Below are 57,671 nucleotides of genomic sequence, written 5' to 3' on the forward strand. Positions count from 1 at the left end.
GCCGCGGTGCTGCGCGCCGGCGCGCCGGGCGTCATGGTGGCCACCGGTCCCATCGCCGCGCTGCGCGAGGATGCGCGGATCGGCGTCTGGGTGATCGGCCCGGGCCTGCCGCCGGATGGCGCGACGCGGGACCTGGTGCGGCAGTCGGTGGCGGCCGGGCGGCAGGTGGTGGCCGATGCCGGCGCGCTGCGGGCGGCCACCGGCGACCCGGCGGCACTGGCCGGCTGCGCCGTGCTGACGCCGCATGCGGGGGAATTCGCCGCGGTCTTCGGCCGGCCGGGCGAGGATCGCCTGGCCGCCGCCCGCGAAGCGGCGCGGGCCACCGGTGCCGTGGTGGTGCTGAAGGGGCCGGACAGCTTGGTGGCCGCCCCGGATGGCCGCGTCGCCATCAATGCCAATGCGCCGCCCTGGCTCGCCACCGGCGGCACCGGAGATGTGCTGGCGGGCATCGTCGCCGGCCTGCTCGCCCAGGGCATGCCGCGCTTCGAGGCCGCCGCCTGCGCCTGCCACCTGCAAGGCGAGGCCGCCCGCCGGGCCGGGCCGGGGCTGCTGGCCGAGGACTTGCCGGGGCATCTGCCGGCCACGATCTCGGCGATGCTTCTCGACCCGGCGCGGGACCTCGGGCATGATCCCTGAAACACGCAGAAAGGTTCCGTGATGTCGGATGTGGCGGCCCCGCCAGGGTTCATCGACCGGGCCCTGCGGCGCGTGACATCGATCTGGCGCGACATCGCCTCCTCCGCCCCCGCGGGCGACGAGGGCATGGCCGCGCAGATGCGCGCCTGCCTGGATGCCAAGGGCGGCGAGGTCTCCGCCCGGTCCCGCGCCGCGCGGCTGGCGCAGAGCTACCTGGCGGGCGACCATGCGACGCGCGGCGAATTCCTGCGCGCACTCGCCAGCTTCGATTCGGATGCCGCCGCCGTCGCCAAGGCCTGGGAAGCGGTGGCCAACGCGCCGGATGCGGAAACCCGTGCCGCCGCCAAGTCGCGGCTGCGCCGGGTGCTGGAGCCGCCGCGGCTGCGCCTTTTGACGCAATTCACCACCCTGCCGGATGGCGTGAAGTTCCTGGTGCAGTTGCGCGCCGACCTGCTGGCGCGGATGCAGGGCGAGGCCATGCTGCAGGCGCTGGAAGGCGATCTGCGTGGCCTGCTGGCCAGCTGGTTCGACGTGGGTTTCCTGGAGCTGCGCCGCATCGACTGGACCTCACCAGCCGAACTGCTGGAGAAGCTGGTGGGCTATGAGGCTGTGCACCGCATCCGCACCTGGCGCGACCTGAAGAACCGGCTGGATTCCGACCGCCGCTGCTACGCCTTCTTCCACCCCCGCATGCCGGATGAGCCGCTGATCTTCGTCGAGGTCGCGCTGGTGCAGGGCATGGCGGCCAGCGTGCAGAGCCTGCTGGACGAGAAGGCGCCGCTGCTGGATGCGCGCCAGGCGGATACCGCGGTCTTCTATTCCATCAACAACTGCCAGCGCGGGCTGGATGGCATCTCCTTCGGCAATTTCCTCATCAAGCGGGTGGTGGAGCTGCTGAGCGCGGAATTCGGCAATCTGGACTGCTTCGCGACGCTTTCCCCCATCCCCGGCTTCCGCACCTGGCTGGAGGAGAAGCTGGAAGCCGGCGACACGACGCTGCTGACGGAAGAGGAGGCCCAGGCGCTGCGCGCCGCCGCGCCGCCCGATCCCGCCATCGCCGCCCCCGGCGCCGATCCCGCCCAGGCGGTGGCGGAGACGGCGCCACAGACGCTGCGCCGATTGATCGCGCGCCGCGGCTGGGCGCGGGTGGAGGCGACCGCCAAGGGCCTGGAGCCGATCCTGCTGCGCGCCTGCGCCCGCTACCTGCTGGCGGAATCGGGCCGCGGCGGCAAGCGCGCGCGCGACCCGGTGGCGCACTTTCATCTCTCCAACGGCGCGCGCGTGGAGCGGCTGAACTGGCGCGGCGATACCTCCGAGAAGGGCTTTCGCGAATCCTGCGGGCTGATGGTGAACTACCGCTACGACCCGGCGAAGATCGAGGACTACCACGAGGACTACGCCGGCGAGGGCAGGCGCGCGGCCTCACCGGCCATCCGCAAGCTGGCCAAGGCATTCATCTGAGGCTTCCCACGGCTTGAGCCTTCCGCCCGCGGCTGCGAGGATCGCCGCGGGAACGTCGGATGGATGCCTTGCAGGGAACGGGTGCGCGCGGCGTGCTGGGCGTGCCGGATTTCCGGCGCATCCTGCTGGTGGGGCTGCTGGTTTCCATCGCCCGCTGGCTGGAGATGCTGGTGATCGGCGTGGTGGTCTGGCAGCAGACGCAATCGGCCTTCCTGGTCGCCATGATGACGCTGCTGCGGCTGCTGCCGATGGGGCTGTTCGGCGCCTTCCTCGGCGTTGCGGCGGATCGCGTGCAGCGGCGTTCGGCCCTGCTGGCGATGCTCGGCGTGCAGGGCGTGGTGGCGCTGGGGCTTTCGGCGCTGGCGCTGGGCGGCGCGCTGGCGGTCTGGCATCTCGCCGTCGCCTCCTTCATCGCCGGCATCGTCTGGGCGGCGGACAATCCCGTGCGGCGGATGATGCTGGGTGAGGTGGTGGGCGCCAACCGGATGGCGCGGGCCGTCTCGCTCGATGTCGTCTGCAACAATGCCAGCCGCATCGCCGGGCCCGCGTTGGGCGGCACGCTGCTGGCGGCGGCGGGCCTCGGCCCGGCCTTCCTGCTCTGCGGCGGGCTCTATGCGCTGGCGGTGCTGGCGGCGCTGCGGCTGACGCATCGCAGCACGGTGCTGCCGCGCCAGGCCAGCGTGCTGCGCGACATGCGGGAGAGCTTCGGCCTGGTGCTGCGCACGCCGGGCATGGCGGGGGTGATGATCGTCACGCTGATCTTCAACCTCTTCGCCTGGCCCGTCTCCTCCATGATCCCGGTGATCGGGCAGGAACAGCTGCGCCTCGGCGCGGATGGCGTGGGCCTGCTGGCGGGGATGGACGGGCTGGGGGCGCTGCTGGGGGCGGCACTGCTGGTGCCGCTGGTGCGGCCGGCCTGGTACCGCGCCATCTATGTCGGCGGCACGGCCATGTATTGCGGCATGTTCGCCGTCTTCGCCGCCATCACCTCCGCCGTGCCGGCGGCGCTGGCGCTGCTGCTGGTGGGCGTCGGCAGCGCCGCCTTCGCGGCGATGCAGGCGACGCTGGTCTATACCACGGCGCCACCCGAGATGCGGTCCCGCGCGCTGGGCGTGCTGTCCGCCTGCATCGGGCTGGGGCTGATCGGCTTCCTGCATCTGGGGGCCATGGCGCATTGGCTGGGCGCGCCGCTCGCCACCATGGTGATCGGGATCGAGGGCCTTTGTGCCCTGGCGCTGACGCGGCGCTGGTGGCGCCGGCCGCCCGAGGATTGAGCGCCGCCGCGGGTGGCGGGCTGCTTCCTGTCAGGGCCCGGCCGGGCAGGCGTCTGGCAGAATATCGGAACGGTCGCGGCGTGCGGATCACGCTGATTGCAAGAACAATGAAAAAGCTCGCTCTGTCTCACGCGAAGGTGACAGACTCCGAGGATAAATATTAAGATACTCGGCGACAGGCGCGTAAAAATCTGCGCTCTTCGAACGAGATGGCCTCGCATCGGTTCCGGGAGCAGCAGGCGAGCCGATAAGTCCAGCAGTGTGCCCGCCCATTCCGACACAACTGTCAGGATGACATGACCAAGCCCCCGGCGCGTTTCCCCATTGTTGGAATCGGCGCCTCCGCCGGTGGCGTCGAAGCGCTGCGGTCGCTGTTTCGCGCCATCCGGCAGCCCATGCCGATGGCTTTCGTCGTGGTGACGCATCTGGCCCCCGGCCATCTCAGCGCGCTGCCCGCCATCCTGCGCGACTGCACCGACCTGCCGATCGTGGCGGCCGAGGATGGGCTGCAGCTTCAATCCGGCCATGCCTATGTGCTGCAGCAGAACGCCATCATCACGCTGCGGGGCGGCCGCATCCTGCTGCGGCCGCAGGCGATGGAGCGCGGCCGCGAACGGCATCCGATCGACGTCTTCCTTGCCTCGCTGGCGGAGGACCAGCAGGAATGCGCCATCGGCATCATCCTATCCGGCAGCGGCAGCGACGGCACGCTGGGGCTGAAGGCCATCAAGGCCGCGGGCGGCCTGAGCATGGCGCAGGGCAGCAACGGCATCACGCCGCAATTCGTCGAGATGCCGCACAGCGCCATCGCCGCCGGGGTGGTGGACCTGGTGGTGCCCTCCGAACAGATCGCGGCGCGGCTGGCCGAGCTGTCCGACACCTTCGCCGAGCCCGCCTATGAGCGGCTGAGCCAGGCGGCCAGCGCGGCCGCGCATGCCGCCATCGCAGAGATCCTGCAGGCGGCGGTGGGGCACGATTTCTCCGGCTACAAGGACCGCACCTTCTTCCGCCGCGTGCAGCGCCGCATCCAGGTGCTGCGGCTGCCGGGGCTGGAGGCCTATACCGCCCGCCTGCGCGTGGATCATGAGGAGGCGCGGCGCCTGTTCCACGACCTGCTGATCGGCGTCACCAGCTTCTTCCGCGACCCCGATGCCTACGCCGCCCTGGCGGAGCGGGTCATCCCCCGCCTGTTCGCCGGACGCGGGCCCGAGGAGGTGGTGCGCATCTGGGTGCCCGGCTGCGCCACGGGCGAGGAAGCCTATTCCCTGGCGATCCTGCTGCGGGAATGGATGGAGGCGCATCCCGGCGGCGCCAGGGCGCAGATCTTCGCCACCGATATTGACGAGGCAGCGCTCGCCATCGCGCGCCGCGGCCGCTATCCGGCGCCGCTGCTGGCCGGCATCGCGCCGGAGCGGCTGGCGCGGCACTTCACCGTGGATGCGGCGAGCTACGCCGTGGCCCGGCCGTTGCGCGACCTCTGCGTCTTTTCGCCGCACAGCCTGATCAACGACCCGCCCTTCTCCCGCATCGACCTCATCTCCTGCCGCAACCTGATGATCTACCTGGGGGCGGAGCTGCAGGACCAGGTGGTGCCGCTGTTCCATTATGCGCTGCGACCGGGCGGCTTCCTGTTCCTCGGCATCGCCGAGACCATCCTGCGCCACGCGCAGTTTTTCCGATCCGAGGACAAGGTGCATCGCATCTATCGCCGTCGCGACGACGTGGCCGTGGACGGTCCGGCGGCGCGGCTGCTGGTGGCGCCGCGCGGACCGGTGCGGGTCTGGCCCTCCCGCCCCCCGCCGCGCCCGCCCGCAGCCTCGCGCGGGACGGAGCTTCGCCAGGCGGCGGAGGCGGTGGTGCTCGAACGCTTCGCGCCGGCGCATGTGGTGGTGAACCGCGATGGCGACGTGCTGCACCAGTCGGCACATCTCGGCCGCTACCTGGAACCCGCCAGCGGCCGGCCGAGCCGCCAGCTGGTGGCCATGGCGCGCCCCGGCCTGCGGTCCGTCCTGCGTTCGGCGCTGCGCGAGGCGCTGGAAACCCAGGCCACGGTGGTGCGCCCCCTGGTGCAGGTCGAGGAAGGCGAGCGCCGCACCAGCATCGCCCTGACCATCGCGCCGATGGAGGCGCGGGAGACGGTGGAACGGCACTTCCTCGTCGTCTTCACCGATCTCCCCGGCGTCCCGCTGGCTGGCGCGCCGGTGGATACGGCGGGCCAGGGCCATGTGCTGCTGCTGGAGCGCGAGCTGCGCGAGGTGCGGGAGAAGCTGCAGGCGATCACCGAGGAATACGAGACGGCGACCGAGGAGCTGACCTCCGCCAATGAGGAAATGGTCTCGGTGAACGAGGAGCTGCAATCCACCAACGAGGAGCTGGAAACCTCGAAGGAGGAGCTGCAATCGGTGAACGAGGAGCTGCGCGCGGCGAATGTCGAGCTCTCGGGCAAGATCGACGAGCTGGATCGCGCCAATGCCGATCTGCACAACCTGTTCGACAGCACGCAGATCGCGACGCTGTTCCTGGACCGCCACATGGTGATCCGCAGCTTCACCCCGGCGGTGACCAGCATCTTCAACCTGGTGCCCGGTGACCGCGGCCGCCCGGTGACCGATTTCAACGGCCACCTGGACGCGGTGGACCTGCGGCGGGAAGTGCGCCGCGTGCTGGATGAACGCACCGCCATGGAACGCCGCGTGACGGCGCGCGACGGCCAGGTGCACTACCTGATGCGCCTGCTGCCCTATCGCACGGCGGAAGGCGAGGTGGATGGCGTGGTGCTGACCTTCTTCGACGTCACCAAGGTGGTGGAGGGCGAGATCCTCGGCACGCTGGTGGACGAGCTGAACCACCGCGTCCGCAACATGCTGCAGGTGGTGCAGGCGGTCGCCTCCAGCACCATCCGCCATGCCACGTCGCTGGAGGATTTCTCGGCCGCCTTCGGAGGCCGCATCAAGGCCCTGGCGCGGGCGCATGAGCTGGTGGGGGAACAGGGCTGGACCGCCGTGGACCTGGAGGCGCTGGTGGCGAAGGAGGTCGCGCCGCACGCCGACCGCACCGGCCGCATCAGCTTCGGCGGCGGCGTCGTGCCGCTGCGGCCCAAGGTGGCGCTGACGCTGGGCATGGTGCTGCACGAGCTGGTCACCAATGCCAGCAAGCATGGCGCGCTTTCCGTGCCACTCGGGCAGCTGTGGATCGGCTGGCGGATCGAGGGGCAGGGCGCGGCGGCCAGGCTGCACCTGACCTGGACGGAACGCGGCGTCCCACCGCCGCCGGAGCAGCCGCCGGAGTCGATGCGGCCCGACCACCGGCGCGGCTTCGGCACGGCGCTGATCAACCGGCTGCTGAAGCACGACCTGGGCGGAAGGATGACGCAGCACCAGGTGGAGGGCGAGCGCGTGACGACGCTGGACGTGCCGCTGAACGGCCCGCCGCGGCGGGACGAGGGCGATACGCTGCTGCCGCAGCTGAAGCGGTAAGGCCCGGCGGGGCCTGACGCCAATGGCCTCAGGTGAGCGCGAAGCGGACCGTGATGCGCGAGCCCGGCCCACCGGCGAATTCCACCAGCCCGCCGATGGTCTGCGCCATGGCCTGCACGATGCGCCCGCCGAGGCCGGTGCCGGCGGGCAGTTCCGCCCCGGCGCCGCCGATGCCGTCATCCTCCACCCGCAGCACGCCGGCGCCGTCCTCCATGGCCAGCGTCACCCGGATCGGCCCGCCCTGCGGTGCGTCCGGATAGGCGTATTTCAGCGCATTGGTCACCAGCTCGGACAGGATGACACCCAGCGAGACGGCGCGGTCCGGCGCCACTTCCAGCGGCGCACCGGTGAAGTCGATGCGTGCGGTTTCCACGCTGCGGCCGATCTCGGCCAGCAGGCCGCCCAGATAGTCGTTCAGCGCCACGGCGCGCACATCGGCCGAGGTATAGAGCCGGCGATGCACCTGGGCCACGGCGGCGATGCGGTGGCGCACGGCGGCCAGCGCGGCGCGCGCGGCGGGGTCCGCCACCGCGCCTTCCTGCAGGCGCGTCAGGCTGGCGATGATCTGCAGGCTGTTGGCGACGCGGTGGTTCACCTCCTGCAGCAGCAGCGCGCGGCTGGCGGCGAGTTCCTCGGCGCGGTCGCGCGCCTCCCGCACCTCAGCCTCGGCATCGGCCTGGCGGCGGCGCATGGCGGCGCGGTCCACGGCACCTTCGATGGCGCGGTGGAGCAGCAGGAGAAAACTCTCCCCCGGGGTCTTCACCACGAAGTCCTCGGCCCCCGCGCGCAGGGCGGCGACGGCGACGCGGGTCTCGTCCGCGCCGGTCACGAAGATCACCGGCGCCGGATCGGGCAAGGCGTGCAGCGCCGCCAACGTCTCCAGCCCATCCGCGCCGGGCATGTAGTGATCCAGGCAGATGGCGGCGAAGCCGCCTTCCCGCGCCAGTTGCAGCCCTTCATCCCCGCCATTGGCAGTCACCACCTCGTGCCCCATCCGCGCCAGGGCACGCTGCACCAGCCGGCACAGCGCCTGGTCGTCGTCGATATAGAGGATGCGGGAGGCGCGATCGGTCATGGGGCGGTGGGCGGCACCTGGATGACGGCGAGGAACAGGCCCAGCTGGCGGACCGCCTGGGCGAAGGTCTCGTAGTTCACCGGCTTGGTGATGTAGACGCTGCAGCCGAGCTCATAGCAGCGCCGGATCTCCCGGTCGTCATCCGTGGTGGTCAGCACGATGACGGGCGCCAGGCGCAACTCAGGGTCCGCCTTCAGCCGGGCCAGGATATCGATGCCGCTCATATCCGGCAGGTTCAGGTCGAGCAGCACCAGCACCGGCGCGCCGCCCTGGCGGTTCGGCCCGAACAGATGATCGACCGCGGCGGTGCCGGAATTCAGGTGCAGCACCTCGTTGTAGACGCCGGCCCGCTTCAGGTTCTTCTCGATCAGCCGGGCATGGCCGTCATCGTCCTCGATCATGACGATGGTGACGGCCTGGGCGGAAACATTCATGCGGGCTGGTCCTCCAGCTGGGGTGCGCCGTTCGGATTGGACGCCGGGTCGGGCGCCGGCAGGGCATCCGGCAGCAACAGGGTGAAGACGGAGCCCTCGCCGAGGCGGGACGCCAGGCGGATATCGCCGCCCATGCGGCGGGCGAGGGCGCGGGTATGGGCCAGGCCGATGCCCTCGCCCTTCTGGTCCTGCGGGCCGGAGCGGCGGAACAGTTCGAAGACGCGCGCATGGTCGCGGGTTGCGATGCCGCGGCCATTATCGACCACGTCGATGGCATGCATCCCGGCCTCCCGCCGCGCCCGCACCAGGATCCGGCCGGGCCGGCCGGGCTGCAGGTACTTGGTGGCGTTGTCCAGCAGGTTGCCCAGGATCTGCTCGATCGCCAGGCGATCGGTCTGCAGGGTGGGGAAAGGGGGCTGCAGGCGGAGTTCGGCGCCGGCATGGTCCAGCTGGTGCTGCAGCGATCCGGAGATGCCCTCCAGCAGCCCCTGCAGCGCCACCGGCTCCGGCGTCAGGCGGCGGCGACCCTCGCGGAACAGGGCCAGGATGGCGCCGATCAGCCGGTCCATGCGGTTGGTGGAGGAGCGGATGAAGCCGATCGCCTCCGGGATGTCTTCCTGCACCGCGTCGCGCACCTCCTGGGTCACCAGCTGCGGCGCCTCGGACTCGGCGCGCTGCACCACTTCCCGCACCGTGCCGATGGCGGTCTCCAGCTCCTGCGTGAAGCCCATGACGTTGACCAGCGGCGCGCGCAGGTCGTGCGAGACGATATAGGCGAAGCGCTGGATTTCCTCATTCGCCGCCATCAGGGACCCGGTGCGTTCCTGCACCCGCTGCTCCAGGCTGGCATTGGCCCGCTGCAGCGCCGCCTGCGCCGCGCCCAGGTCGCGCGTATAGCTGCGCGCGATGCGCAGCGTGCCCAGGGTGACCAGCCCGATCACCATCAGGCCGGCGATGGCCGACCAGGTCAGCAGCCCGCCGGTGCGCTGCAGGGATTGGCTGCGCCCTGCCTGCCGCGCCAGGGTCCGCTCCTCCACGCCGTTCAGCAGCAGGCGGATCTCATCCATCAGCGCCTTGCCGCGGCCGCCGCGGACCATGGCCAGGGCCGCGTCCTGGTCGCCGGCCTGGGCCAGGCGCACCGTCTCCCTCATCTCGGCCATCTTGGCCTCGACCTGTATGCGCAGCTCCCGCTGCGGGCCAACCCGCCCGCCATCGGCGGTCACCTGGCTGGCCAGGTCGCGCAGCGCCTCGTCATAACGGGACTCGGCATCGGTGAAGGGCGCCAGGTAGGCGGGGTCGCGGGTCAGCAGGTAGCCACGCTGCCCGGTCTCGGCATCCTGCAGCACGCCCAGCAGGTCCGTGGCGGCGACCCGGATCTGCTGCGTGGCGACCACCGCGGCGGCATAGCTACGGGTTTCCTGCACCAGCCAGACGAAGGCGACGCCAAGCGCGAGCAGAAGGGCAAAGCCGAGCGCGGTCAGTGCCAGGGTGATCCGGCCGAAGGTGGCCTCTGTCCAGGTCATGGATCCGTTTCGGTTTCATTGCAGGAGGCCACCAAGGGCAGCCACATCGCCGGGTGTAGGGTGGCGGCACAAGAGCGCGCCTGCAACCGATCCGCTCCCGACCTTCACATGGCGGTGAGGCCAGGTCGCGGTCCCGCCTTCCGGAACCCGGGCGCTTCGCCCCCTGCCGCCACCCGCCCGGGGCGGGCATGCGGAGAGCTTCGCACCCGTCGCTACCCCCCCTATGCTGGCGGCGGAAACGGAATGCCGAGGAGCAGCAGCATGACGGTGGAACGGCCGATCCGAACCCAGGCTTCGCCCGCCGACCGCCTTCGCCTGCTGCATGCGCTGGAGCGCAAGCTGCTCTGGCTCTCGGCCTGGATGATCCACAACGCCAACCACCTGCGGCCGAACCGGGACGGGCTGAAGGTGGGCGGGCACCAGGCCTCCTGCGCCTCCTCCGTCTCCATCCTGGCGGCGCTGTATTTCGAGATCCTGCGGCCGCAGGACCGGGTGGCGGTGAAGCCGCATGCGGGGCCGGTCTTCCATGCCATCAACTACCTGCTCGGCCGCCAGGACCGGGAGAAGCTGGCCACCCTGCGCCAGTTCGGCGGCATCCAGCCCTATCCCTCCCGCGTCAAGGACGGGGCGGAGGTGGATTTCTCCACCGGCTCCGTCGGCCTCGGCGTCGCGCTGACCAGTTTTGGCAGCCTGGTGCAGGACTATGTGCGCCTGCATGGGCTGGGGCGGCCGGAGCTTCCGGCCGGGCGGCATGTGGCGATCGTCGGCGATGCGGAGCTGGACGAGGGCAATATCTACGAGGCGCTGCTGGAAGGCTGGAAGCACGACGTCCGCAATGTCTGGTGGGTGGTGGACTACAACCGCCAGAGCCTGGACAGCGTGGTGCCGGACCGGCTGTTCGGCCGGATCGAGGGGCTGTTCCGCGACATGGGGTGGAACGTCGTCACCCTGAAATACGGCCGCAAGCTGGAAGCCGCATTCGCGCGGGAGGATGGGGAGGCGCTGCGCCGCTGGATCGACGACTGCCCGAACAGCCTCTATGCCGCGCTGACCTTCCAGGGCGGCGCCGCCTTCCGCCGGGCCATCCTGGCCGAGCTCGGCCGCATCGAGGGGGTGCGCGCCATCATCGACCCGCTGGACGATGACGAGCTGGCGGCGCTGATGACGAACCTCGGCGGCCATGACATCGAGACGCTGACCGAGGCTTTTCGGGCCGCGGATGCCGAGGGCGACCAGCCGACCTGCTTCATCGCCTATACCATCAAGGGCATGGGCCTGCCTTTTGCGGGGCACAAGGACAACCATGCGGGCCTGATGACCAAGGAGCAAATGGCGACCTTCCGGCAGGCCATGGGCATCCGCGATGGCCATGAGTGGGATCGGTTCGAGGGCCTGGACATCCCGGAGGCCGAATTGCAGGCCTTTCTCGCCAGCCTTCCCTTCGCCCAGCCCCTGGCGCCGGAAGGGCGGCAACTGCGGTCTGAGACCATCCCGGTGCCCGCCACCCTGCCGGCGCCGCGCATCCCGCCGGGGCGGATGATGTCCACCCAGGGCGCCTTCGGCGAGATCCTGGCGGAGATCGGCCGCGGCCAGGGGGAGAATGCGGCGCTGGCCGAGCGGATCGTCACCACCAGCCCGGATGTCACCGTCTCCACCAATCTCGGCCCCTGGGTGAACCGGCGGGGGATCTTCGACCGCCACCTGAAGAATGACGTCTTTCGGGATGCCAAGCTGGCCTCGGCGCAGCGCTGGGGCATGGGGCCGGAGGGGCAGCATATCGAGCTGGGCATCGCCGAGCAGAACCTGTTCCTGCTGCTCGGCGCGCTGGGGCTGTCCCATTCCCTTTATGGCGCAAGGCTGCTGCCGGTGGGGACGGTCTATGATCCCTTCGTCAACCGCGGCCTCGATGCGCTGATCTACGGCTGCTACCAGGATGCGCGGTTTCTTCTGGTTTCAACGCCCTCCGGGCTGACCCTCGCGCCGGAAGGCGGCCAGCATCAGTCGGTCAATACGCCGCTGATCGGAATCGCCCAGGACCGGCTGATGGCCTATGAACCGGCCTATGCAGATGAGCTCGCGATCCTGATGCGCTTCGCCTTCGACCACATGCAGAAGCCCGACGGCAGCGCCGTCTGGCTTCGCCTGTCCACCCGCGCTTTGGCGCAGCCGGAACGCCGGCTGGACCCGGCCGGCGTCATCGCCGGCGGCTATTGGCTGGTGCCGCCCGGGCCAGGCGCCAAGCTCGCCATCGCCTATCAGGGGCCGATCGCGCCGGAGGTACGGGAGGCCTTCGACGCGGTGCGGGAGGATGTGCCCGATGCCGGGCTGCTCGCCGTGACCAGCCCGGACCGGCTGCAGGCCGGCTGGCTGGAAAGCCGGCGCCAGGCGCGACAGGGCAGGGGCGCCGCCCCCTCCGCCATCGAGGCGCTGCTCGCGCCGCTGGACCGCGACGCCGCCCTCGTCACCATCCTGGACGGCCATCCGGCGGCGCATGCCTGGCTGGGTGCCGTGCGCGGCCAGCGCGTGGTGCCGCTGGGCGTCGACCGATTCGGCCAGGCCGGCGACCTTCCGGACCTCTATGCCGCCTATGGGCTGGACGCCGCCGCCATCCTGGATGCCTGCGCCGCCGCGGTGCTCGGCCAATGAGCCTGACCCGTCCACCCCAGCCGCCTCAGGCCCGCCCCGCCGCGCCGCAGGCGACGCCGGAAGATGTCCGCGCCGCCTATCGCATGCTGCTGGGCCGGGAGCCGGAGAACGAGGCGGTGGTGCTGCGCCACTTGGCCAGCAAGCCGACGCGGGCGGAGCTGCGCGCCCGATTCGTGAAGTCCGACGAATTCCGCCGCTTCCTCAAGCAGGTTGAGGGGCCGCGCACCGTTTCCACCGCCATGCCGCTCGCGCCCGACCCGGTGCCGGTGGAGGTGCATGCGGAAGGCCCCCGCCTGGCCGCGATGCTGCAGCGGGTGGGCAGCTACTGGGCCCGCGTGGGACAGGAGGCGCCGCATTGGTCCGTGCTGACCAATGACCGCTTCCGGCCGGAGAATATCGCCGAGAACCGCAAGGCCTTCTATGCGACCGGCGCCGGCGACCTCGACCTGGTGCGCCGCCTGCTGGCCCGGCACGGGATCGACCCCGCCAGCCTTCCGCGCTGCCTGGAATATGGCTGCGGCGTTGGCCGCGCCACGCTGGCGCTGGCCAGCCTGTTCCAGACCGTGGTCGGCTGCGACATCTCCCAGCCGCATCTGGACCTGGCCCAGCGCGAGGCGGAGCAGCGGGGCCTCACCAATATCCGCTGGCACGCCAGCACCATGCAGGGCCCGATGCCGAGCGGGCAGTGGGATCTCTGGTACAGCCGCATCGTGCTGCAGCACAATCCGCCGCCGGTCATCGCGCATCTGCTGCGCCTGGCCTTCGCCGGCCTGGCGCCGGGCGGGGTGGCCATCTTCCAGGTGCCGACCCACCGCAACGGCTACGCCTTCGCGATCGACACCTATATGGCGGCGACCGGCGCGGCGGACATGGAGATGCACATGCTGCCCCAGCGCGAGGTCTTTGCCCTGGCGGCGGCGGCGGGGCTGGAGGTGCTGGAGGTGCGGGAGGATGCCCATGTGGTGACCTCCGACCCGACGCTCTGGCTGTCCAATATGTTCGTCCTCCGCCGGCCGGGCTTGGCGACGGCGCCGATGGCGGGATAGGTAGCCACCGGCGCGGGCGTGGTGGAACGGTAGACACGCTGGTTTTAGGTACCAGTGGCGCAAGCCATGGGGGTTCGAGTCCCTCCGCCCGCAGGTCCCACCGGGGCCGCCCGGCGCCGCCATAGGCCCGGTTTCAGGCCATCGCCCATTGCCCCGCGCGCCCTTGGGCGGTAACGGGGCGGGCCTCAAAGCGTCTTGCGCCCGTCATGGGCGCCTCCATGCACGAAGAAGGTCAGAAATGCAGGTCACCGAGCTTCCCGCCGAGGGGCTGAAAAGGACGTTCCAGGTCGTCGTCCCGGCCGCGAGCCTGGCCGAGAAGCGCGAGAAGCGCCTGAAGGAGCTGGGCGCCGACCTGCGCCTGCCCGGCTTCCGCCCCGGCAAGGTGCCCACCGCCGTGGTCAAGCAGCGCTACGGTCAGGCCGTAGCCGGCGAGGTGCTGGAACAGTCGGTGGATGACGCGACGCGCCAGGTGATCGCCGATCGCGGCCTGCGGCCGGCCATGCAGCCGAAGATCGAGCTGGTGAACTACAGCGAGGGCGCCGACCTCGAATACAAGATCGACCTCGAGCTGCTGCCCGAGATCCCGATGCCCGACTTCGCCTCGATCGCGCTGGACCGGCAGAAGGCGACGCCGGGCGATGCCGAGATCGACGCCTTCCTGGCCACCATGGCCGGCCGCCTGGCCGAGCTGGAGGACGTGGCCGAGGCGCGCCCGGCCGCCAAGGGCGAGATGCTGGTGGTGGACTTCGAGGGCCGCACCAAGAACGAGGATGGCACCCTGTCCGAGCCCTTCCCGGGCGGCACCGCCACCGACACCCCCATCGAGGTGGCCGGCGAGGGCTTCATCCCCGGCTTCACCGAGCAGCTGGAGGGCATGGCGCCGGGCGAGAAGAAGGAGATCAACGTCTCCTTCCCCGCCGAATACGGCTCCGCCGCCCTGGCCGGCAAGGATGCGGTCTTCGCCATCAACGCCAAGGCGCTGAAGGTGAAGAAGCTGCCGGCGATGGACGACGACTTCGCTAAGAAGCTCGGCCTGGAGGACATCGCCAGCCTGCGCGCCAAGGTGGCCGAGAACCTGCAGGGCGAATATGACGGCCTGGCCCGGATGAAGGTGAAGCGCGCCCTGCTGGACGCGCTGGCCGAGAAGGCCGTGTTCGAAGTGCCGCCCGGCATGGTCGAGGGCGAATTCGCCCAGATCTGGCAGCGCGTCGAGCAGGACCTGAAGGCCGGCCGGCTGGATGCCGATGACCAGGGCAAGGACGAGGAGACGCTGAAGGCGGACTACCGCGCGATTGCGGAGCGCCGCATCCGCCTCGGCCTGCTGTTGTCCGAGATCGGCCGCACCAACAACATCCAGGTCACCAATGAGGAGCTGACCGGCGCGATGCGCCAGGAAGCCTCCCGCTATCCGGGCCAGGAGAAGCAGGTGCTGGAGTATTTCCGCAAGAACCCGCAGGCGATCGAGAGCCTGCGCGCGCCGATCTTCGAGGAGAAGGTGGTCGATTTCGTGCTGGAGCTGGCCAAGGTGACCGACCATCAGGTCGAGCCCGCGGCGCTGACGGCGCAGGACGACGCGGCGGCCTGAGGGTGGCCGTCCGGGGCTGCCGGACCGATTGGTTGCACGGGGCGGCGCCATCCAGGCTCCGCCCCGTTGCTGTTTCCGGCCGGGCGGCGCCCTTGCCTTCGCCCGCCCGGCACCCCAGTTCCGGCCGCCGGTCGGGGCCTTGGGACTGGGGGCCGTCCGGGGGGGGCTTTGCGGTTCGCGCGGCTTTCCCCATCTTAAAGGGAATGGCAGAGATTCGCTGTCAGGCTGGGGCCAGGCGCCTCCGCCATGGGATTGCGCCCAGGCCGGCGACGGACGGGCATGAAAGGGACCACCATGCGTGACCGCGATCCGGTCGAGATCTACAACAACCTCGTCCCCATGGTCGTCGAGCAGACGGCCCGGGGCGAGCGCGCCTACGACATCTATTCGCGCCTGCTGAAGGAGCGGATCATCTTCCTGACCGGGCCGATCTTCGACCAGGTTGCATCCCTGATCTGCGCCCAGCTGCTGTTCCTGGAAAGCGAGAACCCGAACAAGGAAATCGCCTTCTACATCAACAGCCCGGGCGGCGTGGTGACGGCCGGCCTCGCGATGTACGACACCATGCAGTACATCCGCAGCCCGGTTTCCACGGTCTGCGTCGGCATGGCGGCCTCCGCCGGCAGCCTGCTGCTGACCGCCGGCGCCAAGGGCAAGCGCTTCGCCCTGCCGAACAGCCAGGTGATGATCCATCAGCCCTCCGGCGGCGCCCAGGGGCAGGCCAGCGACATCGCCATCCAGGCGCGGGAGATCCTGAAGACGCGGGAACGCCTGAACAGGATCTACGTGCACCATACCGGCCAGCCGCTCGAGGAGATCGAGGCCAAGATGGAGCGCGATACCTATATGACGGCCGAGGAGGCCCGGGACTTCGGCCTGATCGACCAGGTGGTCGAGCAGCGCCCGGTGCCGCCCGCCGATTCGGTGAAGATCTGAGGGCCCTCGGGCTGCGGTGCGGCGGCTTGCCGCACCGTGACCCCCGGTTGGGGGACCCGAAGGGTTGCACTTTCCCCCGCGTGGATGCGGGGCTACACTTCTTTGTTTCCCGCCCCCCAGCCGGGGGGCAGGCATCCCGGTCCGTCAGCCTGCGAGGCGGCCGCGGCTTGAGGCTTTCGGAGCGCGCATGAGCAAGTCCGGCGACTCGAAGAACACCCTGTATTGCTCGTTCTGCGGCAAGTCGCAGCACGAGGTCCGGAAGCTGATCGCCGGGCCCACCGTGTTCATCTGCGATGAATGCGTCGAGCTTTGCATGGACATCATCCGCGAGGAGCACAAGACGCACCTCGTGAAGTCCCGCGATGGCGTGCCCACGCCGCGCGAGATCTGCAAGGTGCTGGATGATTACGTGATCGGCCAGGACCACGCCAAGAAGGTTCTCTCGGTCGCGGTGCACAACCACTACAAGCGCCTGGCCCATGGGGCCAAGGCGGGCGAGGTGGAGATCGCCAAGTCCAATATCATGCTGATCGGCCCCACCGGGTCGGGCAAGACGCTGCTGGCGCAGACGCTCGCCCGCATCCTCGACGTGCCTTTCACCATGGCGGATGCCACCACCCTGACCGAGGCCGGCTATGTCGGCGAGGATGTGGAGAACATCATCCTCAAGCTGCTGCAGGCCGCGGACTACAATGTGGAGCGGGCGCAGCGCGGCATCGTCTATATCGACGAGGTCGACAAGATCAGCCGCAAGTCGGACAACCCGAGCATCACCCGTGACGTGTCCGGCGAGGGTGTGCAGCAGGCGCTGCTGAAGATCATGGAAGGCACGGTCGCCTCCGTCCCGCCGCAGGGCGGCCGGAAGCATCCGCAGCAGGAATTCCTGCAGGTGGACACGACCAATATCCTGTTCATCTGCGGCGGCGCCTTCGCGGGGCTTGAGAAGATCATCGGCGCCCGCGGCAAGGGTTCCGGCATCGGCTTCGGCTCCGAGGTTCGCGCGCCGGATGAGCGGCGCACGGGTGCTATCCTCAAGGAAGTCGAGCCCGAGGACCTGCTGAAGTTCGGCCTGATCCCGGAATTCATCGGCCGCCTGCCCGTGGTGGCGACGCTGGAGGATCTGGATGAGAAGGCGCTCATCGAGATCCTGACCAAGCCGAAGAACGCGCTGGTAAAACAGTATCAGCGGCTGTTCGAGATGGAGGGCGCCAAGCTCACCTTCACCGAGGATGCGATGAAGTCCGTCGCGGCGCGGGCCATCCAGCGCCGCACCGGCGCGCGCGGCCTGCGCTCCATCATGGAGTCGATCCTGCTCGGCACCATGTTCGACCTGCCCGGCCTCGAGGATATCGAGGAGGTGGTGGTGAACCGGGAGGTGGCCGAGGGCCGCGCGAGCCCGCTGTTCATCTACGGTGAACGCCCCGCGGAGCAATCTGCAGGGTGAGGCTGCGGATGGCTTCCCTGGCATGAGGACCCCCGCCCGGCATCCGCGTGGGGGCGCGCCTTGTGGTGGTGGGGAAGGGGGGCCATCTGTTTTGATAATCCCGTGGCGCCGGGAGCCGTGCCGATAACCAGGCGCCCATGTGGGCCGCCTGGGGGCGGCTACCGCGCCGATCGTCCAAAGTGAGGTCCGATATGGCGGCCAATCCCACTGAACCTGTCCGCGGCGAACTGCTTCCCGTCCTGCCGCTGCGCGACATCGTCGTTTTCCCCCACATGATCGTGCCGCTCTTCGTCGGGCGCGAGAAATCCGTCCGCGCGCTGGAAGCGGTGATGCGCGACGACAAGCAGATCCTGCTGGTGGCGCAGAAGAACGCCGCCCAGGACGACCCGGGCTCGGACGACCTGTACCAGGTCGGCACCGTCTCCACGGTTCTCCAGCTGCTGAAGCTGCCGGACGGCACCGTGAAGGTGCTGGTCGAGGGCGGGCGCCGCGCGAAGATCGCCGCCTACAAGGGCACCGACCCCTATTTCGAGGCCTTCGCCGCGCCCGCCGAGGAGCAGGCCAAGCCCGAGGGGCGTGAGCTGGAGGCGCTGGCGCGCACCGTGGTTGCGCAGTTCGAGCAGTACATCAAGCTCAACAAGAAGATCGCGCCCGAGGTGCTGGTCTCGATCAACCAGATCGAGGAGCCGGCCAAGCTGGCCGATACGGTGGCCAGCCACCTGAACCTGAAGATCGCGGAAAAGCAGGAGCTGCTGGAGATCGAGGGCGTCGGCCCGCGGCTCGAGCGGGTCTTCGCCCATATGGAATCCGAGATCGGCGTCCTGCAGGTGGAAAAGCGCATCCGCAGCCGCGTGAAGCGGCAGATGGAGAAGACGCAGCGCGAGTACTACCTGAACGAGCAGCTCAAGGCGATCCAGAAGGAGCTGGGCGAGGGCGAGGAAGGCAAGGACGAGGCGGCGGAGCTGGAGGCCAAGATCAAGGCCACCAAGCTGTCGAAGGAAGCCCGCGAGAAGGCGATGGCGGAGCTGAAGAAGCTCAAGACCATGTCGCCGATGTCCGCGGAAGCCACCGTGGTCCGCAACTACCTCGACTGGATGCTGTCCATCCCGTGGAAGAAGAAGACCCGCATCCGCAACGACGTGGTCGCGGCGGAAGCGGTGCTGGATGCTGACCACTACGGCCTCGACAAGATCAAGGAACGGATCATCGAGTATCTGGCAGTGCAGTCGCGCAGCCCGAAGATCCGTGGCCCGATCCTGTGCCTGGTGGGCCCGCCCGGCGTCGGCAAGACCTCGCTCGGCAAGTCCATCGCCAAGGCGACCGGCCGGAATTTCGTGCGGATGTCGCTGGGCGGCGTGCGGGACGAGGCTGAGGTGCGCGGCCATCGGCGGACCTATATCGGCTCCATGCCCGGCAAGGTCCTGCAGGGCATGAAGAAGGCGAAGTCCTCCAACCCGCTCTTCCTGCTGGACGAGATCGACAAGCTGGGCGCCGACTGGCGCGGCGACCCGTCCTCGGCCCTGCTGGAGGTGCTGGACCCCGAGCAGAACACCACCTTCAACGATCATTACCTGGAGGTCGACTACGACCTGTCCGACGTGATGTTCGTGACCACGGCCAACAGCCTGCGCATGCCGCAGCCGCTGCTGGACCGCATGGAGATCATCCGCATCCCCGGCTACACCGAGGATGAGAAGGTCGAGATCGCCAAGCGCCACCTGCTCCCCAAGGTCAGCGAGGCGAATGGCCTGAAGAAGGGCGAGTGGAGCATCTCGGACGAGGCGCTGCGCGACATGGTCCGCTACCACACGCGCGAGGCGGGTGTGCGCAACCTTGAGCGCGAGCTGGCCGGCATCGCCCGCAAGGCGGTGAAGGAGATCGTCTCCAAGAAGGCGAAGAAGGTCGCGGTCACGGTCAAGAACCTCGACAAGTTCGCCGGCGTGCGGAAGTTCCGCTACGGCGAGGCCGAGGCGGAGGACATGGTGGGCGTCGTCACCGGTCTGGCCTGGACCGAGGTGGGCGGCGAGATCCTGACCATCGAATCCGTGGTCGTGCCGGGCAAGGGCGCGGTGAAGACCACCGGCAAGCTGGGCGACGTCATGCAGGAAAGCGTCTCCGCGGCGCTGTCCTATGTGCGGAGCCGCTCGATCAACTTCGGCATCAAGCCGACGATCTTCGAGAAGCGGGACATCCACGTGCATGTGCCGGAAGGCGCGACACCCAAGGATGGCCCCTCGGCCGGCGTGGCGATGGCGACCTCGATCGTCTCCGTGCTCACGGGCATCCCGGTGCGCAAGGACATCGCGATGACGGGCGAGATCACGCTGCGCGGCCGCGTGCTGCCGATCGGCGGGTTGAAGGAGAAGCTGCTGGCGGCGCTGCGGGCCGGCGTCACCACGGTCTTCATCCCGAAGGAGAATGAGAAGGACCTGGCCGAGATCCCCGAGAACGTGAAGAAGGGGCTGACCATCATCGCGGTCAGCCACGCGGATGAGGTGATCTCCCAGGCGCTGGCGCGGAAGCCGGAAGCCATCCAGTGGGAGGAGCCAGCCGAGCCTGCCCCTGCCGCCGGCGCGCCGGGCAGCGACGGTGCGCCGGTCCGGCCGCACTGAATCGGCCTTCTGGACCTTGAGCAGAGGGGCGCGCATCGGGCTGATGCGCGCCCTTTTCCTTTGCGGGCCTCGTCTCTTTCTGGCGCCCGGCGCCGTGTTTCCGGACGGATCAGGAAGGGCAGGTGGCGAGGGCTGGCTTTTCCACCGAATCTTCGGCACGAAGCGCGGAACGGGGCCGGGAATCGGGGCTGGTGGCGTTGACGGGGCTGAAAGCCGCCTCCTAGTGTGCCGCCATAGCGGGGCGTGATTCGGGCCCGTTCCATCAGCCATGCACAGGAACCTGAAGGGGGCTCCCATATGAACAAGCAGGATCTGGTCGCCGTCGTTGCGGAGGCCGCGGATCTTCCGAAGGCCAAGGCGAGCGACGTGCTCGACGCCGTTTTCGACGCGATCCAGACGGCGCTGAAGAGCAGCACGGAGGTCCGTCTGGTGGGCTTCGGCACCTTCAGCACCTCCAAGCGGAAGGCCGGCAAGGGGCGCAATCCCCGCACTGGCGAGGAGATCAAGATTCCGGCGACGACGACCGTGCGCTTCAAGGCGGGCAAGGGTCTGAAGGACGCCGTGAACTGAGCCATCCGCCTTCGCGGGTGATGTGGAAGGGCCGGCCCGCAGGGGCTGGCCCTTTTGCTTTGGGGGGCCTTGGCGGGCTGGTCCGGGCGTCGTAACTCCAGGCCCGCCCAGGGGCGCTTAGCTCAGCGGTAGAGCGCCTGTCTTACACACAGGTGGTCGGCGGTTCGATCCCGTCAGCGCCCATTTTTCCGCGGCAAAGCCGCGGAAAAATCCCCCGGAGGGAAAAGCGAAGCGACCTGCGCGGCACCGCCGCGCAGCGCGGCCCGCGGATGGCGAGTCTTGTAGCAACATGCGCAGATCACCCGCGCCGCCTTCCCGATCGTCGCGGTGGCGACCTGTGCGGCACCGCCGCGCAGCGCGGCCCGCGGATGGCGAAACCTGCAGCGACCAGCGCCGATCGCCCGCGCCGCCTCTCCAATCGACGCAGTGGCGACCTGCGCCGCGCGGCCCGCGGATGGCGAAACTTGTCGCCACCCGCGCCGAACACCAGAACTGCCTCACACTCGTCCGCGCCAACCGATTTGACGCGGGTGCGACATTTTTTTGTCGTGGTCTCACGCCCCGCTGCCCGCGGCCTGCCGCCCGCCCCCTGCGGATGGATCGTGCGAATCGCCGGTAGCACTGCCCCTCCCTTCGCCTACCCGGGCCGCCGCAGGCGCCGTTGCGTGCCATGTCCGGCCTGTTGACAGGCCGCCCCCGCGCCCCTATTCCCGGCTCACTGTTCGCGGGCGGGTGTAGCTCAGTTGGTTAGAGCGCCGGCCTGTCACGCCGGAGGTCGCGGGTTCGAGCCCCGTCACTCGCGCCACGCGAACAGTTTTCCCAAAGCTTAAGACAGGTTCAGGGTGCGCGCCGAAAGGCCGCGCGCCCCGCAACCTGTTCGTGGCCTGGGCGTCAAAAAAGCGATGCATGTCAACGCTTCCATCATGCATCGGGCCTATGGCGGAGGAGGCGGAGCGCGGCTAATCTGCGCTGCGCTGCAACGCGATGGGGACGGGGCCTGCGGGATTGGCGCAGATCGCCCTGCCTTAGCGCGCAGGTGGAATAGCCCGGGCGCCGGACGGCGCTCCGGACAGGCAAGGACAGCCGAGGCCCCATGACTCAGCCGCTGCTGGCAGAATATTTCCCGATCCTGGTGTTCCTCGGCATCGCCGCCGTCATCGCCAGCGCGATGGTGGGTGGGGCGCTGCTCGCCGCCAGGCAGAAGCCCTATGCCGAGAAGCTCTCGGCCTATGAATGCGGCTTCGAACCCTTCGACGATACGCGCCGCCGGTTCGACGTGCGGTTCTACCTCGTGGCCATCCTGTTCATCATTTTCGACCTGGAAGTGGCCTTCCTGTTCCCCTGGGCGGTGACGCTGGGGGAGATCGGCTGGTTCGGCTTCCTGTCGATGATGGGCTTCCTTGGCGTGCTGACGGTCGGCTTCATCTATGAGTGGCGCAAGGGCGCCCTGGACTGGGAATGAAGGCGGGCCGCCTGGCCCTGCGAGGGGGCCGCGGCGGCAGGTAGTGGGGCGCCAGGTGTATCGCCTGGGCCCATCTGGCAATGGGCGCCGGCGGGGCGCCCGGAGAACAGCATGAGCGGTTCAGACAGCAATGCGATCGCCTGGAACCGGGAGGCTCTGCCCCCGGGGGCTGCGCAGGACTCGGTGGTGCGGGGCATCACCGGGGAGATCGAGGAAAAGGGCTTCGTCATCGCCAACCTGGACAAGGTGGTGAACTGGGCCCGGACCGGCAGCCTCTGGCCGATGACCTTCGGCCTGGCCTGCTGCGCGGTGCCGATGATCCACGCCTATATGGCGCGCTACGACCTGGACCGCTTCGGCATCATCCCGCGCGGCTCGCCGCGGCAGAGCGACGTGATGATCGTGGCCGGCACGCTGACCAACAAGATGGCTCCCGCGCTCCGCAAGGTCTACGACCAGATGTCGGAGCCGCGCTGGGTGATCTCCATGGGCTCCTGCGCCAATGGCGGCGGCTACTACCACTACAGCTACAGCGTGGTGCGCGGCTGCGACCGCGTGGTGCCGGTCGATGTCTACGTGCCGGGCTGCCCGCCGACGGCGGAGGCGCTGGTCTACGGCATCTTGCAATTGCAAAAGAAGATCCGCCGGACGGGGACCATCCTCCGTGGCTGACGCGAACGCATTGCAGGCGCTGGGCGCCGCCATCGCCGAAGCCGCGGGCGCCGTGGTGGAGGAGGTCTTCGTCGAGCGTGGCGCCGAGCTGGTGGTGCGCGCCAGGCGCGACCAGATCGTGCCCTTCATGGAAATGCTGCGCGACGATCCGCGCTTCGCCTTCGAACAGGTGATGGACATTTGCGGCATGGACTGGCCGGAGCGCGCCGAGCGCTTCGAGGTGGTCTACAACCTGCTCAGCCTGGCGCTGAACCAGCGGCTGCGCGTGATCGTCTCGACCGACGAGGCGACGCCGGTGCCGAGCCTCATCCATGTCTGGCCCGCCGCCACATGGTATGAGCGCGAGGCGTGGGACATGTACGGCATCGTCTTCGAAGGCCAGCCCGACCTGCGCCGCCTGCTGACCGATTACGGCTTCGAAGGCCACCCGCTGCGCAAGGATTTCCCGCTGACCGGCCATGTGCAGGTTCGCTACGACGAGACGCGCAAGCAGGTGGTGAACGAGCCCGTCACGCTGACGCAGGACTTTCGTTCGTTTGACTTCCTGAGCCCGTGGGAAGGCATGACCACGCTGCCGGGCGACGAGAAGGTGCACCAGATCCGCAGTGAACGCGGGCAGATCGAGGGCCCCCAATCATGAGCACCGAGCTGGTCAGCGGCCTGCCACAGATGGACGGCCCGAACGCGTCCCAGAAACTGTTCGACGCCGATACGCACACCATCAACTTCGGCCCGCAGCATCCTGCCGCGCATGGCGTGCTGCGCCTCATCCTGGAGATGAAGGGCGAGGTGGTGGAGCGTGCCGATCCGCATATCGGGCTGCTGCATCGCGGCACTGAGAAGCTGATCGAGTACAAGACCTATCTCCAGGCCATGCCCTATATGGACCGGCTGGATTACGTCTCGCCCATGTGCATGGAGCACAGCTTCGTCCTGGCCACGGAGCGGTTGCTCGGCATCGAGAACGACGTGCCGCTGCGGGCCAAGTGGATCCGCACGATGTTCGCGGAAATCACGCGAATCCTGAATCACCTGCTGAACGTCACGACCTATGCGCTCGACGTCGGCGCCATCACGCCCTCGCTCTGGGGCTTTGAGCAGCGCGAGCATCTGCTGGAATTCTACGAGCAGGTCGGCGGCAGCCATTACCATGTGAACTACTTCCGCGCCGGCGGCGTGGCGAAGGACCTGCCCGCGGGGCTCGAGGATCGGATCGGCGCCTGGTGCCGGCAGTTCCCGAAATTCCTGGATGAGCTTGAGGGTCTGCTGACGCAGAACCGCATCTTCAAGCAGCGCACCGTCGATATCGGCGTGATGACGGCGGAACAGGCGATGTCCTGGGGCTTCTCCGGCCCCTGCCTGCGCGCCTCCGGCTGTGCCTGGGACCTGCGCAAGTCGCAGCCCTATGAGATGTACGAGCAGCTGGACTTCGAAATCCCCGTCGGCGTGCAGGGCGATTGCTACGATCGCTACCTGGTGCGCATGCAGGAGATGCGGCAGTCGCTGCGCATGGTCGAGCAGTGCCTGAACCACATCCGCCCGGGCCCGGTGAAGATCGCCGACCACAAGATCGCACCGCCGTCGCGCGGCGAGATGAAGCGCTCGATGGAAAGCCTGATCCATCACTTCAAGCTCTACACCGAGGGCTACCACGTGCCCGCCGGCGCGACCTACACGGTGACCGAGGCGCCGAAGGGCGAGTTCGGCGTCTACATGGTGGCCGACGGCACCAACCGCCCCTATCGCTGCAAGATCCGCGCGCCCGGCTTCGCGCATCTGCAGGCGATGGAGGCACTGTCCAAGGGGCACATGCTGGCGGATGCCGTCGCCATCATCGGCAGCCTCGATATCGTCTTCGGGGAGATCGACCGGTGAGCTTCGAACAGCCCACGCATTTCGCCTTCGACGAGGCGAGCGAGGCCGAGGTCGCGAAGATTCTCGCCAAGTATCCGGAGGCGAAGAAGGCCTCCGGCGTGATCCCGCTGCTCTATGTCGTGCAGCGCCAGATGGGCCGCGCGACCGGCAGCGCCTGGGTGCCGAAGGTGGCGATGGACGTGATTGCGGACCGCCTCGGCATGGCGCCGATCCGCGTCTATGAGGTCGCGACTTTCTACTTCATGTTCAACATGAAGCCGATCGGGAAGCATCACCTGCAGCTGTGTGGCACCACGCCCTGCATGCTGCGTGGCTCGGATGACGTGATGCGCGCCTGCCACGATGCGGCGCATGTGCAGGTCGGCCAAACCTCCGCCGATGGGCTGTTCACGCTGACCGAGGTTGAGTGCCTCGGCGCCTGCGTGAATGCGCCGGTGCTGCAGGTGGATGACGACTACTTCGAGGATCTCGACTACGACCGCACCGTCGCGCTGATCGAGGCGCTGAAGCGGGGCGAGCGTCCAACGCCCGGCAGCAGCATCGGCCGCCAGACCAGCGCGCCGGAAGGCGGGCCGCTGGTGCTGATCGACGTGCCCGGTGGCGTTGCAGGGGGAGGGGAATAGGCAATGGCACTCTCCGACAAGGACCGCATCTTCACCAACCTCTACGGGTTGCAGGATTGGCGCCTGCCCGCCGCGCAGCGGCGCGGCAACTGGGACGGCACATCCGGCATCCTGGGCAAGGGCCGGGACTGGATCATCGAGGAGATGAAGGCCTCCGGCCTACGCGGCCGCGGAGGCGCCGGCTTCCCGACCGGCATGAAGTGGTCCTTCATGCCGAAGCAGGCGAGCGAGCGGCCGCACTACCTGGTGGTGAATGCCGACGAATCCGAGCCCGGCACCTGCAAGGACCGCGACATCATCCGCCACGATCCGCATACGCTGATCGAAGGCTGCCTGATCGCCGGCTTCGCCATGGGCGCGCATGCTGGCTACATCTACATCCGCGGCGAATACTACAATGAGAGCCGCGTGCTGGATGCGGCGATCGACGAGGCCTATGCGGCCGGGCTGCTCGGCAAGAACGCAGCCGGCTCCGGCTGGGACTTCGATCTCTACGTCCATCGCGGCGCCGGCGCCTATATCTGCGGCGAAGAGACGGCGCTGATCGAGAGCCTGGAGGGCAAGAAGGGCATGCCGCGGCTGAAGCCGCCATTCCCCGCCGCCGTCGGCCTCTATGGCTGCCCGACCACGGTGAACAATGTCGAGACCATCGCCGTGGTGCCGACCATCCTGCGCCGCGGCGCCGCCTGGTTCGCGGGCTTCGGCCGGCCGAAGAATTCGGGCACGAAGATCTTCTGCATCCAGGGGCATGTGAACAAGCCCTGCAATGTGGAGGAGGAAATGAGCATCCCGATGCGGGAGCTCATCGAGCGCCATGCCGGCGGCGTGCGCGGCGGCTGGGACAATCTGCTCTGCGTGATCCCGGGCGGTTCCTCCACGCCGCTGCTGCCGAAGCACATCTGCGACGATGTGCTGATGGATTTCGATGCGCTGCGCGAGCACAAGTCGGGCCTCGGCACCGCCGGCGTGATCGTCATGGACAAGTCCACCGACATCGTCCGCGCCATCGCCCGCCTCTCGCGCTTCTACAAGCATGAGAGCTGCGGCCAGTGCACGCCCTGCCGCGAGGGCATGGGCTGGGTCAGCCGCATGATGGACCGGATGGTGCAGGGCCGCGCGGAGATCGAGGAGATCGACGTGCTGGAGGATGTGACCCGCCGCATCGAGGGCCACACGATCTGCGCGCTGGCGGATGGCGGCGTCTGGCCGGTGCAGGGGCTGATCCGGCACTACCGGCCGGTGATGGAAGAACGCATCGCCCAGTACAAGGCACGGCACGCGACGCCGTCCGCCTTGCCGATGGCGGCGGAGTAACGGCGATGGCAAAGGTCACGGTCGACGGGATCGAGGTCGAGGTCCCGAACGGCGCCACGGTGCTGCAGGCCTGCGAGGCCGCGGGCAAGGAAATTCCGCGCTTCTGCTACCACGAGCGCCTGAGCGTCGCTGGCAATTGCCGCATGTGCCTGGTGGAAGTGGAGAAGGCGCCGAAGCCCGTCGCCTCCTGCGCCTATCCCGTCGCGGATGGCATGGTGGTGAAGACGGACAGTCCCGTCGTGCGCAACGCGCGCCGCGGCGTCATGGAATTCCTGCTGATCAACCACCCGCTGGACTGCCCGATCTGCGACCAGGGCGGCGAGTGCGACCTGCAGGACCAGGCGGTCGGCTACGGCATGGACCACAGCCGCTACCGCGAGGCGAAGCGGTCCGTGAAGGACAAGAACATCGGGCCGCTGATCAAGACGATCATGACCCGCTGCATCCAGTGCACGCGCTGCGTCCGCTTCTCGGCCGAAGTGGCCGGCACCGCGGAGCTCGGCGGGACCAATCGCGGCGAGAACCTCGAGATCGGCACCTATGTGGAGAAGGCGCTGACCAGCGAACTCTCCGGCAATCTGATCGACATCTGCCCGGTGGGCGCGCTGACCTCGCGCCCCTATGCCTTCGTCTCGCGCCCCTGGGAGCTGCGGAAGACCGAGGGCGTCGACGTGCAGGATGCGACGGGCACGAATATCCGCATCGACACGCGCGGCCCGGAAGTGCTGCGCATCCTGCCGCGCATCAATGAAGATGTGAACGAGGAGTGGATGGCCGATCGCGGCCGCTTCTCCTTCGACGGCCTCAAGCGCAAGCGGCTGGACCGGCCCTGGCTTCGTGTGGACGGCAAGCTGCGGCAGGCGAGCTGGCCGGAGGCTTTTGCCGCCATCGCCGGCAGGCTGAAGGGCCTGCGGGGCGATCGCATCGGCGCCATCGCGGGTGACCTGGTGGAAGCCGAGAGCCTGCTTGCGCTGAAGGCGCTGATGGCGAAGCTGGGATCGGAGAATCTGGACTGCCGCACGGATGGCGCGGCGATCGACGTGACGCGGCCCGACTTCTACCGCTTCAACACGACCATCGCCGGCATCGAGGAAGCGGATGCGCTGCTGATCATCGGCAGCAATCCGCGCACCGAGGCCCCGGTCATCAATGCGCGCATCCGCAAGCGCTGGGTCGCCGGGCGTTTCCGCATCGGCCGCATCGGCCCGGCCGGTCTCGACCTGACCTACAGCCACGAGCATCTGGGCGAGGGGCCGGAGGCGATCCGCGCGCTGCTGGACGGCTCACACCCCTTCATGGAGGTGCTGAAGACCGCCAAGAACCCGATGGTGCTGCTCGGCCGCGGCGCGCTGATGCGGGCCGATGGGCTGGCGGTGCTGGCAGCGGCCTGGGAGGTGGCGCGCCAGGCCAATGCGCTGCGCGATGACTGGCACGGCTTTAACCTGCTGCACCTCTTCGGCGGCCAGGTTGGCGCGCTGGCCCTGGGCTTCCTGCCGGGCGCGGGCGGCCAGGATCTCGGCCAGATGCTGGGCGGCGGCGTGGATGCGCTGTGGCTGCTGGGTGCGGATGGGGTCGATCCGGCGACGATCGCGCCCGGCACCTTCGTGATCTACCAGGGCCACCACGGCGACCGCATCGCGGGCCGCGCCGATGTGATCCTGCCCGGTGCCGCCTATACCGAGAAGGACGGCACCTGGGTGAACACGGAAGGCCGCGTGCAGCGCGGGCACCTGGCCGTCTATCCGCCGGGGGAGGCGCGCGAGGATTGGCGCATCATCCGCGCGGCAAGCGAGGCGCTGGGCGCCACGCTGCCCTTCGACAGCCTGGCGCAGCTTCGCGCCGCGATGCCGCTGGAGGAGGGATTTGCGCGTCGCTTTGCGGCGGATGCGACGGGCCCGTCCGGTGACCCGGCCGCGATGTCTGGCGCGCCCTTCGTGCTGCCGCTGGCCAATTACCACCAGGCGGATGTCATCGCGCGCGCTTCGGATGTGATGGCGCAATGCGCAGCCACTTATGCGGCGCCGCTGGCCGTGGCGGCGGAGTAGGGACATGGACGCTTTCCTCGCCACCCCCATCGGGGTGCTCGCGCTGACGGTCGCGCAGGCCATGGCGCTGCTGGTGCCGCTGCTGATCGGCGTCGCCTACCTCACCTGGGCCGAGCGCAAGGTGCTGGCGGCGATGCAGATGCGAAAGGGGCCGAATGTCGTCGGGCCCTTCGGCATGCTGCAGCCCTTCGCCGACGCCATCAAGATGCTGATGAAGGAAACCATCATTCCTTCCGGCGCATCCCGCGTGCTGTTCATCATGGCACCGATGATCACCTTCATGCTGGCGATGCTGGCCTGGGCGGTCATCCCCGTGAATGATGGGTGGGCGATCGCCGATATCAATGTCGGCATCCTCTATCTCTTCGCGATCTCTTCGCTCGGCGTCTATGGAATCATCATCGCTGGCTGGGCTTCGAATTCGAAATACGCCTTCCTCGGCGCGCTGCGCTCGGCGGCGCAGATGGTCAGCTACGAAGTCTCCATGGGCTTCGTCATCGTCACGGTGCTGCTCTGCGTCGGCTCGCTGAACCTGTCGGAGATCGTGCGGGCGCAGGAGAACCTGTGGTTCATCGTGCCGCTCTTCCCGATGTTCGTCATCATGTTCATCAGTGCCCTGGCCGAGACGAACCGCGCGCCCTTCGACCTGCCGGAAGGCGAGTCCGAGCTGGTGGCGGGCTTCTTCGTCGAATACTCGTCGATGTCCTTTGCGCTGTTCTTCCTCGGCGAATACGCGAACATGATCCTGATGAGCGCGCTCATCACCATCCTGTTCCTCGGCGGCTGGTACGGGCCCTTCGGGCTGCTGCCGGCGCTCGGGCCGCTGTGGTTCGTGCTGAAGATCTGCTTCTGCCTCTTCGTTTTCGTCTGGGTGCGCGCGACCTTCCCGCGGTATCGCTACGACCAGCTCATGCGGCTCGGCTGGAAGGTCTTCCTGCCCTTCAGCCTGGTCTGGCTGGTCATCACCGCCGCGGCGCTCAAGATCTTCGGCTGGCTGCCGGGAGGAGTTTGATCCATGGCAACCCTCGATCGCGTCGCCCGCAGCCTGCTGCTGACCGAACTGGTCGGCGGCATGGCGCTGACGCTGAAGCAGTTCTTCAGCCGCAAGGCGACCATCAACTACCCCTATGAGAAGACGCCGCTCTCGCCGCGCTTCAAGGGCGAGCACGCGCTGCGCCGCTACCCGAATGGCGAGGAACGCTGCATCGCCTGCAAGCTCTGCGAGGCGATCTGCCCGGCGCAGGCCATCACCATCGAGGCCGAGCCGCGCGAGGACGGATCCCGCCGCACCACGCGCTACGACATCGACATGACGAAGTGCATCTATTGCGGCATGTGCGAGGAAGCCTGCCCGGTGGATGCGATCGTCGAGGGGCCGAACCTGGAATTCGCGACCGAGACCCGGTCCGAGCTGATCTACGACAAGGACAGGCTGCTGGATAACGGCGATCGCTGGGAAGCGATCCTGGCCCAGCGGCTTACCCTCGACGCGCCGTATCGCTGAAGGGCCGGGGTAATGATCGCCGCCATCGCCTTCTACCTGTTCGCCGCCGTGCTGATCGCCAGTGCGGTCATGGTGGTGACCAGCCGCAATCCCGTGCACTCCGTGCTCTTCCTGATCCTGGCCTTCTTCAACGCCGCGGCGCTGTTCCTGCTGGCCGGCGCCGAATTCCTGGCGATGATCCTGGTCATCGTCTATGTCGGCGCGGTCGCGGTGCTGTTCCTCTTCGTCGTGATGATGCTGGACGTGGACTTCTCCGCCATCCGGGAGGGCTTCCAGCGCTATGCGCCGATCGGCGGCGCCATCGGCCTGGTGCTATTCGCCGAGCTGATCTTCGTCTTCGGCAGCTGGAGTTTTGCCAGCGATGCCGCCGGCCTGCGGCTCAACCCGATGGAGCCTGGCGCCGACAATACGCGCGAGATCGGCCGCATCCTCTACACGGACTATGTCTGGCTGTTCCAGCTTTCGGGGCTGATCCTGCTGGTCGCCATGATCGGCGCCATCGTGCTGACGCTGCGCAACAAGCCCGTGGCCAAGCGCCAGGACATCGGAAGGCAGGTCTCCCGCATGGGCAGCGTGAACCTGCGCCAGGTGCGCAGCGGCGCGGGCCTGGCGGAGCTTGGCATCGAGCGCCCGCCGGTGGAGGCGCCGCCGGAGCCCAAGCGCGTCGAACACCATGGCGGGGGGCACCACTGATGCTGGCCATCGGCCTTTCGCACTACCTGACGGTGGGCGCGATCCTGTTTGTGCTGGGCATCCTCGGCATCTTCCTGAACCGGAAGAACATCATCGTCATCCTGATGTCGGTGGAGCTGATCCTGCTCTCGGTGAACCTGAACCTGGTGGCCTTCTCGGCGCAGCTGGGCGACCTCACCGGCCAAATCTTTGCGATGTTCATCCTGACGGTCGCGGCCGCCGAGGCGGCCATCGGCCTGGCGATCGTCGTCATCCACTTCCGCAACCGCGGTACGATCGAGGTGGACGACGTGTCCACGCTGAGGGGCTGAGCCCATGTATGTCGGCGCCATCTTCTTTCCGCTGCTCGGGGCCTGCATCGCGGGCTTCTTCGGCCGCTGGCTGGGCGACAAGGTCTCGCAATGGGCGACGGTGGCCTGCATGGCCGCAGCGGCCATCTGCGGCAGCCTGGCCTTCATCGATGTGGCGCTCGGCAGCGCGCCGGGCGTCGTGCCACTCTTCACCTTCATCGATGTCGGTGGCTTCGAGGTGGAATGGGCGCTGCGCTATGACACGCTGAGCGTGGTGATGGTGGCGATGGTCACCTTCATCTCGACGCTGATCCACCTCTACTCCGTGGGCTACATGTCGCACGACGCGACGGTGCCGCGCTTCTTCGCCTATCTCTCGCTCTTCACCTTCATGATGCTGATGCTGGTGACGGCCGATAACCTGGTGCAGCTGTTCTTCGGGTGGGAAGGCGTCGGCCTCGCGAGCTATCTGCTCATCGGATATTGGTACGAGAAGGAAAGCGCCAACCGCGCGGCGATGAAGGCCTTCATCGTCAACCGCGTGGGCGACGTCTTCTTCATGCTCGGCCTGGCGCTGACCTTCTGGACCTTCGCTTCCGTCGAGTTCGAGACGATCTTCGCGGGTGTCGAGGCGGCGCGGACCACCACCTTCCTCGGCCTGCCGGCGCTGGAAGTCATCGGTGTGCTGCTGTTCCTTGGCGCCTGCGGCAAGTCCGCGCAGATCGGGCTGCACACCTGGCTGCCGGATGCGATGGAGGGGCCGACGCCGGTCTCCGCGCTGATCCATGCGGCGACCATGGTGACGGCCGGCGTCTTCCTGATGTGCCGCGTGTCGCCGGTGCTGGAATACGCGCCGACCACGCTCACCATCATCACCATCGTCGGCGCCACCACGGCGATCTTCGCGGCAACCATCGGCTGCGTGCAGAACGACATCAAGCGCATCATCGCCTATTCGACCTGCTCGCAGCTCGGCTACATGTTCTTCGCGGTCGGCGTCGGCGCTTACCAGGCGGCGATGTTCCACCTTTTCACGCACGCCTTCTTCAAGGCGCTGCTCTTCCTCGGCGCCGGCAGCGTGATCCACGCCATGTCGGACGAGCAGGACATCCGCCGCATGGGCGGCATCTGGAAGAAGATCCCCTTCACCTATGTGATGATGTGGATCGGGTCGCTGGCGCTGGCGGGCGTGCCCTATTTCGCTGGCTATTACTCGAAGGACATGGTGCTGGAGGTGGCCTATGCCGCGCATAGCGGCGCCGGCAACTACGCCTTCGCCATGGGCCTGCTGGCCGCCTTCCTCACCGCCTTCTATTCCTGGCGCCTGATCATCCTGACCTTCCACGGCGCGCCGCGCGCGGATCACCACACCATGGAGCACGTGCATGAAAGCCCGTGGACCATGCTGGTGCCGCTGCTGGCGCTGTCGGTCGGCGCGGTGCTGACGGGCTACCACTTCTACGACCTCTTCGTCGGCCATCATCAGGAGCATTTCTGGAACGGCGCGATCTTCACCTCCGCCGCCAACCAGATCCTGGAACACGCGCATCACGTGCCGGAATGGGTGCCGCTGGCGCCGACCGTGGTCGGCCTCGCGGGCATCGCCCTGGCTTATGTGATGTACATGTTCGCGCCGAAGCTGCCGGCGATGCTCGCGAATGCGCTGCCGGGCGTGCACCGCTTTCTGCTGAACAAGTGGTACTTCGACGAGCTGTACGACTTCCTCTTCGTGCGGCCGACGCAGTACCTGGCGCGGGCTCTGTGGAAGACCGGCGACATGCGGCTGATCGACGGCATGCCGAATGGCGCGGCCGCCGCGGCGGTTTCCGTCGCCGGCGGGGCGGTGCGGCTGCAATCCGGCCGCGTCGCCAGCTACGCCTTCACCATGATCATCGGACTGGTGCTGTTCGTGACCCTTCTCCTGGTTGGAATGCCCTCCCGATGAATGCCGCTGGCTTTCCCATCCTCAGCCTCGTCACCTTCCTGCCGCTGGCGGGCGCGCTGGTCATCATGCTGGTGCGCGGGGAGGACGAGGTCGTCGCCCGCAATGCGCGCTGGACCGCCCTCTGGGCGAGCCTGATCACGCTGGCGCTGTCGCTGCTGCTCTGGACCGGCTTCGACCAGACCACGGCGGAGTTCCAGTTCGTCGAGCAGGCGGCCTGGCTGCCGGAATTCGGCGTCGGCTACCACATGGGCGTGGACGGCATCTCCGTGCTGTTCATCCTGCTGTCCACCATCCTGACGCCGCTCTGCATCCTGGCGTCGTGGGAGAGCGTGACCACGCGCGTGCGCGAATACATGGTCGCCTTCCTGGTGCTCGAATCCATGATGATCGGCATGTTCGCCGCGCTGGACTTCGTGCTGTTCTACATCTTCTTCGAAGCCGTGCTGATCCCGATGTTCCTCATCATCGGCATCTGGGGCGGCGGCCGGCGGGTGTATGCCGCGCTGAAGTTCTTCCTCTACACGCTGGCAGGCAGCCTGCTGATGCTGCTGGCGATCCTGGCCGTGTGGTATGAGGCCGGCACGACGGATATCCCGACGCTGATGCAGACGGCCTTCTCGCCGCGCATGCAGTTCTGGCTGTTCCTCGCCTTCTTCGCCTCCTTCGCCGTAAAGGTGCCGATGTGGCCGGTGCATACCTGGCTGCCGGATGCCCACGTCGAGGCGCCGACCGCGGGTTCCGTCATCCTGGCCGGCGTGCTGCTGAAGATGGGCGCCTATGGCTTCCTGCGCTTCTCCCTGCCGCTGCTGCCGCAAGCTTCGGCGGACTTCGCGCCGCTGATCTTCGCGCTGTCCATCATCGCGGTCATCTACACCTCCCTCGTCGCGCTGGCGCAGGAGGATATGAAGAAGCTGATCGCCTATTCCTCGATCGCCCATATGGGTATCGTCACGCTGGGCATCTTCACCTTCACCGCGCAGGGCCTCTCGGGCGCGCTGTTCACCATGCTGAGCCATGGCGTGGTGTCCGGCGCGCTCTTTCTCTGCGTTGGCGTGCTGTACGACCGGGTGCATTCGCGCGAGATCGCCCGCTATGGCGGCGTCGCCAAGATCATGCCGGCCTATGCGCTGGTCTTCATGGTCTTCACCATGGCCAGCGTCGCGCTGCCGGGCCTCGCGGGCTTCCCGGGCGAACTGCTGGTGATCGTCGGCGCCTTCAAGGTGAACCCCTGGGTCGCGCTCGGCGCCTGCATGGGCATGATCCTGGGCGCGGCCTACGCGCTCTACCTCTATCGCCGCGTGATCTTCGGCAAGATCGTGCGGGAGGATCTGAAGGCGCTGCTGGACCTGAGCCCGCGCGAATACGCCACCTTCGCGCCGCTGATCCTGCTGACCATCTGGATGGGGGTCTATCCCTCCTCCTTCCTCAACTTCTTCGAGGCGACCGTGGCCGCGCTGGTCGCGCGCCATGAAGCCGCCCTCGGCGCCGCGCGCCTGGCTGGGATGTGATGAGCCCGATGAACTGGACCCTTGCCACGCCGGAGATCGTCCTCGGCATCGCCGGCCTGCTGATCCTGGCCGCCGGCGTGATCCCGAAGAAGGAGACCTTCTTCCCCGTCTCCATGGCCGTGATCGGCGCCTTCGTACTGACCGCGGTGCTGGTGATCGGGCAGGGGGAGGGCACGGCCTTCCTCGGCCAGTATGTCTCCGACGCCTTCAGCCGCTTCGCCAAGGTGCTGATCCTGCTCGGCGCGGCGCTGGGCGTGGTGCTCTCGCTAGACTTCAACGAGAAGGCGGGCATCGGTCGCTTCGAATATGCCGTGCTGATGCTGTTCGCGACCACGGGCATGCTGGTCATGGTCTCGGCCAATGACCTGATGTCGCTCTATATCGGGCTCGAGCTGCTCTCGCTCTCGCTCTATGTCATCGCCGCCTTCGACCGCGACAACCCCCGCAGCGCGGAGGCGGGCCTGAAGTACTTCGTGCTGGGCGCGCTGGCCTCCGGCCTGCTGCTCTACGGCTCCTCGCTGGTCTATGGCTTTGCGGGCAGCACGAATTTCGACCGGCTGGCGGATGCGCTGGGCGGCGGCACGACAAGCCTCGGCCTGGTGGTGGGCCTGGTCTTCGTGCTCGCCGGGCTCTGCTTCAAGATCTCCGCCGTGCCCTTCCACATGTGGACGCCGGACGTCTATGAGGGCGCGCCGACGCCGGTGACCGCCTTCTTCGCCACCGCGCCGAAGGTGGCCGCCATCGCGCTACTGATGCGCGTGCTGGCCGGGCCCTTCGGCGATCTGGCGGCGCAGTGGTCGCAGGTGATCTGGGTAGCCTCGGTCGGCTCCATGCTGCTCGGCGCTTTCGCCGCCATCGGCCAGCGCAACATCAAGCGGCTGATGGCCTATTCCTCCATCGGCCATATCGGCTACGCGCTGATGGGCGTGGCGGTGGCCAGCGACATCGGGCTGCGCGGCGTGCTGGTCTATATGGCCATCTACATGGTCACCTCGATCGGCACCTTCGCCGTGCTGGTCGCCATGCGCCGCAATGGCCGTGCGCTGGAGGAGGTGGACGACCTGGCGGGCATCGGGCGCACGGATCCCGCCATGGCCATGTGGATGGCGGTGTTCATGTTCTCCATGGCTGGCATCCCGCCGCTCGCCGGCTTCTTCGGCAAGCTCTACGTCTTCCTGGCCGCGGTGCAGGGCGGCTACTGGGTGCTGGCCGCGGTCGGCATCGGCACCTCGGTGGTCGCCACCTACTACTACCTGCGCATCGTGAAGGTGATGTACTTCGACACCGGCACGGCGCCGCTGGATGCGCGGCCCGCGGGGCTGACGGTGGTGATGGGCGCCACCGGGATCGCCACGGTGCTGTTCTTCCTGTTCCCCGCGCCGATCATCGCCGCGGCGGAAGTGGCCATCACGGCCATCGCCGGATGAGGTGGTGACCCAGCCGATCGCGCCGCCGCCCGGCTGGCGGCTGCGCATCGAGGACAGCCTGCCCTCGACCAGCGACCTGCTGCAGCGCCTGGCGGTGGCCGGCGAAGCGGAGAGCCTGGCCATCCTCGCCCGCCAGCAGACGGGTGGGCGGGGCAGGGATGGGCGGTCCTGGTCCAGCCCGCCGGGCAATCTCTATTTTTCGCTACTGCTGCGCCCCGGCGGGCCGGCGCGGGAAGCGGGGCGCTGGGCGCTGGTCGCCGGGCTCGCGATGATCGAGGGGCTGGCTCCCTTTGCCGCGGATCCTGCCGCGCTGCGGCTGAAATGGCCGAATGACGTGCTGCTGGGCGAGGCCAAGTTGGCCGGCGTGCTGTGCGAGAGCGCGGCGAAGGATGACGGCACGCTCGACTGGTTCATCATGGGCATCGGCGCCAACCTTGCCGCCCCGCCCGTGCTGCCGGACCGGGCCACGGCCGGCCTCGGGCCGATCCCGCCCGAACAGGTGGCCTGCGCCATGCTGGCGGCGCTGGAACGCTTCCGCGCCCTGTGGCGCGCCGAGGGGTTCGACGCCATCCGCCGCGCCTGGATGGCGCGCGGCCCGGCGCTGGATGCGCCGCTGACGCTGCGCGGCGGGCGGTCCGGCCGCTACGCCGGACTGGCCGAGAATGGCAGCCTCTTGCTCTCCGCCGAGGGGCGGGTGCATGCCGTGGCGACCGGTGAAGTCGCTTTCCGCGAGGTGGGTTGAAGACGATGCTGCTGGCGGTGGATGCGGGCAATACCAATGTCGTCTTTGCCGTGCATGACGGGACGGAATGGCGCGGCCGCTGGCGCATCCGCACGGATGCGGAGCGGACCTCGGACGAATACGCCGTCTGGCTGCTGACCCTGCTGCAGCATTCCGGGCTGAAGCCCGCCGATATCACCCGCTGCGTCATCGGCACGGTGGTGCCGGCCGCGCTCTACAACCTGCGTCGCCTGTCCCGGGAATGGTTCGATTGCGAGCCGCTGGTCGCCCGCGCCCATCTGGATTGGGGGTTCGAGATCCGGGTCGATGCCCCGCATGAGGTGGGTGCCGACCGCCTGCTGAATGCACTGGCCGCCCATCACACCTATGGCGGGCCGCTGATCGTGATCGATTTCGGCACCGCCACCACCTTCGACGTGGTGGGCAAGGATGGCGCCTATCTCGGCGGGGTCATCGCGCCCGGCATCAACCTGTCCATCGAGGCGCTGCACCGCGCCGCCGCCCGCCTGCCGCGCATCGGCATCGGCCGGCCGCAGGCGGTGGTCGGGCGGAATACGGTGGCGGCGATGCAGTCGGGCATCTATTGGGGCTATGTCGGCCTGATCGAGGGGATCGTCGCCCGAATCCGGGCGGAGCAGGAGGAGCATCCGGTCGGCAATCTGAAGGTCATCGCCACCGGCGGCCTGGCCCCCCTGTTCGCGGAGGGCACCACCGTGATCGAAACGACCGACCAGGATACAACCTTGGATGGTCTCCGCCTGTTGGCGCTCCGCAACCCAGCCCCCATCTTCATGAGAACCGCGCGACGCGACGACCCCTGAGCCTACCCATCCCAGGCGCCCCGAAGGCGACGGGACAGCGGCGGCCGGGCCTCGCGAAGCGCCCCGATACGACGAACGCTGCATAAGACTGGAACAAGAAGAATGACTGGTGACCTGGCCTTCATCCCGCTCGGCGGGACGGGGGAAATCGGACTCAACTTCAACGTCTACCGCTGTGATGGCGCCCTGCTGGCGGTGGATCTCGGCCTCGGCTTCGGCGGATCGGAGCATCCGGAAGTCGAGGTCATGGTGCCCGACCCGGCCTGGCTGGCCGAACGGCGGGACAAGCTGGTGGGCCTGGTGATCACCCATGCGCATGAGGACCATGTGGGTGCGGTGGCCCATATCTGGCCGAAGCTGCGCTGCCCGATCTATGCTAGCCCCTTCACCGCCTCCGTCCTGCGCCGGAAGCTCGGCGAGGCGGGGCTGCTGCAGCAGGCGGAGATCAATGTCATCCCGCTCGGCGGCCGCTGGAAGCTGGGCGTCTTCGACCTGGAATTCCTGCGGGTCGCCCATTCCATCGTCGAGCCGCAGGCGCTGGCCATCCGCACGCGGCACGGCACCATCCTGCATACCGGCGACTGGAAGCTGGACCCCAACCCGCTGATCGGCCCGCCCACCGACGAGGCCGCCTTCGGGCGTCTCGGCGACGAGGGCGTGCTGGCCATGGTCTGCGACAGCACCAATGCGATGGTCGAGGGCCATTCGGGCAGCGAGGCGGAGGTCCGCCGCAACCTGGCGGCCCTGATCAAGGGGCTGAAGGGCCGCGTCGCCGTCTCCTGCTTCTCGACCAACCTGGCGCGCATCGAATCCATCGCGCTCGCCGGCCGCGCCGCGGGGCGGGAGGTGGCGCTGTTCGGGCGCAGCCTGCGCAATGCCGATGCCTCGGCCCGCGAATGCGGCTACCTCCGCTCCATCCCGCCCTTCCTGTCGGAGGATGACGCGGAGGATGTGCCGGACGACAAGCTGCTGGTGATCTGCACCGGCAGTCAGGGCGAGCCCCGCTCGGCTCTCACCAAGATCGCCGCCGATACCCATCCGCATATCTCGCTGGGGGAGGGGGATACGGTGATCTATTCCTCCCGCATGATCCCGGGGAATGAGCGGGCGATCCTGCGCGTGCAGGACGAGCTTTCCCGCGCCGGCGTCCGCGTGATGACGGCGGATGACCACATGGTGCATGTCTCCGGCCATCCGGCGCGGGATGAGCTGAAGCGCCTGTACCAGCTGGTCCGTCCGAAATTCGCGATTCCCGTGCATGGCGAATGGCGCCACATGAACGAGCACGCGAACCTGGCCGAGACCCTGGGCGCCATCGCCTATGTGATCGAGGATGGCGACGTGCTGCGCTTCGCCCCCGGCAAGCCGGATGTGGTGGAAAGCGTGCCGGTGGGCCGCCTGGCCATCGACGGCGACCGCCTGCTGCGGCTGGATGGCGATGTGCTGGCGGCGCGCAAGAAGATGCTGATGAACGGCGTCATCGTCGCCTCCTTCGTCGTGGATGGCTCGGGCAAGGTGCTAGGCAAGCCGCAGATCTCCGGCCCCGGCCTGTTCGATGAGACGGGGGAGGAGCCGGGGCAGATCGCGGCCGACCTGGCGCGCGCCGTGACGGAGCTGCCGGGCAATCTGAAACGCGAGGACGGGCTGCTGCGGGAGGCGGCGCGGACCGCAGTGCGCAAGGCCGTCGGCCGCCGGCTGCGCAAGCGGCCCTCGGTCGAAGTGCATCTGATGCGGGTGTGAGGGCCTGATGACCTGGTTCACCGGCGTGGTGGTCTATCTGCTGATCTGGTGGACCGCCCTGTTCATCGTGCTGCCCATCGGCACGCGGCCCGTGGATGTGGCGCCGGAGGATGGCGGCTGGCGCGGTGCGCCGGAAAAGCCGCTGCTGCTGCGCAAGCTGGCGGGCACCACGGTGCTGGCGGCGATTCTCTGGCTGGGCGTCTTCGCCATCATGGAAAGCGGCTGGGTTAGCTTCCGGGACGGCTGGTGGGCCTATACCGGCCCCGGCAGTTCGGCGGTCCTGCCGGGTCCCGCGCGGGGGCCTGCACAAAATTAAGGCGGCAAACCCGCCTCCCCGCGGGTGCCGCCCCATAATCAGGCATATCAGTTTTGGAAGCCTGTTTTTGGGCTTCCGACGACGGCGTTTGCTGTTGTGCCGCCTTGGGTGCCGAGGCCAATCTAGGTTCCAGAGGGAGGTTGATCCTCCTTCTGCCGTGTGACTGGCGTTTCCTCCCTAAACTCGGGCCGTACCCTGACGGGTGCGGCCCTTCTTTTTTACCCAGAGCCCGGGTGCTTGCAAGCACTATCTTAAGGGTCGAAGCATTTTTTTGCTCTTTCCTTACCCGAACGCTCGGGTGGACGTATTTTTATTGCTGCGGTGCAGCAGCCGTTGGAGGAAGTGGCAAAACGGCGCCCCTCCCTGGCGCCGGAGCGAGGCGGGCCCTACTTTGCCCCACCCGATCTCTTTGAGGAGCCGCGTCTTGCGCCTCTCCCGTGCCTTCCTGCCGACCCTGAAGGAAACCCCGGCCGAGGCGACCATCGCCTCGCACCGCCTCATGCTGCGCGCTGGGCTGGTGCGGCAGACCAGCGCCGGCATCTATGCCTGGCTGCCGCTCGGCTGGCGCGTGCTGCAGAAGATCGAGCAGATCGTGCGGGAGGAGCAGGACCGCGCCGGCGCGCAGGAAATCCTGATGCCGACCATCCAGTCCGCCGAGCTCTGGCGCCAGTCCGGCCGCTACGACGCCTATGGGCCGGAGATGCTGCGCCTGCGCGACCGGCACGACCGGGAGATGCTGTTCGGCCCGACCAACGAGGAAATGGTCACCGACATCTTCCGCGGCTTCGCCAAGAGCTACCGGGACCTGCCCCGGAATCTCTACCACATCCAGTGGAAGTTCCGGGACGAGGTGCGGCCGCGCTTCGGCGTGATGCGCGGGCGCGAATTCCTGATGAAGGATGCCTATTCCTTCGACCTGACGAAGGACGGCGCCCAGCACAGCTACCGCCAGATGTTCCTGGCCTATCTCCGCACCTTCGCCCGGATGGGGCTGAAGGCCGTGCCGATGCGCGCAGATACCGGGCCGATCGGCGGCAACCTGAGCCATGAATTCATCATCCTGGCGGAGACGGGTGAGTCCCAGGTCTTCGTCAGCCAGGACCTGCTCGACATGAACGCGCTGGCCGGCGCGCCCGATTACGGCGCGGACCTGGCGCCGGCCGTCGACGCCTGGACCAGCCACTACGCGGCCACCGAGGAGATGCACGACCCCGCCGCCTGGGAACAGGTGCCGGAGGCCAAGCGCGTCTCGGCGCGCGGCATCGAGGTCGGCCACATCTTCTATTTCGGCACCAAGTATTCCGCGACCATGGGCCTGTCCGTGCAGGGGCCGGATGGCAAGCCGGTGGTGCCGGAGATGGGCAGCTACGGCATCGGCGTCTCCCGTCTGGTCGGCGCCACCATCGAGGCGAATCACGACGAGGCCGGAATAAAGTGGCCGGATGCCGTCGCGCCCTTCAAGGCGGTGGTGATCAACCTGAAGCAGGGCGACACCGCCTGCGATGCGCTGAGCGAGCGCATGTACGCCGCCATCCCCGAGGCGCTGTATGACGACCGCACCGAGCGCGCCGGCCCGAAATTCGCCGATGCCGACCTGATGGGCCATCCCTGGCAGGTGGTGATCGGCCCGCGCGGCGCCGCCAACGGCGTGGTCGAGCTCAAGCGCCGCGCCACGGGGGAGAAGATGGAAGTCTCCCCCGAGGATGCGCTGGCGAAAATCCAGGGCTGAGCATGTTCAACGCCTTCGAACGCGCCATCGCCTTTCGCTATCTGCGCGCCCGCAAGGGCGAGCGTTTCGTCTCCGTTATCGCGATCTTCTCCCTCGTCGGCATCGCGCTGGGCGTGGCCACGCTGATCATCGTGATGTCGGTGATGAACGGATTCCGGATCGAGCTGCTGGGCCGCATCCTGGGCCTCAACGGCCATCTCGGCGTGCATGGCATCGAGCGGCCGATCAGCGACTACGATGCGGTGGCCGGGCGCATCCGCGGACTGCCCGGCGTGGTCTCCGCCACGCCGATCATCGAGGGTCAGGTGCTGCTGACCAGCGAGCAGGGCGGCGCCTCCGGCGGCCTCGCGCGCGGCATCAAGCCGGAGGATCTGCGCGCCCGCGGCCTGGTGGCCCAGAACATCATGGAAGGCTCGCTGGCGCGATTCGAGGGTGATGATTCCATCGTCATCGGCACGCGGCTGGCGCAGAAGCTGCGCATCGGCATCGGCGACAAGCTGACGCTGGTCTCGCCGCAGGGCCGCACCACGGTCTTCGGCACCGTGCCGCGGGTGCGCGCCTATACCGTGGTGGCGCTGTTCCAGGTGGGCATGCAGGAATACGACAGCAGCTTCGTCTTCCTGCCGATGCCGGCCGCGCAGACCTTCTTCCAAACAGGCGATGCCGCCACCCAGATCGAGGTCTTCGTCAGCGACCCCACCGGCGTGCGCGCGGTGACGCGGGAAATCCGCGCGGCGCTGCAGAACACGCCCGTTCGCATCGTCGACTGGCAGGACGCGAATTCCAGCTTCTTCGCCGCGGTGCAGGTGGAGCGGAACGTGATGTTCCTGATCCTTACCCTCATCATCCTCGTCGCCGCCTTCAACATCGTCAGCTCGCTGATCATGCTGGTGAAGGACAAGGGGCGGGATATCGCCGTGCTGCGCACCATGGGCGCCACGCGCGGCGCCATCCTGCGCGTCTTCCTGCTGTGCGGTGCCAGCGTCGGCGTGCTGGGCACGCTGATCGGCTTCACCGTGGGCCTCGTTTTCTGCCTGAACATCGAGGCGATCCGCCAGGCGATCCAGTCCCTGTCGGGCACCGAGCTGTTCAACGCCGAGGTCTATTTCCTGACGCGGCTGCCCGCCGTGGTGGACCCGAAGGAGGTGATGCAGGTGGTCGGCATGGGCCTCGGCCTGTCGCTGCTGGCGACCATCTATCCCAGCTGGCGCGCGGCCAAGACGGACCCCGTGGTGGCGCTGCGCAATGAGTAGCGCTGCGATCGCGGCGCACCGCAGGGCCGCAGGCCCGAGGAGCAGAGCGTGAATCGCAGCGCCAACGATCCCGTCCCCCTCGAACTGCGCGCCGTCACCCGCCGCTTCAAGACGGAAGCGGGTGTGCTGGAGGTGCTGACCGGCGCCGAACTCACCCTCGTCGCCGGCGAGATCGTGGCGCTCGTCGCGCCTTCCGGCACCGGCAAGTCCACCCTGCTGCACCTAGCCGGCCTGCTGGAAAAGCCGGATGCGGGGGAGGTCTTTTTCGCCGGCCAGGCCGCCGGCACGCTGGGTGACGATGCGCGCACCGCCATCCGCCGCACCGGCATCGGCTTCGTCTACCAGTTCCACCACCTGCTTCCCGAATTCTCCGCCATCGAGAACATCGCCCTGCCGCAGATGGCCAATGGCGTGGCCAAGGCCGCGGCCGATACGCGCGCCCGCGCGCTGCTGGCCGATTTCGGCCTGGCGGGGCGGGAGGATCATCGCCCCGGCAAGCTCTCGGGCGGCGAGCAGCAGCGCGTCGCCATCGCCCGCGCACTCGCCAACAGGCCGCGCGTGCTGCTGGCGGATGAGCCGACCGGCAATCTCGATGTCGTTACCAGCGACCGCGTCTTCGCGGAGCTGCTGGAGGCGGTGCGCGGGCAGGGGATGGCGGCGCTGATCGCGACCCACAACCCGGATCTGGCGCGGCGCATGGACCGGGTCGTGACGCTTCGGGACGGTAAGGTGGTGTCGGGTTAGCGGCTCAGCGCAGCAGGTCGGACAGGGCGCTGTCCTCGAAGAACTGCGCCCGGATCAGGTGGCGGATGTAGTCGGCGGAGGAGATCACCTTCAGCCGCTGCATGCGTTGCCTTGCCAGCTGCCAGTCGGCATCGCCGAAGCGCGCGGCCAGGTCGCCCAGTCTGGCCTGCATCGCCTTCGCATCCGTGGCGTCGGGCAGCCGCAGCGGGTAATCGGCGCCCAGCAACTCCGTCGCTTCCTCATCCGATTCGGCCACCAGGATCACGGCGCCGACATGGGCGGCGACGAAGCCCTTGGTGAAAGGCTTGAAGCCGGCGCCCCACATGCGGCGCGGCCGGAAGGCATAGTGTAGGTTGAAATCCGGCAGCGCCTGGTACCAGCCATTCTTGTTGGTGGTCTTGGCCTCCCAGACCGTCAGCGCCCCTGCTTCCTGCAGCGCCGCCAGATGCGCGGCGTTGTCGACATTGCCGAAATAGCCGCAGGCGAAGCGGTCCCACTGGCTGGGTGTGGCGGGGATGTCGAGGTCCACGTGGTGCGGGATGTGCACGACGGGCTGGCCCGGAAAGGCCGCGCGCAGGTGCCGGCTTTGCAGCGCGGAACAGGCGATGAAGGCATCCGCCTGTGCCGTGATGGCGGGCACCAGCGGGCCGTCGATGAAGTCCATCAGCACCACGCAGCCCGCCTGCTTCAGCCGCTGCCCCAGGTCGCGATCTGATTGCATGAGCGCCGTCTTGTTGACGATGGCGATCGCATCGCGCACCGGTTCGTCGGCAAAGCCGAAGCGCACGGTGCGGTCGTAATCGGCCGCGACCTCGGCAAAAAGCTGTGAAAGCTGGCGGCCCCGCAGATGCGCGGAACCGTTCCGCTGCGTCTTGCGGTCGATGATGAAGGCGAAGTCCCGGGTCATGGAAGGACTACAGGATCCGTCGCCAGGGCTCGCGGTAGGGCGCTTTCTCCACCACGATCATGTTGTTGTAGAAATGCAGGCTGCCGATGCTGTGCACAGGCGGTTTCCCTCGATGCCGGCGCATGATGCCGCGCCGGCCGGGGCGTGTGCAAGCTGGGTTACCGGGCGCCGCGATGCGGGATCTCCGCCGCCTCTTCCAACAGCGGGCCCACGACCTTGATGCGTCGCCGGCCGGCGGCGAAAACCTCACGGTAGGGCAGGTCTAAAGCACTACTGGCGGCAGTTCCAGGCGGGCACGGGTGGCGAGCGGCGCTCGGCATGGGCGATGCCGTCGCCGTAGGGCGCGAAGCCATTGCCCTGCTCCATCAGCACGCGGCCCCCCGAATCGGCCAGCAGCGCAGCGTAGGGGTGCTGGCCGGCGGCATGCACCTCGGCCGAGAGCATAATTGCCTGGCGTAGAAGGGTTTCGTCATCCGCCATGCCATGGCTCTCGGGCGCGTGGTAGGGAGGGGCCATGCGCCCCTTCATCCACCTGCACACCCATTCCGCCTATTCCCTCAGCGAGGGCGCCATCAAGGCCGACAAGTTGCCGGCCCTGGCGCGGGCGGCGGGGATGCCGGCGGTGGCGCTGACCGATTCGGGGAACCTGTTCGGCGCCCTCGAATTCTCCCAGGCCTGCACCAGCAAAGGCATCCAGCCGATCATCGGCTGCCAGCTTTTCCTCGGCCGCGCTGTCACAGATGAGGCAGGGCGCGGCGGCGACCCGGCGCGGCACCGGCCGGACCCGGTCGTGGCCCTGGCGCGGGATGCGCAGGGGCTGGACAACCTCCAGCGCCTCTCCTCGGCCGGCTATCTCGGCAGCGACGTCTCGGGCATGCCCTGCATCGGGCTGGAGACGCTGGCGGCGCATCAAGCCGGCATCATCCTGCTCACCGGTGGCACGCTCGGCCCGCTCGGCCGGCTGCTGGCGGAAGGCCGGCGGGATGCGGCGGCGAAGCTGCTGGCGCAGCTGAGGGAGATCTTCGGCCAGGACGATTTGGTGGTGGAACTCCAGCGCCACGGCCTGGCGCAGGAGAAGATGGTGGAGGCCGGGCTGCTGTCGCTGGCCGATGAGGCGAGCCTGCCCATCGTCGCCACCAACGATGTCTATTTCGCCGAGGCCTCGATGCATGCCGCGCATGACGCGCTGCTCTGCATTGCCGAAGGCCGCGTGATCGCGGAACCCGACCGCCGCCGCGTCACCGCCGAGCATTTCTTCAAATCCAGCGAGGCAATGCGCGCGCTCTTCGCCGACCTGCCGGAGGCCTGCGACAATACGCTGGCCATCGCGCGTCGCTGCGCCGTAATGGCGGAATCGAAGAAGCCGGAACTGCCCATCTGCCCCAAGGTGATGGAGGGCATGACGGAGGCCGAGACCGTCTTCGCCATGGCGAAGCAGGGCCTCGAAGGGCGGCTCGACGTGCTGGGCCTGGCGGAGGAGGCCCGCGCGCCCTACCGGGAACGCCTGGCCTACGAACTCTCGGTCATCGAGAAGATGGGCTTTTCCGGCTACTTCCTGATCGTCGCCGACTTCATCCAATGGGCGAAGCAGCAGGGCATTCCGGTGGGGCCTGGCCGTGGATCTGGCGCCGGCTCCGTCGCAGCCTGGGCGCTGCTGATCACGGACCTCGACCCGATGCGCTGGGGCCTGCTCTTCGAGCGCTTCCTGAACCCCGAGCGCGTCTCGATGCCGGACTTCGACATCGACTTCTGCCAGGACCGGCGCGACGAGGTCATCGACTATGTCCGCCGCGAATATGGCGAGGATCGCGTCGCGCAGATCATCACCTTCGGCAAGCTGCAGGCCAAGGCGGCGGTGCGCGATGTCGGCCGCGTCATGGGCCTGCCCTATGGCCAGGTGGACCGCATCGCCAGCCTGATTCCCTTCAACCCGGCGAAACCCGTGACGCTGGCGCAGGCGATCGAGGGCGAGCCGAAGCTGCAGGAGATGCAGCGCAGCGACGAACAGGTGCACCGCCTTCTGGAAGTGGCGCAGGAGCTGGAGGGGCTGTACCGCAACGCCTCCACCCACGCCGCCGGCGTGGTGATTGGCCGGCGCCCGCTGGTCGATATCGTCCCGCTCTATCGCGACCCGCGCAGCCCGGACCTCATCACCCAGTACTCGATGAAATACGTCGAGCAGGCGAGCCTGGTGAAGTTCGACTTCCTGGGCCTCAAGACGCTCACCGTCCTGCAGCGTGCCGTGCAGCTGCTGGCGGGGCAGGGGGTCACGATCGACCTCGATCGCATCCCGCTGGATGACGCCAAGACCTACGCGATGCTGGCGCGCGGCGATGCGGCGGGCGTGTTCCAGTTCGAAGGCCAGGGCATGCGCGACTGTTTGCGCATGATGCGTCCCGACCGCTTCGAGGATCTGATCGCGGCGGTGTCGCTGTATCGCCCGGGCCCGATGGCGAACATTCCCGCCTATTGCCAGCGCAAGCATGGCGAGCCCTGGGCGGCGCCCCATCCGAAGATGGCGGCGATCGTGGATGAGACCTACGGCATCCTGGTCTACCAGGAGCAGGTCATGCAGATCAGCCAGGAGCTGGCCGGCTATACGCTGGGCGGCGCCGACCTGCTGCGCCGCGCCATGGGCAAGAAGATCCGATCCGAGATGGAGGCCCAGCGCAAGATCTTCGTCGAGGGCGCCACGAAGAACGGCGTGCCCGATGCAAAGGCCGGCGAGATCTTCGACCTGATGGAGAAGTTCGCCGAATACGGCTTCAACAAGTCGCACGCCGCAGCCTACGCGCTCGTCAGCTACCAGACCGCCTGGCTGAAGGCGAACCACCCGGTTGCCTTCCTCGCCGCCTCCATGTCGCTGGACCTCGGCAATACGGACAAGCTGGCAGGGCATATGCAGGAGGCCTCGCGGCTCGGCATCGTCGTGCTGCCGCCGGACATCAACCGCAGCGGCGCCGAATTCCGCATCGAGGCGAAGGAAGACGGCACGCCGGCGATCCGCTTTGCGCTGGCCGCAGTGAAGCGCGTCGGCCTCGCCGCCATGAAGGACCTGGTGGCGCAGCGCGACGCCACCGCGCCCTTCGCCTCGCTGTCCGATTTCGCGGGCCGCGTGGACCCCAAGCACCTGAACAAGATGCAGCTGGAGAACCTGGCCAAGGCCGGCGCCTTCGACAGCCTGGAGCCGAACCGCGCCCGCATGGTGCAGGGCGTGGAACAGGTGCTGCGCGCCGCGCAGGAAGCCGGCGAGCGGCGGGCGAACCCGACGCGGGACATGTTCGGCGCCGAGACCGCGCCCCCGCCGTTGCGCCTGGCCGAGGTGCAGGATTGGCCGGAACTCGAAAAACTGGGCTACGAGGCCGATGCGGTGGGCTTCCACCTCTCGGCCCACCCTCTCGATACCTACAAGCGCGTGCTCGCCAAGCTCGGCGCCGTGCCGTCTTCCCGCATCGCGGATCGCGCGCGCGGCGGCTCGGGGCGGTTGAAGCTGGCGGGCACGGTGGTCGCGGTGAAGTCCGGCCGCACCAAGTCCGGCAACAAGATGGCCTGGATCCGCTTCAGCGATGCCGAGGGCAGCTTCGAGGTCACCTTCTTCAGCGAGAGCCTGGCCCGCGCCGATGGCATGCTGGCCGAAGGAACGGCCCTGCTGGTCACCACCGAGGTGCGGCTGGACGGCGACACGGTGCGGCTGACGGCGATGGAGGCGGAGCCGCTGGAACGCGTGGCCCAGGGCATGGGCCAGGGCATCCGCCTCTGGCTCGACCAGACCGCCGCCGTGGACCCCATCCGCGCCATGTTGGACCGGGAAGGCAAGGGACGCGGCGAGGTGCGCCTGGTCTCCGTCACCGGCCCGGGGCAGGAGGTGGAGATCGTGCTGCCGCAGCGCTTCAACCTCTCGCCCCGGCTGATGCAGGCGATGAAGGTGATCCCGGGCGTCGCGGATGTGGCGGAACTGTAGCCCTCTCGCCGCGATGCGCCGCCTCGGCTAGAAATCATCCGCCCGCAGGAGGGGGCCTGATCTGTCGCACGGCCATCATCCCTTGCTCGACCTGTCCCCCGACCGACGCGCCGCGGCGCTGATCGAGGCGGGGCTGCAGCACGCCCAGGCCACCCGGATGCGGGAGATGGCGGGCCCCTTCCTGGAAAGACTTGATCCGGAGGCGCGGGTCTTCGGCGAATTCCTGGTGGAGGAAATCGCGCGCCTCTCGGCCCGGGTGGAGGCCCTGTCCCAGCTGCGGGAGGCCGATGCCCTGTCGCGCGCGGAGCGCATGCGGATCGACCCGCTGCCTTTCATCCCCGCCGCGCGCCGTGCCGCCGCAGCCGGCCCCGAAGCTTCGCCGGAAGCCGGACCAGTATCCTTCGACGTGGCCTCGGACCGCTTCGCCGGCTTCGGCTGGTATCCGGCCGAGGTCACGGAGGATGGCGCGCTGCGCTGGTCGGGCCTCGCGCGCCAGGCCACCGTGCAGCTGCCGGCGCTGGGCGGTGGCGCGCTGCGCGTCACGCTGGCGCTGCGCACGCCCTTCGGCATGCCGCTGGACCTGGCGGCGCAGGAGGTCTTCCTGGATGGGCTGAAGCTCGACCTCCGCCTGCTGTCCCAGGATGGCGCGGTGGCCACCTGCGAGGCGATCGCCATGCTGCCGGAGCTGCCGGCCGGGTCGCGCATCACGCTGCTGCTGGCCGGCGATCGCTTCACCGACCCGGCCACCGGCCCGCTGCGCGACACCCGCGCGCTGGGGCTCGGCCTGGGTTGGCTGCGGATCGAGCGCGCCGCCTGATGTTGCAGGCTACAGCGCCGCGCATCGTCGTCACCGGCGACCTGCTGCGGCCGCAGGACAAGCTGTTCAAGTCGTCCCAGAACGGCAATATCCTGTGGTTCCACCGTCTGGTGCGCCGGTCTCTGGCCCGGGCGACCGGCCTGCCGGTGCAGGCGCTGCTCTGGGACGAGCCGGGCATCGCCCCGCCGGGCAGCGATGTGCTGGGCTTCGACACCCCCGGCTTCTACGCCGCCGCCGGTGTCACGCCGGATGTGGAGGGCTGGGTCGCGGTCTTCGATGCCATGGACCTGCCGCGGGAGGCCGCGGCACGGCTGGCCGCGCCCTTCGCCGGCGCGGCCGCCGTGGTGGGGTTCGAGCTGACGGAGCTGCAGAAGCGCCTGCTGACGCTCGCCGGCATCCCCTGGCTGGACGTGAACATCCACCCCTATCGCTTCGGCCCGGACGTGCTGTTCGCCATCCAGACCGACCACCCAGAGATCCTGGCCCGCCTGCTGCCGCACCATGCCGAGGACCATGTCTTCGAGCCCTGGGCGGATCTGCTGGCGGCCACCGCGGTGAAGATGCCGCCGCACCGGCCGATCGAGACCGCCTGCCTGCTGGTCGGCCAGACTCAGGTGGACCGCGCGCTGATCCGCCAGGGCAGGCTGCTGGACCTGTCGCATTTCGGCCCGGCGCTGCATGCGGTGCTGGGGCCGGAAGCCCCCGTCCTGTTCAAGCCGCACCCCTACAACCCGGATGGCTTCGGCCTGCACCATGTCGGCCTGCCGCTGTCCCGGATCCGGGAGACGCGGGAGAATGCCTATGTGCTGCTTGCGCAGGACGCGATCCGCACCGTGGTGGGCGTCTCCTCCTCCGTGGTGGCGGAGGCGCGCTTCTTCGGGAAGGAGGGCGTGTTCCTCGGCACCCCGCCCATGACCATCGCGCCGCGCCGCGCGGACCTGTCGCCGGGGCGGCATGCCAGCGTGGTGGATGCCTGGCTCTCCGCCGATTTCTGGCGCGACCTGCTGGCGCCGGTCGTGGCGGTGACCGCGCCGGACGGCCGCCGGCCGGTGCTGCCGCCGAATGCGCTGCGCACCTCGCTGCGCCAGTTCTGGGGCTGGGACGAGATCTTTTTCCAATTGCCCTGGGACCTGGCCCAGGCGCGGGCGAAGGAACGAGGCTGAAGCCTCCCTCTCCCGTTTACGGGGGAGGGTGGCCGCGCAGCGGCCGGGTGGGGGCGGGCGCTACCCCGCCTCCACCGGCTCCTCCCCGCTGAAGAAGGGCAGGAAGGCGCCCAGCACCAGGTCCGGCCGCTGCTCCGCCGGGTAATGCCCGGTCGGGATCGCCCAGCCGCGCAGGTCCGGCGCCCAGGGGCGCCAGGCCTCCATCACCGCCAGGTGCCGGCCGACATGGCTGTTGCTGCCCCACAGAACCAGCACCGGGCAGGCGATGGTCCGCTGGCCGAAATCGGCGCGGTCCATCTCGTAGTCCAGCGTCACCGTGGCGCGGTAATCCTCGCAGACCGCATGCACCTGCTCCGGCGTCGTGCAGCGCTTGTATTCGGCGAAGGCCTCCGGCGCGAAGATGGAAAGCCCGACGCCCTTCTTGTTCAGCTTGTAGTCGATGTAGTAGCCGAGGTCGGCGCAGAGCAGCTTCTCGGGGAAGGGCGCCTTCTGCGCCATGAAGAACCAGTGGTAGCTCTCCAGCCCCCAGCCCAGGGTGATGTTGGACAGCAGGTGCCAGGTCGGCACGATGTCGAGCGAAGCCAGGGCGGAGACCGCCGCGGGATGATCCAGCGCCATGCGGAAGGCGACGCGCGCGCCGCGGTCGTGACCGGCGACGCCGAAGCGGGCGAAGCCCAGCGCCTGCATCACCTCCACCCCGTCCTGCGCCATGGCGCGGAAGGAATAGGCGGCGTGGTCGGCCCCGCCCTCGGGCTTGCTGCTGTCGCCATAGCCGCGCAGGTCCATCGCCACCACGGTGAAGCGCCGCGTCAGCTCGCCGGCCACGCGGTGCCAGCTGACATGGGTCAAGGGGTTGCCGTGGATCAGCAGCAGGGGCGGGCCGGCGCCGCCGATCGCGGCCAGGATTTCGGCGCCGGAGGTGCGGATGCGCCGGTAGCGGAAGCCAGGCATCAGCGCGGCGGCATGGCGGCTCGGCGGATCCTGGTCCATGGCTTTTCCTCCATGGCCAGGGTTCGCCCGGCGCAGGGGCGGGTCAAGCCCCCCCCCGGCGGATGCCGGTCAGCCCCCGGCGGATGCCGGTCAGCCCCCGGCGGATGCCGGTCAGCCCCCGGCGGATGCCGGTCAGGCCCCCGGCGAATGCCGGTCAGGCGTCCGACAGCAGCCGGATCACTTCCCCCGCGCAGGCCTCGATCGCCGCCTTGCCGTGGTTGCGCTCCACATAGCGGCGCGCGGCGCGGCCCATGCGCATGCGCATGCCGTCATCGGCCAGCAGCAGTTCCACCGCATGGGGCAGCCCGGCCTCGGAGACGAGCAGGCCGGCCGCGGGCGGGATGCCGCCGCTGATCGTCTTCTGGAAGGCGATCACCGGCAGGCCGCAGGCCATGCCCTCCACCGTCGCGCGCGGCAGGCCATCCATGGTCGAGGTATGCACCATGATGCGCGACTTGCGCAGGACCTCGAAGACTTTGGGCTGCGGCAGGTGGCCGGCCAGGGTCAGGTTGGGATTGTCGCCATGCGCCTTCTGCAGCGGCGCCAGCAGCGGGCCGGCGCCGATCAGCACCACGCGATGCCGGTCGGCAAAGGGCAGCAGCACGCCCTGGTTCTTCCGCGTCTCGCCGAAATTGCCGACATTGGCGATGTCGTGCAGCGCCTCCCGCCGCGGCACCGGGCGGCCGTCGCCGACGGCGGTCAGGTCGATATACTTCGGCAGCACCAACGCGCGCTTCGCCTTGAACAGATCGGGGAAGTGCTGCTGCATCTGCTCCGGATACTCGCCGAGCACCAGGCTGGCCTGCGGCACCAGCGGGTCCTTCACGCCGCCGCCGATCACCAGGCCGATCTTTGTGCCCGAGGGCAGCGCCGCCTGGACATCCGCGTTCACGTCGTAGCCGAGGCCCTTGTAGAGGATCGCATCCGGCGCGAAGGCTGCGATCTCCGCGCGCAGCGCCGCGCTGGTCTGGCGATGCACGGCAAGCTTTGGATCGTCCGAGGGGCAGAAGGTGCCGGGCACGCTGTCCATCAGCAGCTCCCGCTCCGTCTCAGGGCCGGGATGCATGCGGAACATCCGCGCATCGATGCCCCGCGCGCGCAGCGCGCGCGCCAGGATGATGTCCCGCCGCGCGCCACCCATGGCGCGGCTGGAATGGGACATCAGGATCGCGACGCGCTGTACGCCCTTCGCCTCCACTGTGCTGCTGGTCACGCCGCTGGTCACTCCGCCTGTCACTCCGCCGCCCGCCTCATCTCCGGCGAGTAACCCTGGCGCGGCGCATAGGCCGCATCCAGCGCCGCCAGGAATTCCGCGCGCCCCATCACATCCCGCAGGCTGGCGCCGCAGGCCGCACGCAAAGCGGGGTTGGCGGCATCCACCATCACCCGCGCCAGGTCCACCGGCGCCGCGCGCTTGAAATGCAGGCCATCCAGGCCGGGTCGCACCTTCTCCGCCATGCCGCCGATGTCGGAGACGATCAGCGGCGTGCCGGCGCGGCGCGCCTCCTGGATCACCACCGGCGAATTCTCCCACCAGATGCTGGGCACCACCACCCAGCCGACCGAGCCCATCAGCTCCACCGCATCCAGCGGGTCGTAGCGGCCGGCGAAGGTCAGGCTGGGGCCGGCGGCCTCCACCATCGGCTCCAGCGTCGGGAACAGGCGCAGCACATCCTCGCGCTCCGCGCCGAAGATGGTCAGCACGATGTCCGGGTTGCCGCGCAGCGCCATGGGCAAGGCGCGCAGCAGCACGTCCAGCCCCTTGAAGGAGGTCGGCTGGCCGAAGAAGCCGAAGCGATGCGCCATTACCTCCGGGTCCGCGGTCCGGCGCGGCCGCGCCAGCATGGCGTCGCCCAGGTAGTTCTCCACCACCGGGTCGCGCGGCCGCGTCAGGCCCCAGTCGCGGTAGCGGGCGCGGATGAATTCGCTGGGGTGGATCACGCTGTCGAAGCGCGACAGCACCGAAAGCAGCGTCGCCTTGCGATAGGCGAAGCGCTCCAGCGTCTGGTCCGGGAAGCAGGCCAGGCAGCGCAGCGGCGATTCGCGCCGGCAGAGCTCCCGCGCCCGGGTCTTCACCATCTGGCCGTGATGCAGGCAGATCGCCAGCATTTCATGCAGCGTCATGACGAAGCGCGCATCCGGCCGCGCTTCCATCAGCTCGTCGATCAGATCGGCGCCGAGCCGCCAGTAGTGGTGGAAGTGATAGACATCGCAATCGAGGCCGGCCAGGAAATCCACCAGCACGCGGCGCTGGAAGGCATCCTCCCAGGCCAGCTTGTCCTCCGCCATCCCGGCGAAGGAGAAGACGTATTCACGGTCCCCGAAGGGCATCACCGTCTCGATCTGGCGAGTCTCGGCATACTGGGTGCCGACCTCGCAGGCACCGACGAAGATGACGTCGCGGCCGGCATCGCGCATCGTCTCGAACTGCCGATGGGCCGCCAGCTCGCCGCCGCCCTTGGAGAATTCGGGGTGCGAATGGGCGATGATGCAGACCTTGTCGCGCTCAGCCATGCGCCATCTCCGCCTGGCCAGAGGTCCAGAGCCGCGCCAGATGCGCGTTCACCAGCTCCGCCGCATGCGGGCTGCTCCAGCCACGCTGCACCGGCAGGAAGGCTGGCTCCCCGGCGCGCAGGCGCTGCAGGCGCAGCAGCCGCGCCAGCGTATCGGACAGCGCGGCCTCGCAGCCGGCCGCGCCGTGCAGCGCCAAAAGCCGCGCGAGATCGGCCGGGCCGAGGGGCTGGGAGAAGGCCTCGGCCGGGCGGCCGCGCGCCACCGCCTCGGCAAAGCGCGGCGCCTCCACCGCCAGCACGCCGGCGCGGCCCGCGGCCTCGCGCAGCGCCTGCACCGCCTCCGCCCCCACCAGGACGGGCAGGCGGCCGCGGCGCGCGAAGGCCTCGGCCACTGCTTCCGCCGCATCGCCCATCACCAGCAGCCGGTCGCAGCGCCCTTCGAATTCCGTCGCCGTCACCTGGAACAGCCGCGCCGCCACCGGATCGTCCGCCGCCAGGATCAGGCCGAGCCGGGGCAGGTGGCCGCCGGCATCGGGTGCGGGGCGCTGCGCGGCCAGCAGGGTCAGCAGCGGCCCGAAGGCGGCCTCTCGCCGCGCCAGCAGCAGGCGGAGCTGGGCGAGCGCGGCCGCGCCGGCGGCCTCGCTGGGCTCGGCGAAGGGGGTGGTGCGGCAGACCGCGTCCAGCAGGTCCGGCACGGTGGCGGCGCGCGGTCGGCAGCGCAGCCAATGCGCCTCCTCGCCCCAGGGCTGCACCTGCAGCACCAGGTCGAGCACCGCCAGGCGGTCCAGCCAGGCGGGGTCGATCCGGCCATAGCCGATCAGCGCCTGCGGCAGCGCCACCGCCTGCCAGTCCAGCAGCGGCAGGGCGACGGCTTCCGTGCGGCCGGTGGTGGCATCGGGCAGCAGGCCCAGCGGCACCGCCTCCAGCAGCGCCTCCCGCGCGAAGGCGGCGCTGCCGCGCACCACCACCATCACCTCCCCGGCCAGCGAGGTCAGCGTCTCCGCCTCCTCCAGCCCCGGCGCATCCTCCACCACCTTGCCGCGCGCCGGGATCAGCCGTGCGATCCAGTCCGCCAGCAGGCCGAAGGGGCGCGGGCCCTGGGCCAGCAGGGGGTGCAGGGTGGGGCTGGCGGCGCAGTCCTGGAGCAGGGCGAAGCCCGCCTGCATCGGCCGGGCGGCCAGCAGCGCGGCCAGGTCGCCTTCCGCCTGCAGCGGCTGCTCGGCCCGCCGGTCCCCGGCCTGCAGCACCAGCCGCCCCTCCGCCGGCAGGCCGGCCAGCAGCAGGGCGAAGCCATGGGCAGGCGGGGAGTCCTGGGCGGCCGCCAGGTCCGGCCTCGGGTGGAAGGTGGCGTGTTCGATGGGGCAGGGGCCCGCGGCCTGCACCACCAGGGCCGCGCCCTGAACCTCCGGCGCGCGCACCCAGCCGAGCGCGAGAGCGCGTCCGCCGGGCATCGGGGCGATGGCATCCAGGCCTAGCTGCACGTCGTCCTCAACCGGGCCAACCACCCAAACCCTCCTGCCGGGCGCATCCGCCCATCGGTGTTTCGCGAGCCCGGCGCGGTCAAACGGACTCCGGCGGGGCCTGTCAACCGCCGCGGGTGGAAAAGGCCGGTGCGGGCCACGCCGCTGCCGCCTGGGGACTAGGCCAGCCGGTGTGGCAGGCCCGATTCGTCCAGATAGGCCTTGAACTGCGCGTAGCGCGCCGGATAGGCGGAGAGGAAGCCCGAATAGTCCGCCGCGGCGCGCAGCGTGGCCAGGTCACGGATCCGAATCGCGTCCTCCAGCGGCATGGAGGGCAGCTTCAGGAGTTCGCACAATTCCTGCGTCCGCCGGTCGTGGGTCATCCAGAGCGCCGGGACCCCGGCCTGCAGCGCCGCCATATTGCCGTGGAAGCGGCTGCCGGTGCTGAAGTCGTAGCGGGCCATATGCGCCAGCCAGCTGTCCTGTTCGAAGAACTTGTGGAAATGCGTCCTGCAATAGGCGGCGTATGTCTCGGCCGGGATGCCCTGGGTCGAGTAAAAACGCTCCATCTTCGCATCGGCCGGCGGCGGCTGGTCCGCCTTCAGTAGTTCCTCGTAGCCTTCCTGCTGGCCGACCATGTCGAGCTCCTGCTCGACCGCCCATTTCACCAGCGGCGCCTCGCGGCTGATCGAGGTATAGTTGAAGGCGACGCGCGAACCCTGCTTCAGCGGCCGGTTCAAGGCATGCGGGAATTTCGGCGTCAGGCTGATGAAGCAGGACTGGCAGCCGAGCACGGCGGCCTTCTTGATGCCGAACTTCTCCAGCACCTCCGCCGTGAAGGCGCCGCGCACCGCGATGCGTTGCGACCGGTCCGCGATGATCCGCAGCAGGCGCAGCGTGGGTTCCGGCATGGTCATGGCGACTTCCCGCCCTGCCGCCGCCTGGGCGCCGAGGCCGAAGACGACCACCGGCTGGTTCGTCCGGGCCAGGTTCTGCGCCATGATGTCATGATGCGCGGACAGACCGCCCTCCGTCTCGCCCAGGCGGATGGCATTGGCCATGACAACGACGATATGCGTCATCGACCTTGCCTTCTCGGTCTCCTTCTCGGACCAGAGGCGGGTCGTGGGCAGGTCGGTATGGTTTTGAAGCAGCCGGCGGGCCGCCACGGCGTGCAGGATATTGCCCGTATTGTCCGGGCGGAAAGGGCGGTAGATCGTCCCTGTTCCAATGACGCCGGCGCCTTCAGTCATCCATCACCCAGTGGATCGCGGCTGCAGACAGCCTGTTTCGACGAGAACCCGCTGTGTCTTCGGACCGGACACCTCTGCGCAAGCGCGCGAAGCTTCATCATGGCGAAGCGGGCGATTCCCGTAAAGCTGAGGATGGATGGAGCGTCATGCCCCGGCAACCCGCCTGCTTGGCTGACAGCCGCGGGCAAGCTAGCCTTCGCCCGCCCACGACCGGGCCCGCAGGCGGCTGCAGGTCGGCCGCAACGCCACCCATGATCCACCCTCGAACCACCCAGGATCAGGAACACGATGTCCCACGCCTTCCATCGCATGCTTGTGGAGGAGGTCCTGCGGCCGCTGCGCAATCGCTCGGTCCTGTTCATGCCGAACACCGGCAATGCCGGGGATTCGCTGATCAACCTGGCGACCATGCACTGCCTGGATCGGATGAGCGTGCGGTACAAGGCGGTGGGCAATGGCGCCAAGGTGGATGGGGAGACGGTGCTGCTGGGCGGCGGCGGCAACTTCATCCCGGCCTATGGCACCATCCGCAAGGCCTTCGAGACCTTTCTGGACACGGCGCGGGAGATCATCCTGCTGCCGCACACCATCCGCGGCAATGAGGACCTGCTGCAGCGGATGGGCAGCAATGTCACGCTGATCGCCCGCGACGTGGAAAGCTATCGCCACGCCTCCGAAACCGCGACCAAGGCCCGCGTGCTGCTGGGCCACGACATGGCCTTCCACACGGATGTGGACCGTCTGCTGCACGCGAGCGATGCCGCCCTGCGCTTCCAACCCGCCTTCGAGGAGGCGCTGGCCGCCCGCAAGGTCGACCTCGCCGCGCTGCAGGCGAAGGAGAAGGTCTTCTTCGCCCGCCGCGACGTGGAGCGCGCGGGATCGATCGGCGGCGCGGATGCCGATATCTCGGCCATCTTTGCGCTGGGCACCTGGCCGGGCAAGGCGGAGATCTCCGCCTGGTGCTTCCTGGAGATGATCCGCACCGCCCCGCCCATCGTCTCGGACCGCCTGCATGTCGGCATCGGCGCGGCCCTGCTGGGCAAGGACTGCACGCTGCACGACAACAGCTATGGCAAGAACCTGGGCGTCTGGCGCCACAGCCTGCGGCACCACTTCCCGACGGTGTCCTTTGCCGCGGCGGGCTGAAGGGATCCGGTGATGGAGTTCGGTTTCGCCGTCCTGGCGC

General features: G+C 68.7%; 47 protein-coding genes and 3 tRNA genes (2 of these 50 running past the window's edge). 40 read left to right on the top strand and 10 right to left on the bottom strand.

The features are described from left to right. The 4 genes from J3S20_RS09410 to J3S20_RS09425 form a co-directional block, all read left to right on the top strand. A protein-coding gene (locus J3S20_RS09410; protein WP_246602523.1) for an NAD(P)H-hydrate dehydratase crosses the window boundary here: on the top strand, positions 1 to 636 show its final stretch. Its footprint begins 819 nt before the window's first position; the window shows 636 of its 1,455 coding nt (coding positions 820–1,455); its start codon lies off the left edge, out of view; it ends in the stop codon at positions 634 to 636. A gap of 21 nt (positions 637 to 657) precedes the next feature. Further along, positions 658 to 2,097 (top strand): malonyl-CoA decarboxylase, encoded by a 1,440-nt coding sequence (locus J3S20_RS09415; protein ID WP_216836177.1) that lies wholly within the window; start codon positions 658 to 660, stop codon positions 2,095 to 2,097. Positions 2,098 to 2,156: 59 nt separating this feature from the next. Further along, a complete protein-coding gene (locus J3S20_RS09420; protein WP_216836178.1) occupies positions 2,157 to 3,371 on the top strand; it encodes an MFS transporter in 1,215 nt (404 codons plus the stop codon). A gap of 296 nt (positions 3,372 to 3,667) precedes the next feature. Next, the gene (locus J3S20_RS09425) at positions 3,668 to 6,847 is read left to right on the top strand and encodes a chemotaxis protein CheB (protein ID WP_216836179.1); all 3,180 of its coding nucleotides are present in this window, start codon (positions 3,668 to 3,670) and stop codon (positions 6,845 to 6,847) included. 28 nt (positions 6,848 to 6,875) lie between these two features. On the opposite strand, the gene J3S20_RS09430 is transcribed toward J3S20_RS09425, so the two are convergent. The 3 genes from J3S20_RS09430 to J3S20_RS09440 are packed head-to-tail and all read right to left on the bottom strand — an operon-like array spanning position 6,876 to position 9,879. Then, entirely contained in the window at positions 6,876 to 7,922 is a 1,047-nt protein-coding gene (locus J3S20_RS09430) for a sensor histidine kinase (RefSeq protein ID WP_216836180.1), read from the bottom strand. Beyond that, positions 7,919 to 8,356: a response regulator gene (locus tag J3S20_RS09435; RefSeq protein WP_216836181.1), complete on the bottom strand. Its 438-nt coding sequence runs from the start codon at positions 8,354 to 8,356 to the stop codon at positions 7,919 to 7,921. Before J3S20_RS09435 ends, J3S20_RS09430 begins: the two co-directional genes overlap by 4 nt. Then, entirely contained in the window at positions 8,353 to 9,879 is a 1,527-nt protein-coding gene (locus J3S20_RS09440; RefSeq protein WP_216836182.1) for a sensor histidine kinase, read from the bottom strand. Before J3S20_RS09440 ends, J3S20_RS09435 begins: the two co-directional genes overlap by 4 nt. A gap of 261 nt (positions 9,880 to 10,140) precedes the next feature. Between J3S20_RS09440 and J3S20_RS09445 the strand changes: the two genes are divergently transcribed. The 31 genes from J3S20_RS09445 (at position 10,141) to J3S20_RS09595 (ending at position 43,421) form a co-directional block, all read left to right on the top strand. Continuing rightward, entirely contained in the window at positions 10,141 to 12,525 is a 2,385-nt protein-coding gene (locus J3S20_RS09445) for a 1-deoxy-D-xylulose-5-phosphate synthase N-terminal domain-containing protein (RefSeq protein WP_216836183.1), read from the top strand. Then, the gene (locus tag J3S20_RS09450; protein ID WP_216836184.1) at positions 12,522 to 13,571 is read left to right on the top strand and encodes a class I SAM-dependent methyltransferase; all 1,050 of its coding nucleotides are present in this window, start codon (positions 12,522 to 12,524) and stop codon (positions 13,569 to 13,571) included. The genes J3S20_RS09445 and J3S20_RS09450 overlap by 4 nt, the downstream gene beginning before the upstream one ends. A gap of 12 nt (positions 13,572 to 13,583) precedes the next feature. After that, a tRNA-Leu gene (locus J3S20_RS09455) sits at positions 13,584 to 13,664 on the top strand. A gap of 145 nt (positions 13,665 to 13,809) precedes the next feature. After that, positions 13,810 to 15,156 carry a trigger factor gene (gene tig, locus J3S20_RS09460; RefSeq protein WP_216836185.1) on the top strand — a complete coding sequence of 449 codons (1,347 nt, stop codon included), beginning with the start codon at positions 13,810 to 13,812 and terminating at the stop codon, positions 15,154 to 15,156. A 294-nt stretch (positions 15,157 to 15,450) separates the two neighbouring features. Continuing rightward, positions 15,451 to 16,092 carry an ATP-dependent Clp endopeptidase proteolytic subunit ClpP gene (clpP, locus tag J3S20_RS09465; RefSeq protein ID WP_216836186.1) on the top strand — a complete coding sequence of 214 codons (642 nt, stop codon included), beginning with the start codon at positions 15,451 to 15,453 and terminating at the stop codon, positions 16,090 to 16,092. 187 nt (positions 16,093 to 16,279) lie between these two features. Beyond that, entirely contained in the window at positions 16,280 to 17,536 is a 1,257-nt protein-coding gene (clpX, locus tag J3S20_RS09470) for an ATP-dependent Clp protease ATP-binding subunit ClpX (protein WP_216836187.1), read from the top strand. A 191-nt stretch (positions 17,537 to 17,727) separates the two neighbouring features. Then, the gene (lon, locus tag J3S20_RS09475) at positions 17,728 to 20,148 is read left to right on the top strand and encodes an endopeptidase La (protein ID WP_216836188.1); all 2,421 of its coding nucleotides are present in this window, start codon (positions 17,728 to 17,730) and stop codon (positions 20,146 to 20,148) included. A gap of 297 nt (positions 20,149 to 20,445) precedes the next feature. Further along, positions 20,446 to 20,718 (top strand): HU family DNA-binding protein, encoded by a 273-nt coding sequence (locus J3S20_RS09480; RefSeq protein ID WP_216836189.1) that lies wholly within the window; start codon positions 20,446 to 20,448, stop codon positions 20,716 to 20,718. Between the two features lie 111 nt (positions 20,719 to 20,829). After that, positions 20,830 to 20,901, top strand: a tRNA-Val gene (locus J3S20_RS09485). Positions 20,902 to 21,446: 545 nt separating this feature from the next. Continuing rightward, positions 21,447 to 21,523 (top strand) — tRNA-Asp (locus J3S20_RS09490). Positions 21,524 to 21,811: 288 nt separating this feature from the next. Beyond that, positions 21,812 to 22,180: an NADH-quinone oxidoreductase subunit A gene (locus tag J3S20_RS09495; protein WP_216836190.1), complete on the top strand. Its 369-nt coding sequence runs from the start codon at positions 21,812 to 21,814 to the stop codon at positions 22,178 to 22,180. 111 nt (positions 22,181 to 22,291) lie between these two features. Then, positions 22,292 to 22,852, top strand: coding sequence for a NuoB/complex I 20 kDa subunit family protein (locus tag J3S20_RS09500; RefSeq protein ID WP_216836191.1), 561 nt, complete (start codon positions 22,292 to 22,294; stop codon positions 22,850 to 22,852). Next, entirely contained in the window at positions 22,845 to 23,492 is a 648-nt protein-coding gene (locus J3S20_RS09505; protein WP_379793639.1) for an NADH-quinone oxidoreductase subunit C, read from the top strand. The genes J3S20_RS09500 and J3S20_RS09505 overlap by 8 nt, the downstream gene beginning before the upstream one ends. A 29-nt stretch (positions 23,493 to 23,521) precedes the next feature. After that, entirely contained in the window at positions 23,522 to 24,727 is a 1,206-nt protein-coding gene (locus tag J3S20_RS09510) for an NADH-quinone oxidoreductase subunit D (protein WP_216836427.1), read from the top strand. Then, positions 24,724 to 25,350 (top strand): complex I 24 kDa subunit family protein, encoded by a 627-nt coding sequence (locus J3S20_RS09515; protein ID WP_216836193.1) that lies wholly within the window; start codon positions 24,724 to 24,726, stop codon positions 25,348 to 25,350. The genes J3S20_RS09510 and J3S20_RS09515 overlap by 4 nt, the downstream gene beginning before the upstream one ends. Positions 25,351 to 25,353: 3 nt before the next feature. After that, a complete protein-coding gene (nuoF, locus tag J3S20_RS09520) occupies positions 25,354 to 26,664 on the top strand; it encodes an NADH-quinone oxidoreductase subunit NuoF (RefSeq protein WP_216836194.1) in 1,311 nt (436 codons plus the stop codon). Between the two features lie 5 nt (positions 26,665 to 26,669). Continuing rightward, positions 26,670 to 28,709 (top strand): NADH-quinone oxidoreductase subunit NuoG, encoded by a 2,040-nt coding sequence (gene nuoG, locus J3S20_RS09525; protein ID WP_216836195.1) that lies wholly within the window; start codon positions 26,670 to 26,672, stop codon positions 28,707 to 28,709. 4 nt (positions 28,710 to 28,713) lie between these two features. Continuing rightward, positions 28,714 to 29,721 (top strand): NADH-quinone oxidoreductase subunit NuoH, encoded by a 1,008-nt coding sequence (gene nuoH / locus J3S20_RS09530; RefSeq protein ID WP_216836196.1) that lies wholly within the window; start codon positions 28,714 to 28,716, stop codon positions 29,719 to 29,721. Positions 29,722 to 29,724: 3 nt separating this feature from the next. Continuing rightward, entirely contained in the window at positions 29,725 to 30,213 is a 489-nt protein-coding gene (gene nuoI, locus J3S20_RS09535; protein ID WP_216836197.1) for an NADH-quinone oxidoreductase subunit NuoI, read from the top strand. A 12-nt stretch (positions 30,214 to 30,225) separates the two neighbouring features. Then, a complete protein-coding gene (locus J3S20_RS09540) occupies positions 30,226 to 30,906 on the top strand; it encodes an NADH-quinone oxidoreductase subunit J (protein WP_216836198.1) in 681 nt (226 codons plus the stop codon). Then, positions 30,906 to 31,217, top strand: a complete 312-nt coding sequence (gene nuoK / locus J3S20_RS09545; protein WP_216836199.1) for an NADH-quinone oxidoreductase subunit NuoK — start codon at positions 30,906 to 30,908, stop codon at positions 31,215 to 31,217. The genes J3S20_RS09540 and nuoK overlap by 1 nt, the downstream gene beginning before the upstream one ends. A 4-nt stretch (positions 31,218 to 31,221) precedes the next feature. Next, positions 31,222 to 33,141 (top strand): NADH-quinone oxidoreductase subunit L, encoded by a 1,920-nt coding sequence (gene nuoL, locus J3S20_RS09550; protein ID WP_216836200.1) that lies wholly within the window; start codon positions 31,222 to 31,224, stop codon positions 33,139 to 33,141. After that, positions 33,138 to 34,649: an NADH-quinone oxidoreductase subunit M gene (locus tag J3S20_RS09555; protein WP_216836201.1), complete on the top strand. Its 1,512-nt coding sequence runs from the start codon at positions 33,138 to 33,140 to the stop codon at positions 34,647 to 34,649. Before nuoL ends, J3S20_RS09555 begins: the two co-directional genes overlap by 4 nt. An 8-nt stretch (positions 34,650 to 34,657) precedes the next feature. After that, on the top strand, positions 34,658 to 36,076 hold the full coding sequence (nuoN, locus tag J3S20_RS09560) for an NADH-quinone oxidoreductase subunit NuoN (RefSeq protein ID WP_216836428.1): 1,419 nt from the start codon (positions 34,658 to 34,660) through the stop codon (positions 36,074 to 36,076). Between the two features lie 4 nt (positions 36,077 to 36,080). Continuing rightward, positions 36,081 to 36,818 (top strand): biotin--[acetyl-CoA-carboxylase] ligase, encoded by a 738-nt coding sequence (locus J3S20_RS09565; protein ID WP_343215193.1) that lies wholly within the window; start codon positions 36,081 to 36,083, stop codon positions 36,816 to 36,818. A 5-nt stretch (positions 36,819 to 36,823) separates the two neighbouring features. After that, positions 36,824 to 37,639: a type III pantothenate kinase gene (locus J3S20_RS09570; protein ID WP_216836430.1), complete on the top strand. Its 816-nt coding sequence runs from the start codon at positions 36,824 to 36,826 to the stop codon at positions 37,637 to 37,639. 102 nt (positions 37,640 to 37,741) lie between these two features. Beyond that, a complete protein-coding gene (locus tag J3S20_RS09575) occupies positions 37,742 to 39,379 on the top strand; it encodes a ribonuclease J (protein ID WP_216836202.1) in 1,638 nt (545 codons plus the stop codon). A 7-nt stretch (positions 39,380 to 39,386) separates the two neighbouring features. Then, a complete protein-coding gene (locus tag J3S20_RS09580) occupies positions 39,387 to 39,695 on the top strand; it encodes a DUF1467 family protein (RefSeq protein WP_216836203.1) in 309 nt (102 codons plus the stop codon). Positions 39,696 to 40,119: 424 nt separating this feature from the next. Next, entirely contained in the window at positions 40,120 to 41,424 is a 1,305-nt protein-coding gene (gene proS / locus J3S20_RS09585; protein WP_216836204.1) for a proline--tRNA ligase, read from the top strand. Positions 41,425 to 41,426: 2 nt separating this feature from the next. Next, positions 41,427 to 42,677, top strand: coding sequence for a lipoprotein-releasing ABC transporter permease subunit (locus tag J3S20_RS09590; RefSeq protein ID WP_216836205.1), 1,251 nt, complete (start codon positions 41,427 to 41,429; stop codon positions 42,675 to 42,677). Between the two features lie 48 nt (positions 42,678 to 42,725). Further along, positions 42,726 to 43,421 (top strand): ABC transporter ATP-binding protein, encoded by a 696-nt coding sequence (locus tag J3S20_RS09595; protein ID WP_216836206.1) that lies wholly within the window; start codon positions 42,726 to 42,728, stop codon positions 43,419 to 43,421. 4 nt (positions 43,422 to 43,425) lie between these two features. Here the strand turns inward: J3S20_RS09595 and J3S20_RS09600 are convergent, their stop codons facing one another. Together J3S20_RS09600 and J3S20_RS09605 are read right to left on the bottom strand one after the other, a co-directional pair. Further along, the gene (locus J3S20_RS09600; protein ID WP_216836207.1) at positions 43,426 to 44,328 is read right to left on the bottom strand and encodes a class I SAM-dependent methyltransferase; all 903 of its coding nucleotides are present in this window, start codon (positions 44,326 to 44,328) and stop codon (positions 43,426 to 43,428) included. Positions 44,329 to 44,598: 270 nt separating this feature from the next. After that, positions 44,599 to 44,844 (bottom strand): cytidine/deoxycytidylate deaminase family protein, encoded by a 246-nt coding sequence (locus J3S20_RS09605; protein WP_246602526.1) that lies wholly within the window; start codon positions 44,842 to 44,844, stop codon positions 44,599 to 44,601. Here J3S20_RS09605 and dnaE point away from each other — a divergent pair. From dnaE to J3S20_RS09620, 3 genes are all read left to right on the top strand, one after another. Then, positions 44,843 to 48,289 (top strand): DNA polymerase III subunit alpha, encoded by a 3,447-nt coding sequence (dnaE, locus tag J3S20_RS09610; RefSeq protein ID WP_216836208.1) that lies wholly within the window; start codon positions 44,843 to 44,845, stop codon positions 48,287 to 48,289. The genes J3S20_RS09605 and dnaE overlap by 2 nt on opposite strands. 82 nt (positions 48,290 to 48,371) lie before the next feature. Beyond that, positions 48,372 to 49,106, top strand: coding sequence for a hypothetical protein (locus J3S20_RS09615; protein ID WP_216836209.1), 735 nt, complete (start codon positions 48,372 to 48,374; stop codon positions 49,104 to 49,106). Next, a complete protein-coding gene (locus J3S20_RS09620) occupies positions 49,106 to 50,269 on the top strand; it encodes a hypothetical protein (protein ID WP_216836210.1) in 1,164 nt (387 codons plus the stop codon). Before J3S20_RS09615 ends, J3S20_RS09620 begins: the two co-directional genes overlap by 1 nt. Positions 50,270 to 50,329: 60 nt before the next feature. Here J3S20_RS09620 and J3S20_RS09625 read toward each other — a convergent pair whose 3' ends face one another. From J3S20_RS09625 to J3S20_RS09645, 5 genes are all read right to left on the bottom strand, one after another. Next, a complete protein-coding gene (locus J3S20_RS09625; RefSeq protein ID WP_216836211.1) occupies positions 50,330 to 51,259 on the bottom strand; it encodes an alpha/beta fold hydrolase in 930 nt (309 codons plus the stop codon). Positions 51,260 to 51,413: 154 nt separating this feature from the next. After that, complete coding sequence (locus J3S20_RS31105) at positions 51,414 to 52,472, bottom strand: glycosyltransferase (RefSeq protein ID WP_216836212.1); 1,059 nt, start codon at positions 52,470 to 52,472, stop codon at positions 51,414 to 51,416. A 20-nt stretch (positions 52,473 to 52,492) separates the two neighbouring features. Next, positions 52,493 to 53,773, bottom strand: a complete 1,281-nt coding sequence (locus J3S20_RS09635) for a glycosyltransferase (RefSeq protein WP_216836213.1) — start codon at positions 53,771 to 53,773, stop codon at positions 52,493 to 52,495. Then, positions 53,766 to 55,277 carry a hypothetical protein gene (locus tag J3S20_RS09640; RefSeq protein WP_216836214.1) on the bottom strand — a complete coding sequence of 504 codons (1,512 nt, stop codon included), beginning with the start codon at positions 55,275 to 55,277 and terminating at the stop codon, positions 53,766 to 53,768. Before J3S20_RS09640 ends, J3S20_RS09635 begins: the two co-directional genes overlap by 8 nt. 134 nt (positions 55,278 to 55,411) lie before the next feature. Continuing rightward, entirely contained in the window at positions 55,412 to 56,485 is a 1,074-nt protein-coding gene (locus J3S20_RS09645; protein WP_216836215.1) for a polysaccharide pyruvyl transferase family protein, read from the bottom strand. A gap of 288 nt (positions 56,486 to 56,773) precedes the next feature. On the opposite strand from J3S20_RS09645, the gene J3S20_RS09650 reads away from it, so the two are divergent. Together J3S20_RS09650 and J3S20_RS09655 are read left to right on the top strand one after the other, a co-directional pair. Further along, positions 56,774 to 57,631 (top strand): polysaccharide pyruvyl transferase family protein, encoded by an 858-nt coding sequence (locus tag J3S20_RS09650; RefSeq protein ID WP_216836216.1) that lies wholly within the window; start codon positions 56,774 to 56,776, stop codon positions 57,629 to 57,631. A 12-nt stretch (positions 57,632 to 57,643) separates the two neighbouring features. Next, a protein-coding gene (locus J3S20_RS09655) for a beta-1,6-N-acetylglucosaminyltransferase (protein ID WP_216836217.1) crosses the window boundary here: on the top strand, positions 57,644 to 57,671 show its 5' end (the start). 842 nt of this gene lie beyond the right edge of the window; 28 of the gene's 870 nt are visible here — the first part of the coding sequence; it begins with the start codon at positions 57,644 to 57,646; its stop codon lies beyond the right edge, outside the window.

It is taken from the genome of Falsiroseomonas tokyonensis, from assembly GCF_019024325.1.
Lineage (GTDB): Bacteria > Pseudomonadota > Alphaproteobacteria > Acetobacterales > Acetobacteraceae > Falsiroseomonas > Falsiroseomonas tokyonensis.

Bases quoted from the DNA above. Each gene is read 5' to 3' on its own strand.
- J3S20_RS09415 (WP_216836177.1), top strand. From the start codon at position 658: ATGTCGGATGTGGCGGCCCCGCCAGGGTTCATCGACCGGGCCCTGCGG.
- J3S20_RS09420 (WP_216836178.1), top strand. From the start codon at position 2,157: ATGGATGCCTTGCAGGGAACGGGTGCGCGCGGCGTGCTGGGCGTGCCG.
- J3S20_RS09425 (WP_216836179.1), top strand. From the start codon at position 3,668: ATGACCAAGCCCCCGGCGCGTTTCCCCATTGTTGGAATCGGCGCCTCC.
- J3S20_RS09430 (WP_216836180.1), bottom strand. From the start codon at position 7,922: ATGACCGATCGCGCCTCCCGCATCCTCTATATCGACGACGACCAGGCG.
- J3S20_RS09435 (WP_216836181.1), bottom strand. From the start codon at position 8,356: ATGAATGTTTCCGCCCAGGCCGTCACCATCGTCATGATCGAGGACGAT.
- J3S20_RS09440 (WP_216836182.1), bottom strand. From the start codon at position 9,879: ATGACCTGGACAGAGGCCACCTTCGGCCGGATCACCCTGGCACTGACC.
- J3S20_RS09445 (WP_216836183.1), top strand. From the start codon at position 10,141: ATGACGGTGGAACGGCCGATCCGAACCCAGGCTTCGCCCGCCGACCGC.
- J3S20_RS09450 (WP_216836184.1), top strand. From the start codon at position 12,522: ATGAGCCTGACCCGTCCACCCCAGCCGCCTCAGGCCCGCCCCGCCGCG.
- tig (WP_216836185.1), top strand. From the start codon at position 13,810: ATGCAGGTCACCGAGCTTCCCGCCGAGGGGCTGAAAAGGACGTTCCAG.
- clpP (WP_216836186.1), top strand. From the start codon at position 15,451: ATGCGTGACCGCGATCCGGTCGAGATCTACAACAACCTCGTCCCCATG.
- clpX (WP_216836187.1), top strand. From the start codon at position 16,280: ATGAGCAAGTCCGGCGACTCGAAGAACACCCTGTATTGCTCGTTCTGC.
- lon (WP_216836188.1), top strand. From the start codon at position 17,728: ATGGCGGCCAATCCCACTGAACCTGTCCGCGGCGAACTGCTTCCCGTC.
- J3S20_RS09480 (WP_216836189.1), top strand. From the start codon at position 20,446: ATGAACAAGCAGGATCTGGTCGCCGTCGTTGCGGAGGCCGCGGATCTT.
- J3S20_RS09495 (WP_216836190.1), top strand. From the start codon at position 21,812: ATGACTCAGCCGCTGCTGGCAGAATATTTCCCGATCCTGGTGTTCCTC.
- J3S20_RS09500 (WP_216836191.1), top strand. From the start codon at position 22,292: ATGAGCGGTTCAGACAGCAATGCGATCGCCTGGAACCGGGAGGCTCTG.
- J3S20_RS09510 (WP_216836427.1), top strand. From the start codon at position 23,522: ATGGACGGCCCGAACGCGTCCCAGAAACTGTTCGACGCCGATACGCAC.
- nuoF (WP_216836194.1), top strand. From the start codon at position 25,354: ATGGCACTCTCCGACAAGGACCGCATCTTCACCAACCTCTACGGGTTG.
- nuoG (WP_216836195.1), top strand. From the start codon at position 26,670: ATGGCAAAGGTCACGGTCGACGGGATCGAGGTCGAGGTCCCGAACGGC.
- nuoH (WP_216836196.1), top strand. From the start codon at position 28,714: ATGGACGCTTTCCTCGCCACCCCCATCGGGGTGCTCGCGCTGACGGTC.
- nuoI (WP_216836197.1), top strand. From the start codon at position 29,725: ATGGCAACCCTCGATCGCGTCGCCCGCAGCCTGCTGCTGACCGAACTG.
- J3S20_RS09540 (WP_216836198.1), top strand. From the start codon at position 30,226: ATGATCGCCGCCATCGCCTTCTACCTGTTCGCCGCCGTGCTGATCGCC.
- nuoK (WP_216836199.1), top strand. From the start codon at position 30,906: ATGCTGGCCATCGGCCTTTCGCACTACCTGACGGTGGGCGCGATCCTG.
- nuoL (WP_216836200.1), top strand. From the start codon at position 31,222: ATGTATGTCGGCGCCATCTTCTTTCCGCTGCTCGGGGCCTGCATCGCG.
- J3S20_RS09555 (WP_216836201.1), top strand. From the start codon at position 33,138: ATGAATGCCGCTGGCTTTCCCATCCTCAGCCTCGTCACCTTCCTGCCG.
- nuoN (WP_216836428.1), top strand. From the start codon at position 34,658: ATGAACTGGACCCTTGCCACGCCGGAGATCGTCCTCGGCATCGCCGGC.
- J3S20_RS09570 (WP_216836430.1), top strand. From the start codon at position 36,824: ATGCTGCTGGCGGTGGATGCGGGCAATACCAATGTCGTCTTTGCCGTG.
- J3S20_RS09575 (WP_216836202.1), top strand. From the start codon at position 37,742: ATGACTGGTGACCTGGCCTTCATCCCGCTCGGCGGGACGGGGGAAATC.
- J3S20_RS09580 (WP_216836203.1), top strand. From the start codon at position 39,387: ATGACCTGGTTCACCGGCGTGGTGGTCTATCTGCTGATCTGGTGGACC.
- J3S20_RS09590 (WP_216836205.1), top strand. From the start codon at position 41,427: ATGTTCAACGCCTTCGAACGCGCCATCGCCTTTCGCTATCTGCGCGCC.
- J3S20_RS09600 (WP_216836207.1), bottom strand. From the start codon at position 44,328: ATGACCCGGGACTTCGCCTTCATCATCGACCGCAAGACGCAGCGGAAC.
- dnaE (WP_216836208.1), top strand. From the start codon at position 44,843: ATGCGCCCCTTCATCCACCTGCACACCCATTCCGCCTATTCCCTCAGC.
- J3S20_RS09605 (WP_246602526.1), bottom strand. From the start codon at position 44,844: ATGGCCCCTCCCTACCACGCGCCCGAGAGCCATGGCATGGCGGATGAC.
- J3S20_RS09620 (WP_216836210.1), top strand. From the start codon at position 49,106: ATGTTGCAGGCTACAGCGCCGCGCATCGTCGTCACCGGCGACCTGCTG.
- J3S20_RS09625 (WP_216836211.1), bottom strand. From the start codon at position 51,259: ATGGACCAGGATCCGCCGAGCCGCCATGCCGCCGCGCTGATGCCTGGC.
- J3S20_RS09635 (WP_216836213.1), bottom strand. From the start codon at position 53,773: ATGGCTGAGCGCGACAAGGTCTGCATCATCGCCCATTCGCACCCCGAA.
- J3S20_RS09645 (WP_216836215.1), bottom strand. From the start codon at position 56,485: ATGACTGAAGGCGCCGGCGTCATTGGAACAGGGACGATCTACCGCCCT.
- J3S20_RS09650 (WP_216836216.1), top strand. From the start codon at position 56,774: ATGTCCCACGCCTTCCATCGCATGCTTGTGGAGGAGGTCCTGCGGCCG.